Origin of the sequence: Methylobacterium sp. J-092 (assembly GCF_022829325.1) — a bacterium.
Taxonomy (GTDB): domain Bacteria; phylum Pseudomonadota; class Alphaproteobacteria; order Rhizobiales; family Beijerinckiaceae; genus Methylobacterium.
In genome coordinates, this window is sequence record NZ_JAKSXU010000132.1 from 1 (window position 1) to 54,194 (window position 54,194).

The 54,194-nt window shown below is 70.6% G+C and carries 53 protein-coding genes and 1 pseudogene (1 of these 54 running past the window's edge); 21 read left to right on the forward strand and 33 right to left on the reverse strand.

All coding sequences use genetic code 11. The features are described from left to right. Positions 1–232: pseudogene (locus tag MKK60_RS16535) on the forward strand (exodeoxyribonuclease VII large subunit); the annotation flags it as partial. A gap of 35 nt (positions 233–267) precedes the next feature. On the opposite strand, the gene MKK60_RS16540 reads toward MKK60_RS16535, so the two are convergent. Further along, on the reverse strand, positions 268–1,017 hold the full coding sequence (locus MKK60_RS16540) for a GNAT family N-acetyltransferase (protein ID WP_243987391.1): 750 nt from the start codon (positions 1,015–1,017) through the stop codon (positions 268–270). Positions 1,018–1,172: 155 nt separating this feature from the next. On the opposite strand from MKK60_RS16540, the gene MKK60_RS16545 reads away from it, so the two are divergent. The 3 genes from MKK60_RS16545 (at position 1,173) to MKK60_RS16555 (ending at position 3,266) form a co-directional block, all read left to right on the forward strand. Beyond that, entirely contained in the window at positions 1,173–1,775 is a 603-nt protein-coding gene (locus tag MKK60_RS16545; RefSeq protein ID WP_243946626.1) for a PAS domain-containing protein, read from the forward strand. Between the two features lie 147 nt (positions 1,776–1,922). Further along, positions 1,923–2,150 carry a DUF4170 domain-containing protein gene (locus MKK60_RS16550; protein ID WP_147728057.1) on the forward strand — a complete coding sequence of 76 codons (228 nt, stop codon included), beginning with the start codon at positions 1,923–1,925 and terminating at the stop codon, positions 2,148–2,150. A 171-nt stretch (positions 2,151–2,321) separates the two neighbouring features. Beyond that, positions 2,322–3,266 (forward strand): ribose-phosphate pyrophosphokinase, encoded by a 945-nt coding sequence (locus MKK60_RS16555; RefSeq protein ID WP_147728058.1) that lies wholly within the window; start codon positions 2,322–2,324, stop codon positions 3,264–3,266. A gap of 22 nt (positions 3,267–3,288) precedes the next feature. Here MKK60_RS16555 and MKK60_RS16560 read toward each other — a convergent pair whose 3' ends face one another. The 11 genes from MKK60_RS16560 to MKK60_RS16610 all read right to left on the reverse strand — a co-directional run bounded on the left by MKK60_RS16560 (position 3,289) and on the right by MKK60_RS16610 (position 14,010). Further along, positions 3,289–3,513, reverse strand: a complete 225-nt coding sequence (locus tag MKK60_RS16560; protein ID WP_243987399.1) for a hypothetical protein — start codon at positions 3,511–3,513, stop codon at positions 3,289–3,291. A 56-nt stretch (positions 3,514–3,569) separates the two neighbouring features. Beyond that, positions 3,570–4,460: a metal-dependent phosphohydrolase gene (locus MKK60_RS16565; protein WP_243987400.1), complete on the reverse strand. Its 891-nt coding sequence runs from the start codon at positions 4,458–4,460 to the stop codon at positions 3,570–3,572. Positions 4,461–4,840: 380 nt separating this feature from the next. Then, positions 4,841–6,562: an NACHT domain-containing protein gene (locus MKK60_RS16570; RefSeq protein ID WP_243987402.1), complete on the reverse strand. Its 1,722-nt coding sequence runs from the start codon at positions 6,560–6,562 to the stop codon at positions 4,841–4,843. 87 nt (positions 6,563–6,649) lie between these two features. After that, entirely contained in the window at positions 6,650–7,282 is a 633-nt protein-coding gene (locus MKK60_RS16575; RefSeq protein WP_243987411.1) for a restriction endonuclease, read from the reverse strand. A gap of 231 nt (positions 7,283–7,513) precedes the next feature. After that, positions 7,514–8,953 carry a dihydrolipoyl dehydrogenase gene (gene lpdA, locus MKK60_RS16580; protein ID WP_243987413.1) on the reverse strand — a complete coding sequence of 480 codons (1,440 nt, stop codon included), beginning with the start codon at positions 8,951–8,953 and terminating at the stop codon, positions 7,514–7,516. A 141-nt stretch (positions 8,954–9,094) separates the two neighbouring features. Beyond that, entirely contained in the window at positions 9,095–9,988 is an 894-nt protein-coding gene (locus MKK60_RS16585; protein WP_243987415.1) for a phytoene/squalene synthase family protein, read from the reverse strand. Next, positions 9,985–10,362: an Mth938-like domain-containing protein gene (locus tag MKK60_RS16590; RefSeq protein ID WP_147727774.1), complete on the reverse strand. Its 378-nt coding sequence runs from the start codon at positions 10,360–10,362 to the stop codon at positions 9,985–9,987. Before MKK60_RS16590 ends, MKK60_RS16585 begins: the two co-directional genes overlap by 4 nt. Before the next feature lie 27 nt (positions 10,363–10,389). Next, positions 10,390–11,331 carry a protein translocase subunit SecF gene (gene secF, locus MKK60_RS16595; RefSeq protein WP_147727775.1) on the reverse strand — a complete coding sequence of 314 codons (942 nt, stop codon included), beginning with the start codon at positions 11,329–11,331 and terminating at the stop codon, positions 10,390–10,392. Positions 11,332–11,380: 49 nt separating this feature from the next. Continuing rightward, positions 11,381–12,988 carry a protein translocase subunit SecD gene (gene secD, locus MKK60_RS16600; RefSeq protein ID WP_243987417.1) on the reverse strand — a complete coding sequence of 536 codons (1,608 nt, stop codon included), beginning with the start codon at positions 12,986–12,988 and terminating at the stop codon, positions 11,381–11,383. Positions 12,989–13,152: 164 nt separating this feature from the next. Next, complete coding sequence (gene yajC / locus MKK60_RS16605) at positions 13,153–13,488, reverse strand: preprotein translocase subunit YajC (protein WP_147727777.1); 336 nt, start codon at positions 13,486–13,488, stop codon at positions 13,153–13,155. 123 nt (positions 13,489–13,611) lie between these two features. Beyond that, a complete protein-coding gene (locus MKK60_RS16610; protein WP_147727778.1) occupies positions 13,612–14,010 on the reverse strand; it encodes an MAPEG family protein in 399 nt (132 codons plus the stop codon). Positions 14,011–14,152: 142 nt separating this feature from the next. On the opposite strand from MKK60_RS16610, the gene MKK60_RS16615 reads away from it, so the two are divergent. The 3 genes from MKK60_RS16615 (at position 14,153) to MKK60_RS16625 (ending at position 15,970) form a co-directional block, all read left to right on the forward strand. After that, a complete protein-coding gene (locus MKK60_RS16615; RefSeq protein WP_147727779.1) occupies positions 14,153–15,028 on the forward strand; it encodes an ATP-binding protein in 876 nt (291 codons plus the stop codon). 157 nt (positions 15,029–15,185) lie between these two features. Beyond that, positions 15,186–15,566 (forward strand): YidB family protein, encoded by a 381-nt coding sequence (locus MKK60_RS16620; RefSeq protein WP_243987419.1) that lies wholly within the window; start codon positions 15,186–15,188, stop codon positions 15,564–15,566. Between the two features lie 50 nt (positions 15,567–15,616). Next, on the forward strand, positions 15,617–15,970 hold the full coding sequence (locus MKK60_RS16625) for a YidB family protein (RefSeq protein WP_147727781.1): 354 nt from the start codon (positions 15,617–15,619) through the stop codon (positions 15,968–15,970). A 67-nt stretch (positions 15,971–16,037) separates the two neighbouring features. On the opposite strand, the gene MKK60_RS16630 is transcribed toward MKK60_RS16625, so the two are convergent. The 7 genes from MKK60_RS16630 to MKK60_RS16660 form a co-directional block, all read right to left on the reverse strand. Next, a complete protein-coding gene (locus MKK60_RS16630; RefSeq protein WP_243987420.1) occupies positions 16,038–17,462 on the reverse strand; it encodes a peptidoglycan DD-metalloendopeptidase family protein in 1,425 nt (474 codons plus the stop codon). Positions 17,463–17,653: 191 nt separating this feature from the next. Next, positions 17,654–18,334, reverse strand: a complete 681-nt coding sequence (locus tag MKK60_RS16635; RefSeq protein WP_243987422.1) for a protein-L-isoaspartate O-methyltransferase family protein — start codon at positions 18,332–18,334, stop codon at positions 17,654–17,656. Beyond that, positions 18,331–19,023: an alpha/beta fold hydrolase gene (locus MKK60_RS16640; protein WP_243987424.1), complete on the reverse strand. Its 693-nt coding sequence runs from the start codon at positions 19,021–19,023 to the stop codon at positions 18,331–18,333. The genes MKK60_RS16635 and MKK60_RS16640 overlap by 4 nt, the downstream gene beginning before the upstream one ends. 120 nt (positions 19,024–19,143) lie before the next feature. Then, positions 19,144–19,908 (reverse strand): 5'/3'-nucleotidase SurE, encoded by a 765-nt coding sequence (gene surE, locus MKK60_RS16645; protein ID WP_147728726.1) that lies wholly within the window; start codon positions 19,906–19,908, stop codon positions 19,144–19,146. Further along, a complete protein-coding gene (serS, locus tag MKK60_RS16650; RefSeq protein ID WP_243987426.1) occupies positions 19,908–21,305 on the reverse strand; it encodes a serine--tRNA ligase in 1,398 nt (465 codons plus the stop codon). The genes surE and serS overlap by 1 nt, the downstream gene beginning before the upstream one ends. 298 nt (positions 21,306–21,603) lie before the next feature. Next, positions 21,604–23,103, reverse strand: a complete 1,500-nt coding sequence (locus tag MKK60_RS16655; protein WP_243987428.1) for a DUF2336 domain-containing protein — start codon at positions 23,101–23,103, stop codon at positions 21,604–21,606. Next, positions 23,100–24,164, reverse strand: a complete 1,065-nt coding sequence (locus MKK60_RS16660) for a transglycosylase SLT domain-containing protein (protein ID WP_243946667.1) — start codon at positions 24,162–24,164, stop codon at positions 23,100–23,102. Before MKK60_RS16660 ends, MKK60_RS16655 begins: the two co-directional genes overlap by 4 nt. 105 nt (positions 24,165–24,269) lie before the next feature. On the opposite strand from MKK60_RS16660, the gene MKK60_RS16665 reads away from it, so the two are divergent. From MKK60_RS16665 to MKK60_RS16680, 4 genes are read left to right on the forward strand one after another with little or no spacing between them, the layout of a single operon-like run. Then, positions 24,270–24,977 (forward strand): aldolase/citrate lyase family protein, encoded by a 708-nt coding sequence (locus MKK60_RS16665; RefSeq protein ID WP_243987441.1) that lies wholly within the window; start codon positions 24,270–24,272, stop codon positions 24,975–24,977. 28 nt (positions 24,978–25,005) lie between these two features. Further along, positions 25,006–26,052, forward strand: coding sequence for an iron ABC transporter substrate-binding protein (locus tag MKK60_RS16670; RefSeq protein ID WP_243987443.1), 1,047 nt, complete (start codon positions 25,006–25,008; stop codon positions 26,050–26,052). Positions 26,053–26,066: 14 nt separating this feature from the next. Continuing rightward, positions 26,067–27,140 carry a FecCD family ABC transporter permease gene (locus MKK60_RS16675; protein WP_243987445.1) on the forward strand — a complete coding sequence of 358 codons (1,074 nt, stop codon included), beginning with the start codon at positions 26,067–26,069 and terminating at the stop codon, positions 27,138–27,140. Further along, on the forward strand, positions 27,140–27,910 hold the full coding sequence (locus MKK60_RS16680) for an ABC transporter ATP-binding protein (RefSeq protein ID WP_409567417.1): 771 nt from the start codon (positions 27,140–27,142) through the stop codon (positions 27,908–27,910). The genes MKK60_RS16675 and MKK60_RS16680 overlap by 1 nt, the downstream gene beginning before the upstream one ends. Positions 27,911–27,992: 82 nt before the next feature. Here MKK60_RS16680 and MKK60_RS16685 read toward each other — a convergent pair whose 3' ends face one another. Continuing rightward, entirely contained in the window at positions 27,993–28,202 is a 210-nt protein-coding gene (locus MKK60_RS16685; protein ID WP_147726238.1) for a molybdopterin-binding protein, read from the reverse strand. Positions 28,203–28,230: 28 nt separating this feature from the next. After that, positions 28,231–29,037, reverse strand: coding sequence for a molybdate ABC transporter substrate-binding protein (gene modA, locus MKK60_RS16690; protein ID WP_243987447.1), 807 nt, complete (start codon positions 29,035–29,037; stop codon positions 28,231–28,233). 150 nt (positions 29,038–29,187) lie between these two features. Here modA and MKK60_RS16695 point away from each other — a divergent pair, with 150 nt between their 5' ends. Further along, on the forward strand, positions 29,188–29,619 hold the full coding sequence (locus tag MKK60_RS16695; protein ID WP_243932173.1) for a winged helix-turn-helix domain-containing protein: 432 nt from the start codon (positions 29,188–29,190) through the stop codon (positions 29,617–29,619). On the opposite strand, the gene MKK60_RS16700 is transcribed toward MKK60_RS16695, so the two are convergent. Together MKK60_RS16700 and eno are read right to left on the reverse strand one after the other, a co-directional pair. Continuing rightward, positions 29,545–29,862: a hypothetical protein gene (locus tag MKK60_RS16700; RefSeq protein ID WP_243946673.1), complete on the reverse strand. Its 318-nt coding sequence runs from the start codon at positions 29,860–29,862 to the stop codon at positions 29,545–29,547. The two genes, MKK60_RS16695 and MKK60_RS16700, sit on opposite strands and share 75 nt — an antisense overlap. A 66-nt stretch (positions 29,863–29,928) precedes the next feature. Next, positions 29,929–31,218: a phosphopyruvate hydratase gene (gene eno / locus MKK60_RS16705; RefSeq protein WP_243938002.1), complete on the reverse strand. Its 1,290-nt coding sequence runs from the start codon at positions 31,216–31,218 to the stop codon at positions 29,929–29,931. A gap of 252 nt (positions 31,219–31,470) precedes the next feature. Here eno and queF point away from each other — a divergent pair, with 252 nt between their 5' ends. After that, positions 31,471–31,920, forward strand: a complete 450-nt coding sequence (gene queF, locus MKK60_RS16710; protein WP_147726242.1) for a preQ(1) synthase — start codon at positions 31,471–31,473, stop codon at positions 31,918–31,920. 73 nt (positions 31,921–31,993) lie between these two features. Here queF and MKK60_RS16715 read toward each other — a convergent pair whose 3' ends face one another. The 3 genes from MKK60_RS16715 to MKK60_RS16725 form a co-directional block, all read right to left on the reverse strand. Continuing rightward, the gene (locus MKK60_RS16715; RefSeq protein WP_147726243.1) at positions 31,994–32,308 is read right to left on the reverse strand and encodes a hypothetical protein; all 315 of its coding nucleotides are present in this window, start codon (positions 32,306–32,308) and stop codon (positions 31,994–31,996) included. Between the two features lie 346 nt (positions 32,309–32,654). After that, on the reverse strand, positions 32,655–33,272 hold the full coding sequence (locus MKK60_RS16720) for a flavin reductase family protein (RefSeq protein ID WP_243938004.1): 618 nt from the start codon (positions 33,270–33,272) through the stop codon (positions 32,655–32,657). 11 nt (positions 33,273–33,283) lie between these two features. Further along, a complete protein-coding gene (locus MKK60_RS16725) occupies positions 33,284–33,847 on the reverse strand; it encodes a nitroreductase (RefSeq protein WP_243987449.1) in 564 nt (187 codons plus the stop codon). Between the two features lie 201 nt (positions 33,848–34,048). Between MKK60_RS16725 and MKK60_RS16730 the strand changes: the two genes are divergently transcribed. Beyond that, the gene (locus MKK60_RS16730; RefSeq protein ID WP_243932170.1) at positions 34,049–34,966 is read left to right on the forward strand and encodes a hypothetical protein; all 918 of its coding nucleotides are present in this window, start codon (positions 34,049–34,051) and stop codon (positions 34,964–34,966) included. A 15-nt stretch (positions 34,967–34,981) separates the two neighbouring features. Here the strand turns inward: MKK60_RS16730 and thrS are convergent, their stop codons facing one another. Then, complete coding sequence (gene thrS, locus MKK60_RS16735; RefSeq protein WP_147726247.1) at positions 34,982–37,009, reverse strand: threonine--tRNA ligase; 2,028 nt, start codon at positions 37,007–37,009, stop codon at positions 34,982–34,984. A 219-nt stretch (positions 37,010–37,228) separates the two neighbouring features. Continuing rightward, positions 37,229–38,818, reverse strand: a complete 1,590-nt coding sequence (locus MKK60_RS16740; RefSeq protein ID WP_147726248.1) for a catalase — start codon at positions 38,816–38,818, stop codon at positions 37,229–37,231. Positions 38,819–38,978: 160 nt separating this feature from the next. Here MKK60_RS16740 and MKK60_RS16745 point away from each other — a divergent pair, with 160 nt between their 5' ends. The 4 genes from MKK60_RS16745 (at position 38,979) to ilvA (ending at position 43,349) form a co-directional block, all read left to right on the forward strand. Next, the gene (locus tag MKK60_RS16745; RefSeq protein ID WP_243987463.1) at positions 38,979–39,917 is read left to right on the forward strand and encodes a LysR substrate-binding domain-containing protein; all 939 of its coding nucleotides are present in this window, start codon (positions 38,979–38,981) and stop codon (positions 39,915–39,917) included. Between the two features lie 119 nt (positions 39,918–40,036). Beyond that, positions 40,037–41,095, forward strand: a complete 1,059-nt coding sequence (locus tag MKK60_RS16750) for an AbrB family transcriptional regulator (protein ID WP_243987465.1) — start codon at positions 40,037–40,039, stop codon at positions 41,093–41,095. Positions 41,096–41,113: 18 nt separating this feature from the next. Beyond that, positions 41,114–41,458: a diacylglycerol kinase gene (locus tag MKK60_RS16755; RefSeq protein WP_147727848.1), complete on the forward strand. Its 345-nt coding sequence runs from the start codon at positions 41,114–41,116 to the stop codon at positions 41,456–41,458. Between the two features lie 283 nt (positions 41,459–41,741). Next, the gene (gene ilvA / locus MKK60_RS16760; protein WP_243987467.1) at positions 41,742–43,349 is read left to right on the forward strand and encodes a threonine ammonia-lyase, biosynthetic; all 1,608 of its coding nucleotides are present in this window, start codon (positions 41,742–41,744) and stop codon (positions 43,347–43,349) included. A gap of 71 nt (positions 43,350–43,420) precedes the next feature. Here the strand turns inward: ilvA and MKK60_RS16765 are convergent, their stop codons facing one another. From MKK60_RS16765 to MKK60_RS16775, 3 genes are all read right to left on the reverse strand, one after another. After that, positions 43,421–44,080 carry an MgtC/SapB family protein gene (locus MKK60_RS16765; RefSeq protein WP_243987469.1) on the reverse strand — a complete coding sequence of 220 codons (660 nt, stop codon included), beginning with the start codon at positions 44,078–44,080 and terminating at the stop codon, positions 43,421–43,423. Positions 44,081–44,154: 74 nt separating this feature from the next. Continuing rightward, positions 44,155–45,108 (reverse strand): EcsC family protein, encoded by a 954-nt coding sequence (locus MKK60_RS16770; protein ID WP_243987471.1) that lies wholly within the window; start codon positions 45,106–45,108, stop codon positions 44,155–44,157. Between the two features lie 10 nt (positions 45,109–45,118). Next, entirely contained in the window at positions 45,119–46,552 is a 1,434-nt protein-coding gene (locus MKK60_RS16775; RefSeq protein ID WP_243987473.1) for an AmpG family muropeptide MFS transporter, read from the reverse strand. A gap of 298 nt (positions 46,553–46,850) precedes the next feature. Between MKK60_RS16775 and MKK60_RS16780 the strand changes: the two genes are divergently transcribed. Together MKK60_RS16780 and MKK60_RS16785 are read left to right on the forward strand one after the other, a co-directional pair. Further along, positions 46,851–47,939, forward strand: coding sequence for a PAS domain-containing protein (locus MKK60_RS16780; protein ID WP_147842084.1), 1,089 nt, complete (start codon positions 46,851–46,853; stop codon positions 47,937–47,939). Continuing rightward, positions 47,936–48,358 carry a response regulator gene (locus MKK60_RS16785; protein WP_243946688.1) on the forward strand — a complete coding sequence of 141 codons (423 nt, stop codon included), beginning with the start codon at positions 47,936–47,938 and terminating at the stop codon, positions 48,356–48,358. Before MKK60_RS16780 ends, MKK60_RS16785 begins: the two co-directional genes overlap by 4 nt. A gap of 7 nt (positions 48,359–48,365) precedes the next feature. On the opposite strand, the gene mutS is transcribed toward MKK60_RS16785, so the two are convergent. Both mutS and MKK60_RS16795 read right to left on the reverse strand, forming a co-directional pair. After that, complete coding sequence (gene mutS, locus MKK60_RS16790) at positions 48,366–51,017, reverse strand: DNA mismatch repair protein MutS (protein ID WP_409567418.1); 2,652 nt, start codon at positions 51,015–51,017, stop codon at positions 48,366–48,368. Between the two features lie 226 nt (positions 51,018–51,243). After that, on the reverse strand, positions 51,244–51,534 hold the full coding sequence (locus MKK60_RS16795; protein WP_147729502.1) for a hypothetical protein: 291 nt from the start codon (positions 51,532–51,534) through the stop codon (positions 51,244–51,246). 179 nt (positions 51,535–51,713) lie between these two features. Between MKK60_RS16795 and hrpB the strand changes: the two genes are divergently transcribed. Then, positions 51,714–54,194, forward strand: partial view of an ATP-dependent helicase HrpB gene (gene hrpB, locus MKK60_RS16800; protein WP_243987476.1) — the 5' portion only. 3 nt of this gene lie beyond the right edge of the window; the window shows 2,481 of its 2,484 coding nt (coding positions 1–2,481); the start codon lies at positions 51,714–51,716; its stop codon lies off the right edge, out of view.

Consider the following 54,194-nt stretch of genomic DNA (forward strand, 5'->3'; position numbering starts at 1 on the left):
GGTCCGCGACGGCGCGGGCGCGGCGCTGCGCTCCGGCCTCGGATTGCCGGCGGGCACGCCCGTGACGCTGCAGTTCGCCGACGGGCTCGTGGCGGCCAGGACCGAGGGGGAAGCGGCCGCACCCGCGCCGGAGGGCGCCCCGCCGGCGCGGAAGCGCGCCCCGCGCCGGGCCAAGGCCGCGCCGGCCGCACCCGCGCCGACCGCCGCGCAGGGCTCGCTGTTCGAGGCGTAGATCCCGACGACAAAAGACCCGGCGATCGCGCGGGCTCAGCCCGGCCGGCGGTAGTGGTAGCGCAGCAGCTCGGTGCGAAATCCGAGACCGTCGTAGAGCGCGCGGGCGGCTTCGTTCACGGCCACCACCTGGAGGCAAGCGCCGGTCGCGCCGTTGGCGCGGGCCCAGCGCATCAGGGCGCCGACGGTGCGGCGGGCGTGGCCCTGCCCGCGCAGCCGCTCCGGCGTCGCGACGGACTCGATCACCGCGAGCGATCCGCAGATCACCGCGTAGCCCATCGAGGCGGTCTCGCCAGCTCGCTCCAGGGCGGCGAAGGCGCGGGGGCCGCGGATGCGGCCGGTCATCGCGGCGTAGATCGCGGCGGCCTCCGCGCCCGCGCCGGCAAGCCGGGCGCGGAGCGCGAGCCAGCCGGCGTCGGGCGCCGCCATCAGCCGCACGCCCGGATCGAGCCCGGCCGGCACCCCGTCGAGGGCGGCGAACAGGGTGAGCGCATGGCCTTCCGCGCCGTAGCCCCGGTCCGCGAGCGGTTGGTCGAGCTCCGGCGCGAGGCTGACCACCCGCACGATCGACGGCTGGCCGAGCGCCGCGTATTCGCGCTCGCAGGCCGCGATCGCCGTGGCGGCGGGCCCGCGCGGCCCGCGGGTGGGATTGAGCGAGTTCGTCCGCCGGGTCGGCCCGCCCGAGGCGCGCAGCAGCCATCCGTCGAGGTGATCTTGACGGGTCGCGGGCCATGCGTCGCGGCAGGCCGCTTCCGCCGTCCAAGCGAGGTCGTCGTGCTGTGACATGCCTTGTCCGCGGGCTGCCGGGGGGCGGTTCCTATCACGGACGGAGGCGGACCCGACCGCCCAGACTCTTAACGTGTGGTTGTATCGACGAAGTCGAAACCGTATGTGAATTGTTGCTCGACGTTTCCGATCCTCATGACACCTTTGGCAGGCCGATGGAATTCGACGGCATCGACGAGAGAGGACATGCGGCGGAAGAGCTGCATGCCGCCCTCCAGGCGTCGGGCGTCGTCGGCACCTGGGACTGGAACCCGGTCACGCGTCGCGTGCGCTACGACCGGGGGGCCGCCGAGCTCCTGGCGGGCGACGCCGCTTTGGCCGGGCGCGAACTCGAGTTCGACGAGGCGGTCGCCGGCATCCACCCCGACGACCTGCCGTGGATGACAACCGAGGTGCAGCGCGCGATGCGCGTCGGCGGCCTCGTGCTGGCGGAGTACCGCGCCGGGATGCTCTCCGGGCAGCCGCGCTGGGTCTTGAGCCGCGGGCGGGTCTTCCACGATCCGCATGGCCGGCCCGTGCGCAGCACCGGCATCCTGATCGACATCACCGAAGGGCGGAAGGCCGAGGCTGGCTACGTGGTGGCCGCGCCGGATCCGGAGCAGGAGGCGCCGCTGCTGCGCGCCGCCGACCTCTGCATCGCGCTGCACGCCGCGGTCGCCGAGAGCGGGTCCGAGGCCCTGCGCGGCATGACCGACCGGCTGCTGTTCCAGATCGGCCGCGAGATCGCGCAGGCCGAGCGCGAGGCCTCCCGGCACTGATGGCGTCGGCCCGGCAGGTCTGCGCTTGGCGGGTCCGCGCCGGGCGGGCTTGACGGCGGCGATGGGGTTTGCGACGCGCCCGGCGATGCCGCGCCCTGCGGCACGCGTCCTGCCTGAGGGCGCGCGTGCCGCGACCAGGAGAGACCCGTGACCACGACGATCGCCAGCGACCAGCTGCTCCACCTCGTCTTCGGCGGCGAGCTCGAGGACATCGAGGGCATCCGGTTCAAGGACCTCGCCGGCCTCGACATCGTCGGCATCTTTCCCGACTACGCCTCGGCCAAGGCGGCGTGGCGCGCCAAGGCCCAGGCCACCGTCGACAGCGCGCAGACCCGGTACTTCGTCGTCCACCTCCACCGCCTGCTGGAGCCGTAGGGCGCCGGCTGTGCAGAGCGCGGGCCGGCGCGGCGCCGGCCATTGTGACGGTTCGACCGCGCTGATAAGAGCCCGATCGACGCGGATGCCGACGGGCCTGTCGATCGGCCGGTCGTTCCAGGTCTTCAGGACGTGTCTCGGCCCGAGACCCCAAATGTTGAGCCCGCAGGCATGAAGTCTTCGATCAAGATCATCGCCGGCAATGCCAGCCGGCCCTTGGCGGAGGCGATCGCCGGATACCTGGAACTGCCGCTCGCCAAGTGCATGGTCCGGCGCTTCGCCGACATGGAGATCTTCGTCGAGATCCAGGAGAACGTGCGCGGCGAGGACGTCTTCATCGTCCAGTCGACCTCCTACCCGGCCAACGACCACCTGATGGAGCTGCTGATCATGATCGACGCCGCGCGCCGGTCCTCGGCGCGGCGCATCACGGCGGTGATCCCGTATTTCGGCTACGCCCGGCAGGACCGGCGCACCTCCGGCCGCACCCCGATCTCGGCCAAGCTCGTCTGCAACCTGATCACCGAGGCCGGCGCCGACCGGGTGCTGACGCTCGACCTCCATGCCGGCCAGATCCAGGGCTTCTTCGACATCCCGACCGACAACCTGTTCGCCGCCCCGGTGATGGTGCGCGACATCAAGGAGCGGCTGACGAGCACCGACCGCATGGTGGTCTCGCCCGACGTCGGCGGCGTGGTCCGCGCCCGCGCGGTCGCCAAGCGCATCGACGCGTCGCTGGCCATCGTCGACAAGCGCCGCGAGCGCGCCGGCGAGTCCGAGGTGATGAACATCATCGGCGACGTCGAGGGCCGCTCCTGCATCCTCGTCGACGACATCGTCGATTCCGGCGGCACCCTCGTCAACGCGGCCGAAGCCCTGCTCAACGCCGGCGCCAAGGAGGTCTCGGCCTACATCACCCACGGGGTGCTCTCGGGCGGCGCGGTCTCGCGCATCGCCGCCTCCCGGATGAAAGAGCTGGTGATCACCGACTCGATCCAGCCGACGCAGGCCGTCAAGCTCGCCCGCAACATCCGCGTCGCGACGATCGCCCCGCTGCTCGGCGAAGCCATCGGCCGGACCGCGACCGAGGCCAGCGTGTCGAGCCTGTTCGACTGACACCCGCGCGTCCTCCCTCCCCCTACCCGTCCCGTCCCCGCACGAAGCCCCGCGAGATCAGCCGGCTGCGCTCGCGCGCCCGGCGGTCGGCTTCGAGCAGGTCGGAGAGCGCGTCGGCGATGACGCAGCGCAGGGCGAGGTCGGCGTCGCCCGCGCTGGTGAGGAGGTAGGCGCGGGCGATGTCCTCGACCGGGCAGCTGGCGGGCGGCAGGTCGGCCCGGCGGGCGGGAGCGGAGGCGACGGGCATGGGGTGCGACTCGTTTGAGAACATAACGAGAACACACCAGATTGGTTAAGGTTCGGTCAAGGGGTCGCGGAAGGGGTCGCAGACGGGGGCGGCTCGCCCGAGCCGGGATGCGGCCCCATCCGCCGGCGGTCGTGCTCGATCGCGAAGACGTGGGCGTAGAGGTTGGCGACCCAGCGCCGGCCTTCCACGGTAAGGTCGAGGGCGCGGATCGCGTCGCCGATCACCGGCTCGACCTTGCCCCAGAAGAAGCTCGGGTAGCGCTCGGCCAGATCCGCCGGGTCGGCGTAGCCGAGCGGCTCGCACAGGCCCGCCTCCTTCAGCTCGTGGAACAGCGCGTTGAGCTTGCGCGGGTAGAGCGGATCGCCGAGCTGGCCGATGAGGTCGGCCGCGCGCATCAGCCCGGCCTCCGTCGCGGTCTCGGCGTGGTCGCCGTCGTCGGGCACCGGGAAGCGCGTCAGCTCGATGGCGCGGGCCACCCGGCCCGCGTCGACGAACTCGTGGTCGGAAAAGCGCTCCCACACCGCGATCTTCGAGCGCTCGACGTGGTGCGCCGTGAGCCCGGCATCCGAGGCCCCGCGCGGCAGCCCGACGGTGGTGCCGGCGCGGTCGATCACGAACCGGGTGCGCGTGTCGCCGGCGCAGACGCCGCGGACGTAGCCGATGTCGTGGTAGAGCGCGGCCAGGATCGCGTGCAGCCAGTCCCGCGGCGACACCCCCTGCGCCACGAAGCGCCCGCGCAGGATGTCCTGGGCGACCAGGGTCACCAGAGTGGTGTGGTAGGCGTCGTGATACAGCGCATCGCTCTGCACGATCCGCTCAATCGTCAGCCGCGCCGACTCCTCGATCACCTCGACATAGCCCGGCTCCCGGCTGCCGAAGGTGCGCCGGTAGACCAGGGCGAGGTGCTCGCCGAGGGCGTTGGCGAGGAGCTTTGTGGCGTCGAGCATGGGAGGCTCCGCGAACCGCCGAAGGTGATCGTAGTGCCTTGAAGCCATCCGGCTACGCACTCACGTCACTTATAGCCTTAGACCAGCACATTGTGAGTGCGGTGAAAGGCGCCGCGGTGCACGGGAATCTGGCGAGGGACTATCGACAGTTCACCCACCGGTGCTGCGGACCCAGCCTAGTTGGCGTCATGTTAGGTCGAGCTCCGGTGATCTATCTCAATGGCCATCGACATTAACACAATTCCAATCGACCCATGCAGAGCAGATTAATTTAATTAGTATCTAACGGACTAGGCGGAGACTAAAGTGAATTATGCGAATCTAAGTTAGCTTTATTTCGCCAAATTCCACAGCTTTGAACTTAAATTATATCTCAGTAACTAGTTGATCCCCCCGACCCGGATGTTGGAAGGCCGCACCCTTTTCTGAAATTCTGTGTTGGTAAAATATCTGCGAACAGTAGATATGTCGCCGACAGTATATTTAATGTCCGCAAGTGATTCACAAATGTCAGAAAGCGAGCAGTAACTTATAGATCTAAAAGTTTGTACTACACCGGATAGAATTTCGTCAGGCACCTTCAGCCCGCACTGCAGTCGAGACCAGTTGATAATTTTTATTATATCGAGCTTCGCTCGTATTTCACCATCTTGCGGCGATTCAATTTTCACTACATTAAGAAAAAGCCAGAGCAATGGCTGCAGTCTATACTCTACTACGTACTGACCAGATGTGCCGGCCTGTCTACCATTGATAGCTTTGAGGCCCGCTTCGAGGGCACCAGGAGATATCATCGAAGCTAATAAAACGGCCGTGAGTTTATTAGCATTCCCAATATCGCGTCTCAGGCATCTGGCCCAATACATGATGGCCATTGATGCCTTGTTTATATCTCTTCGTGTTCCAGCGATAAACAACTCTGTTGCATTTTTTAAATCGCCATTTGGTATGCGAAACTCCGCGCGACCAACGCGGACGAAGTTTTCTATGAGGAACGACCAGGGGCTTGACCAAGGATCAAGCCCAACTCTCGCCGCACACAGAAGCTTGGTGCAGAAATCCAAAAATATTAGAGATATATCTGCATTTGGGGAGAGTTGCGTTATGCGAACGAAAAGATCGTTCATGTCTTCTTGTGAAACGTTTCTGTTTAGAAAACCGCTGACCAAAAAATCAACGATTTCCGGAGTCAATAAATTTGCAATCAAGAATATAGCATTGCGCTCATTTCCGTCGCTCCGAAAGTTAGATAAGAAAAAATTTGTAGTTATCAAATGCTCAGCTACAAGGAATTCCTGTATTGATCGATGCGAAAAATATATTGCATCTCCACCTTTGCTTACAAGGCAGCCCGCGACTAATTCACGCCGTAGAGCAATCTCATCATAATCGTGAGGAGCTTTGTCGACGGACTTCGAGCAAAGGTCGTCAGGAATATTTGCAAACGTAGTGGTTGAGGCGCCTCCATTTTCCCATAACCACCAGGCAAGTGAAGAGTTAAACACTCTTCTGTGCTCAACATCGAAGTTTTGCGATCGGCCCTTTTTCTGTACCTCTCTATTTATAAGGTGATGGATAAACTTGTCATATAGTTTGAATCGGGAAATATGGTCTAGACTGATATTTTGATCTGTTGCAATTTCACAAAGCATCTGAGCATGAACCGGCCTGTCGAGTAGTTCATCGACGCTTCCGCTTACCAACTCCTTTTTTCGGTCCGCAATCCAAGACGGATCGAATGACTTACCAGACCTATGCGATGCATTCTCTACGGCAATAGGAAAGTAATTAGAAATGTAATGATGCGCTTCCTTCAGCGTAAAGCCTTGAATAACAATGGGTCGAAATGCACGCCGTGTAAGATCATCAGCCTGAGCCCCTCCTAACGTTCTTTTTTTTCCTTCAATTATGGATCTGAATTCTACTTCTGAATGAAAGGCTGTATCTCGTCCTAGAATAATTATACGAGAGTTAGCTTTATCAAGTTTTAGAAAATCCGAGACTTGTTTTTCGAAGCCCCTCACTGTCATCCCATGCTTCATTTCATCGAAGCCATCAAATATCAGAACAAATCGCCCATACGCATTTAGCTTTTCGAACAACTTATAATGATAGTTCTGGGCTCGGTACGTACTGGCAAAAACTTTTCCGATTAAGCCCTCAATAGATTGTTCATTGTATACTTCGCCTCATGGGATTAGAATCGGAACGCGAGCCGTAACGTCAGATATGGATTTCTTGCCTAGCCTTGCAGACAGATGTTTCGCAAATGTAGTTTTACCAATTCCATAGCTTCCGGTAATTGCTAGGGGTTGGCCAACTTCTGAATGAAGCCACTTATCGACTAGTCCATCTAAATCTTCACCGTCAGAAGTTTTAGGTGGAATAAAATATGTTTCAATTCTTTCCTGATCAAACTCACCAATCAGCTCATGGGTATAATCCGTGAGATCAAAGATCCACCGTTGCATTTCATGGTACGTAAAGCATTTTAGGCCATGTCGAGCATCGATTAAGGCGCGGCCATCTGGGCTTATGTCACTCTTAGATACCAGCCAGGCGCGGCGATCTTTTTTTGATTCCAGCAAGGTCTCATATTCGATAATAAATTTCATACAATCTTCTTTGTCGAGATTTTTCTCGTAATTTTTTGCTTCAATCAGCAGCAATGTCGGACCGTCGAGGCGATCGTTCCAGATAGCTTCAATATCGACTTTCTTAAATTGCCGACGGACCTCTGAAACAGCTCTGAAACCAGCAGAATCAAGCAAGTTCGCAACGGTGTCCCTAAAGGAATCACCTTTTTCTGTGGTCGATATCATTTGAGGATCCGCCTTATGTCGGACTCATCGCAGTGCGGGGCCGCGATCGAGGGCGATTTCGAAGCGTCTCCTGATCTTCGAACGCTCACGTAGACCACACAATTTCGGTCCCCAACTTGTCATACACAGGCTCGAAAATCATGCAATGGAAAGCGTAGGGTTAATGCTCAAAGCATGTTCCCACGCTAGCTCGAAAGCCTCAAAATTGTTGTAGGGATGATGGTTTCTAGGCTAAGTATGAATCACCTTCCCATAAGCATCCAGCACGCTCTCGTGCATCATCTCGGATAGCGTCGGGTGCGGGAAGACCGTGTGCATCAGGTCTTCCTCGGTGGTCTCGAGGTTCATGGCGACGACGTAGCCCTGGATCAGCTCGGTCACCTCGGCGCCGACCATGTGGGCGCCGAGCAGCTGGCCGGTGTTGGCGTCGAACACCGTCTTGATCAGCCCGTCCGGCTCGCCGAGCGCGATCGCCTTGCCGTTGCCGGCGAAGGGGAAGCGGCCGACCTTGATCGCAAAGCCCTGCTCCTTGGCCTTCGCCTCGGTGAGGCCGACGGAGGCGATCTGCGGCTGGCAGTAGGTGCAGCCGGGGATTTTTGCCTTGTCCATCGGGTGGGTGGGCAGGCCCTTGATCGTCTCGATGCAGATCACGCCCTCGTGCTCGGCCTTGTGGGCGAGCATCGGCGGGCCGGCGACGTCGCCGATGGCGTAGAGGCCGGGCACGTTGGTGCGGCCGAGCCCGTCGGTGACGACGATGCCGCGCTCGATCTTCACCCCGAGCGCCTCGAGCCCGATCCCCTCGATGTTGCCGACGACGCCCACCGCCGAGATCAGCTTCTCCGCCGTCAGCCTCTGCACCTTGCCGTCGGCGGCCTCGATCGTCGCCGTGACCGAATTCGCGCCCTTCTCGACCTTGGTCACCTTGGCGCCGGTCAGGATCTTGATGCCCTGCTTCTCGAAGCGCTTGCGGGCGATGGCGGCGATCTCCGGGTCCTCCACCGGCAGGATCTGCGGCAGCAGCTCCACCACCGTCACCTCGGCGCCCATGGTGCGGTAGAACGAGGCGAACTCGATGCCGATCGCGCCCGAGCCCATCACCAGGAGCGACTTCGGCATCGTCTCCGGCACCATCGCCTCGTAGTAGGTCCAGATCAGCTTCTTGTCGGGCTCGATGCCGGGGATCGCGCGCGGGCGCGCGCCGGTGGCGACGATGATGTGCTTGGCCGAATACGTGCCGGCCGCGAGCGCGCCCTTCGGCGCCGGCGCGCGGGCGGTCTCCTTGACCGTCACCTGCCCCGTGCCGTTGCCCTTGGCGACGCTGTCGACCGTGGCCTCGCCCCAGATCACGTCGACCTTGTTCTTCTTCAGGAGGTGGCCGACGCCGCCGTTCAGCTTCGACGAGACGCCGCGCGAGCGCTTCACGATCGCGCCCGTGTCGAACGAGACCTCCTTGGCGGAGAGCCCGTAATCGGAGGCGTGCTGCATGTAGTGGTAGATCTCGGCCGAGCGCAGCAGCGCCTTGGTCGGGATGCAGCCCCAGTTCAGGCAGATGCCGCCGAGGTGCTCCCGGTCCACCACCGCGGTCTTGAACCCGAGCTGCGCCGCACGGATCGCGGTGACGTAGCCGCCGGGGCCGGCGCCGATGATGAGCACGTCGTAGCTGTCGGCCATGAGGGTCTGGTCTCTTCCCTGGAGCGTCTCGGAGGCGAGCGTAGACGAGGACGGCGCGGGCGCCAACGCGCGTCGCGTGCGGGCGGGTTACATCGCTCGCGCGTCCCTCCCCCGCTTAAGGGGGGAGGGAAGACCGGCCCCCTACTCCGCGCCCCGCGACCCGCGCCACAGCCGCCACAGGCGGCGCCAGCGGGCGGTCTCGATCGGAGTGTTGAGCGGGTCGTAGCCCGGGCGCTCCATCGCGGCGAGGTAGCCGTCGACCAGGGCGAGCGGCAGGAAGGCGGCGCGCGCGGCCGGCGCGATCGTGTCCTTCGCCGCGGCGTAGGCGGCCAGGTGCCGGCGGGCGTCGGCGCGCAGGTCCGCGCAGGCGCCGCGCAGGCCCGGGCCGCCGCGGCCGGTGACGATGTCCTCGCGGGTGACGCCGTGGCTGCGGAACACGTCGGCCGGCAGGTAGACCTGGCCCGCCCGCGCGTGCCATGGCATCGCCCGCAGCAGGCCGGTGATGCCGTAGGCGACGCCGGCATGACCGGCGGCGGCCGCCCCGCCCGGCTCGGTGCCGTCGCACAGGATCAGGCTCGCCAGCCGGAACAGGGCCGAGGCGGTCTCGCCGCAATAGCCTTCCAGGTCGTTCAGCCGGGGCATCGGGTCGTCGTAGAGGTCGAAGACGCGGGCGTCGATCAGATCGACGAAGGGCTGGCGCCCGAGGCGGCGCGCGACGATCACGTCGAGGAGCGCGGCGGCGACGGGATTGGCCTTCACGTCGCCGCGGGCCTCGCCCTGGAGCGCGTCGCGCCACCATTGCAGGCGGATCTCGCCGGCCATCGGGTTCGAGGCGGCCTCGCGCACCCGCGCGACCGTCAGGCTGAAGGCGTAGAGCGCGAACAGGTGCGGGCGGAAGGCCTGCGGCGCGAACAGCGTGGCGAAGTAGCGGTCGGGGTCGCCCGCGCGGACGAGGTCCTCGCAGTGGCGGAAGGCGAAGGCGAGGCCGCCTTTACCCTCTGCTTGGCTGTCCCCCTGCCCCGGCTCTGCGCTCACGCGACCGCGATCAGGGCCGCCGCCACCTTGCGGTTCTCCGCCACCAGGATGTTGTACGTGCGCGCCGCCGCGCCCGTCTGCATCACGTCGAGACCGATCCGGTTGTCCTTGAGCCATGCCCGAAGATCGGGTGGCAGCGGCACGATGTCGAGGCCCGTGCCGACGAGCAGCAGCTCGATCTCCGCCGATTCCGCCTGGACCGGGCGCAACGCGGTGCGGTCGATCGCCCTCCCCTCGGTCGTGGCCCAGGCGCGGATGCCCGACGGCAGCGCCAGGATCGAGCCGCGGTGCGACATCTCGCCGAAGCGGAAGCCGCCGTTGCCGTAGGCGTCGATCAGGTGGCGCCCGGGCAGGAAGCCGTCGAGCTCGGCCATGCGCTGTGCGTCCCCCGTCTCTCGGCCCTACTCCGCGGCCTGCGGCAGCCGCCCGCGGGCGGCCTGGGCCTTGGTGCCCGAGAGCATCAGCCCGAGATAGATCAGCGCCGGCGTCGAGACGAAGATCGCCGAGTAGGTGCAGATCACCACGCCGCAGAGCATCACCACCGCGAACCCGCGGATCGCCTCGCCGCCGAACAGCACCAGCGCCAGCAGCGACAGGAAGGCCGAGATCGAGGTCATCACGGTGCGCGACATCGTCGAGTTGATCGACAGGTTGAGCAGCTCGTCGGTGGGAATCGTCTTGTACCGGCGCATCAGCTCGCGGGTCCGGTCGAACACCACTACGGTCTCGTTCAGCGAGTAGCCGACGATGGTGAGGATCGCCGCGATCGAGGTCATGTTGAACTCGATCCGGGTGACGATGAACACGCCCATGGTCAGCACGATGTCGTGGAGCGTGCCGACGATGGCGCCGAGCGCCAGCTCGCGCTCGAAGCGGAACCACAGGTAGAGCAGCACCGCGACGACCGAGAGCACGACGCCGAGCGTGCCCGACTGCACCAGCTCGCCCGAGACGCGGGGGCCGACGGTCTCGGTGCGGCGGAACTCGTAATCCTTGTCGAAGGCGCCGTGCGCCTTGTTCATCACCGCCGTCTGGCCCTGCTCGCCGGGCTGGAGCGGCAGGCGCACCAGCACGGTGCCCTGGTTGCCGAGTTCCTGCACTTCGGGCTCGCCGAAGCCGAAGCCGGCGGCCGTGTGGCGGATTTCGCCGACGTCGGCGGTGCCCGACTTCGCCTGCAGCTCGACCAGCGTGCCGCCCTTGAAGTCGATGCCGTAGTTCAGGCCGACGGTGAGGAACAGCACCACGGTCACGACCGACAGGATCGCCGAGAGCGGGAAGCTCAGGCGGCGGAAGCGCATGAAGTCGAAGTGCGACTCGTCGGGCCAGAGGCGAAGCAGGCGCATTCTTTTGGGACCTTGCGATCGGGAAGCGGCCTCCCGAAACGGGCGACGTTCAGAACGGAAGGGCTTTGGGCCGGAAGGACTTGTACCACACGGCGATCATCATCCGCGTCAGCGTCACCGCGGTGATGACGGTGGTGAGGATGCCGAGGATGAACACGACCGCGAAACCCTTCACCGGGCCGGAGCCGAGGAAGAACAGGATCAGCGCGGCGATCGCCATGGTCGAGTTCGAGTCGATGATGGTGGCGAAGGCCCGGTCGAAGCCCGCCTGCAGCGCCGAGACCAGGGAGCGCCCGGCGCGGTGCTCCTCGCGCATGCGCTCGTAGATCAGCACGTTGGAATCCACCGCCGTGCCGATGGTGAGCACGATGCCGGCGATGCCGGGCAGCGTCATGGTGGCTTCCAGCACCGACATCAGGCCGAGGATGAGCCCGACGTGGACGATGAGGGCGATGTTCGCGATGAAGCCGAAGGTGCCGTAGGTCAGGAACATGAAGCCGACGACGAGGAGCCCGGCGACGCCGGTGGCGATCTTGCCAGCGCGGATCGAGTCGCTGCCCAGCCCCGGCCCGACGACGCGGCGCTCGACCACGGTGAACTTCGCCGGCAGCGCGCCGGCCCGCAGCAGGATCGACAGGTCGTTGGCCTGCTGCACCGAGAAGTTCCCGGTGATCTGACCGGAGCCGCCGGTGATCGCGGTGCGGATCACCGGGGCCGAGACCACCTCGTTGTCGAGCACGATCGCCATGCGGCGGCCGACGTTCTCCGAGGTTGCCTGGCCGAAGCGCTGGGCGCCCTTGAGGTTGAACTTGAAGCTCACCATCGGCTCGTGGGTCTGCTGGTCGAAGGCCGGCTGCGCGTCGGTCAGGTCGCCGCCGTCGGCCATCACCCGGCGCTCCACCGCCACCTTGGCGCCGCGCTCGTCGCGCGAGGGCAGCATGTCGACGTCGCCGGCCGGATTGTCGGAGATCATCCGGAACTCGAGCTTGGCGGTCTTGCCCAGGAGCGCCTCGAGGCGCTCCGGGTCCTGCAGGCCGGGGACCTGGATCAGGATGCGGTCGGCGCCCTGCTGCTGGATCGACGGCTCCAGCGTCCCGGTCGAGTCAAGGCGGCGGCGGATGACCTCGATACCCTGCATCACGGCGCGCCGCGTGCGCTCGTTGATGCCGGCATCGGTGAGCACGAGGCGGATCAGGCCGTCGGGCTGCTCGGTGATGTCGAGCGTCCGCCCGCCGGTCTGGCCGACGAGCGGGTTCGAGATCGGCTGCGCCAGCTCCTGCAGCTTGGGCATCACCTTGGCGCGGGCGGCCGCGTCCGCGACGCGGACCTGGACGCCGCGCTGGAGGATGCCGATGCCGCCGTCGGCCCGCACACTCTCACGCTGGAGGACGCCGCGGACCTCGTCGCGCAGGGCCTTGGCCTGGGAGGCGACGAGCTCGGTCTGGTCGACCTCCAGCAGGAGCTGCGAGCCGCCCTGCAGGTCGAGTCCGAGCACGATCGCGCGGGTCGGCACGATCCAGGCGGGGAACCAGCCCGGCAGCGCGGCCATGAAGCCCTTGCGCTGCTCGGGCGAGAAGAAGCTCGGCACCGCGAGGCTGAGGCCGATCAGGATCGCGACGAGCGTCACGACGATTTTGGTACGGGAAAAGCGCAGCATCCGCCGACTCTGTTTTCTGCAGTCCTGCCGAGGGCTTGCCCCGGCATCCTGATCCGGCGGGTCCGGAGCCGTTCCCGATCGCGTCGCGATGGGAACCGGTTCCGGGCTCTTGCCGTCCCACGCGCTCTCGGGCCGAACCGGCCCCGACTTCGGCGGAGAGCGCCCTAGGCGGCCTTGACCGGCCCACCCTTGACGCGGACCTCGGAGATCATGGTGCGCACCACCTTGACCCGGACGTTCGGCGCGATCTCCACCTCGATCTCGGTGGCGTCGTCCAGCACCTTCACCACCCGGCCGACGAGGCCGCCGTTGGTGACGATCGTGTCGTCGCGGCGGACGTTCTTGACCAGGGCCTGATGCTCCTTGACCCGCTTCTGCTGCGGCCGCAGGATCAGGAAATACATGATCACGAAGATGAGGACGAAGGGAACCACCTGCAAGGCGATCTCGGCTCCGCCGGCAGCAGTGCCGGCCCCTTGCGCGAAGGCGGGGGTGATCAAGCGCGTCTCCTCATGTGACGTCGGGCCCGTGCGCGCCTGTCGGAAGCGTCGCCGGGCCTGTCTGAAAGCGCGCGGACTATAGCCAGGGGCGTTCCGAAAGCAACGCCGGGCGGCGCGACCCCCTCACATCGCCCGGACGAGGAGCAGCACCGCCGCCACCGTCATGACGAGCAGGGTGACGAGGATGCCGCCGCCGCGGCAGGCGAACTGGCGCGGCGAGTTGACCGGCGCGAACATGCCGACCGGATGCAGCAGGCGCGCGATCAGGAGCAGCCAGAGCAGCGTCAGCACGATCCAATGCCGGGTCCCGCCCGCTTCGAGCAGGGCGATCAGGCCGAGCGTCAGCGGCACGTATTCCGAGAAGTTGCCGTGCGAGCGGATGCGACGCTGCAATCCGTCCCGGCCGCCATCCCCGACGAGGACGTTGCCGCTGACCCGGGCCCCCACCACCCAGCCGGACAGGCCGATGTAGATCAAGGCGAACAGGGCGGCGAAGAGGGCGGTGGTGGCGGGGAAGATCAAGGCGGGTCTCCGGCGTTGCGATGCGCCGACCAACGCGAGCGGGCTCCGGACGTTGCAGGCCGTGTCGCAGCTCGTGTTGCGAGTCGTGCCGAGCGCGCGTAGGCCCGTGCGGTCCTCGAAGAGCCATCCGAACCGATCCGCCATGACGCAAGCGACCACCCTCGAGACCCTGATGCCGCTGCTGGAGCGCATCGCCACGGCGCTGGAGCGGGCCGCCCCGCCCGCGCGACCGGTGACGGACATCACCTCCGCCGACGCCTTCCTGTGGGGGCCCGAGCGCCGGCTGATCCCGGTGCGCACCGTCAACCGCGTCGAGATGGGCCTGCTCACCGGCATCGACCGGGCGCGCGACACCCTGGCCGAGAATACCGAGCGCTTCGCGCGCGGGCTGCCGGCCAACAACGCGCTGCTCTGGGGGGCGCGCGGCATGGGCAAGTCGTCGCTCGTGAAGGCGGTGCATGCCGAGATCAACGCGCGCCGCGCGGCCGGCGCCCTGCCGATGAAGCTCGTGGAGATCCACCGCGAGGACATCGAGGCGCTGCCCGACCTGATGGCGACGCTCCGCTCCGACCCGCATCGCTGGGTGGTGTTCTGCGACGACCTCTCGTTCGATGGCGACGACACTTCGTACAAGTCGCTGAAGACGGCGCTCGACGGCGGCATCGAGGGACGGCCGGGTAACGTGCTGTTCTACGCCACCTCGAACCGCCGGCACCTGCTCGCCCGCGAGATGGTGGAGAACGAGCGCTCCACCGCGATCAACCCCGGCGAGGCGGTGGAGGAGAAGGTCTCGCTCTCGGACCGGTTCGGCCTGTGGCTCGGGTTCCACAAGTGCAGCCAGGACGAGTACCTGGCGATGATCCGCGCCTATGCCGAGCGCCACGCCCTCCCGGTCGAGCCCGACGCGCTCCGGGCCGAGGCGCTGGAATGGGCGACCACCCGCGGCTCGCGTTCCGGCCGCACCGCCTTCCAGTTCATCCAGGATCTGGCCGGGCGGCTCGGCCGGACCCTCGACTGATCGAAATCCCGTCGGCCGATCGGTTGCGGGCGCGTTGTCGACGCCGCAGGCGCATTTCTCGACGCCGCAGGCGCTTGCCTTGCGTCCGCTACGCCCGAGCTTGCACCTCGAGCGATCCGCCTCCCGGCGGACGAGCAGGCGGGACGGGGCTGACATCATGGGACTCTTCGACGCGATCCGATCCGCGCTCGCCCGCGCGGAAGCCCGCATCGACGCGATCGGCGGCGACGGCTTGCCGATGTCCTTCGCCAAGATCTATCCCGGCGGCCTGCCGGCCTTCCTCGATGCCCTGCGCGCGGCGGGCCACGGCTCGGACGTCGCCTCGTGGCTCGGATCCAACGCGAACGTCGCCCTCCCCGCGGGCGCCTACGCCGCCCTGCTCTCGCCCGAGGCGCTGACGCGCTTCGCCGCCGACCTCGGCATCCCGGAAGCGCGCGTGCCGACGGCGCTCGCCGAGTTCCTGCCCGGTGCGGTCGACCGCCAGAGCCGGGACGGGACGCTCGCGCCGCAGCGGCAATTCTCGACGCAGGTGGCCTGACGCCGGCCGGCGGCTAGAGTGAAGCGCGGATCACGGCGAGGAACCCAGCGATGAGCCTGTTCGATACCCTCAAGTCAGCGCTCGGCGGCAGCCTGGGCCAGGCCGCCGTCGAGGCCCTTCCCGGCATCGTCGAGCGGGTGCTGCCGGGCGGGCTTCAGGGGCTGCTGAACCAGCTCCAGAATTCGGGCTACGCCGCGCAGGTGAATTCCTGGCTCGGCCGCGGCCCGAACGCGCCGATCACCACCGAGGATCTGCGCAAGGTCCTGGACAACGAGCAGGTCCGGCAGATCGCCGACAAGCTCGGGATCCCGACCGACCAGGTCCTCGCGGTCCTGGCGAAGGTGCTGCCCGCGGCGGTCGACCAGCACAGCCCCGACGGGACGCTGCGCACGCCCGGCACCTGACGACGCGCCGAAACGCGAAAGGGCGGCCCTCGCGGACCGCCCTCGATCGTGGGTCTCGGGAAATCGCTCAGTTGCTGGCGAGCTGCGACATCGGGTCGATCGGCGCGCCGCTCTTGCGGATCTCGAAGTGCAGCTGGGGCGAGGTGACGTTGCCCGACGCGCCCGACTTGGCGATCGTCTGGCCGCGCTTTACCTTCTCGCCGGGCTTCACGTCGAGCTCGCCGTTGTGGGCGTAGGCCGACACGTACCCGTTCGAGTGCCGCACCAGCACGAGCTTGCCGTAGCCCTTCACGTCCGAGCCGGCATAGGCGACAGTGCCGTCCTCGGCGGCCTTCACCGCGGTGCCCTCGGGCACCGCGATGTTGATGCCTTCGTTGCCCGAGGAGCCGTAGCCGGAGATCACCCGGCCCTTGGCGGGCCAGCGGAAGGTCTGGTCCGGCGCGGCCGGGGCGCTGGGGGCCGCGGCGGCGACCGAGCCGGTGCTGGCGGGCTCGACCTTCGCCACGGCGGCGGTCTTGACCGGCTCCGGCTTGGCGGCGGCGACCTTCTCGGCCGCGACCTTCTCCGAGGCCGCCTTCTCCGAAGCGGCCTTGGCGGCCTTCGCCTCGGCGACCTTCTTCGCCGCGTCCTTGGCGGCGTCGGCCTTGGCGGCGTCGACCTTGGCCTGCTTGGCCTCCGCCTCAACCTTGCGCGTCGCCTCGGCCTTGGTGTCGGGCTTCGTATCGGCCTTGGCGACCTGGCCGGGGCGCACGTGATGCTTCTTGGCGTCGGCCTCCTTGGCGGCGACGTCCTTGCGGGCCTTCTCCTCGGCGCGCTTGTCGGCGAGCTTCCTGGCCTCGGCCTCCTTCTGGGCCTCCTTGGCGGCTTCCTTGGCGGCTTCCTTGGCCGCCTCCTTGCGCTTGGCCTCCGCCTTCGTGTCGTCCTGGCGCTTGGCCTCGGCGGCCTTGATCCGCTCCGAGGGGGCGGCGGGAACGGCCCGCGCCGTCATCGGGGCGGCTGCCGGGTTCATGCCCGAGGCGCTGTAGACCGGGATGATCAGCTGGCGGCCGGGCGTCACCTGGCCGGCGCTGGTCAGGCCGTTGGCCGACAGGATCGCCGAGGCCGGCACGCCGAAGCGGGTCGACATCTGGTTGAGGCTGTCGTTCGGGGCGACGGTGATGGTGGTGCCCCCTTGCGCGTTCCAGCCGGGCGTGCCGGTGGAGGCGACGCGGGTGGTCTGCGCCATCGGCTGGGTCGGCACGCGGGCCGCCACCGGGCCGGGCCGGGGCGAGATCGCCGTCGGCGCGCCGAGCGCCTCGGACTGGATCCGGCCGGTGCGGATCGGCGGCGCCGACGGCATGTCCGGCAGGCTGCCCGTCGCCGCCGGCTCGCTCGCCATGTTCGACGCGAACGGGTTGGTGAAGGGGCTGTCGAGACGCGATGCGTCCGACGAGCAGGCGGCGGCACCGCTGCCGATAACTCCGATGAGAGCGAAGCGCGACAGCGTCTTCATCCTCCGACCAGTCCCGCGAACCCGCATCGACGCACCCGTTTGCCTGACGCAACTTGATGAGCCCATGAAAGCCGGATTCAGGTTAAACAACCGTTCCCGTTCACCACGTTCACGGCCGCGCGAGCACCATTTCGCTCTCGGGATCGCTGCTTAGGAATGCTTACCGCAGGCGGAGCGGCGAGCGCGATTGGTTAAAGCGCGGCGGCTCGTCCGGGCACCAGCGGCGCGAGGCGCAGGCGCGGTCCCGGCTCGACGACGAGGCCCTGCCCGCCATGCGTGGCCGCCATCAGCCCGCCCTCCGATCCGGCGACGAGGCGGCCGCCGGGCTTCAGCGCCACGGCCCAGGATGCGGGCGGCTCCGCGACCGCGCCGTGGACCAGGATGCGGTCGTAGCCGCCCCCCGCGGTGTCGGCGAGGCCGTCGCCCTGGAGCACGCGGGCGCGCCCTGCGAGGTTCGCGCTCGCCTGCCCAGCCAGCGTCGCGTAGCGCTCCAGGCTCGTCACCGCGCCGGCGCCGAGTTGCAGCAGCAGCGCCGTGACGTAGCCGGACCCGGTGCCGATCTCGAGGATCCGCATTCCGGGCTCGACCTTCAGCAGCGTCAGCATCGTCGCCACCGTGCTCGGTGCGGTCATCGCCGCGCCGCAGGGCAGCGGCAGGGAAAGGTCGCGCCGGGCGAGGTGGCGATACGCGGCGGGGGCGAACGCGGCGCGCGGCACCTGCTCCATCGCCCGCAGCACCGCCGTGTCGCGGGTGCCGCGCCCGCGCAGGGCCAGCACGAAGGCGGCGTTCTCGATCGCCCCGCCGAGGCCGGCATGGCCGCTCAAGCTCGCGCCGGCCTGGTCGTCGATCGCGTCCTCGTCGCTTCCGGTCATGGCGGCAGGTCGCCGATCCAGGCGAGGATGAGCGCCGCCAGCGCGTCCGGCGCCTCGAGCGGCAGCATGTGGCCGGCATCCGCGACCACCGCCATCGTCGCGCCGGGGATGCCGTCGCGCAGCTCCTCCGATTCCGCGATGCTGCGCAGGCGGTCCCGGCCCGCCGCGATCACCAGCGTCGGGCAGCCGAGCGCACCGAGCCGATCCGCGTCGCCGACCCGCTCGAGCCGGGATTGGCGCAGGAAGGCCTCGCGCCCGAGGCGCTGCCCCATCGCACGGATGCGCTCGATCAGGGCCGCTTCCCCGGCCCGGTCCGGATGCACCGAGGCGGCCGCCGCCGCCCGGCTCAGGCCGCCGAAGTGGCCGGCCTCGACGCCCTCGATGGCGAGGCGCTTGGCGACCGCCTGCTTGCGCGAGTCGGATCGCGACGAGGTCGCGATCAGCACCAGCCCCCGCACCCGCTCCGGCGCGAGCCGCGCCGTCTCGCGGGCGACGTAGCCGCCCATCGAGAACCCGACGAGCACGAAGCGCGCCGGCGCCTCGGCGAGCAGCCGCTGCGCCATCGCCGGGATCGTGTCGTCGTGGGCGAGGCTCGCATGGTGGATCGGGCCTGCGGGCGCCAGCGCCTCGGCCATGTCGTCCCACAGGCTGGCATCGGCCATGTATCCGGGGATCAGGACGAGGCTCATCGGGCGAGTCTCCGGTTCGGGATGCGGTCGCCCCCGAGAGGATGTCCGCTTTCGGCCCCGTCGTTGCGGAGCGCCGCAGGCGAGCCCGGAATTCAGAACCGCCGCGGCTGCGGGATCCGCCTACTCCGCGAAGGCCTGGGCGAAGCGCGTCAGCGTCGGCTCGTCGGTGAGGTCGAGGCGCAGCGGCGTCACCGAGATGCGCTTCTCGGCGATCGCCTTCAGGTCGGAGCCGTTGCCCGGCTCGAACCGGGCCTTGGCGAAGGCGAGCCAGAAATACGGATTGCCGCGCCCGTCGGTGCGCGCGTCGATGGCGAGCAGCGCCTGGTTGCGCTGCCCCTGCGCCGCCACGGCGATGCCGGCGACCTCCTCCGGCTCGCAATCGGGGAAGTTGACGTTGATCACGATGCCCGGCTCGATCCCGGTCTCGAGGATCTTCTTCACCACGATCGGCCCGTGATGGGCAGCGCATTGCCATTTCAGGTTGCCGCGGCCGCCGATCCCGTAGGCCTGCGACATCGCGATCGAGCGCACGTTGAGGATCGTGCCCTCCATCGCGGCGGCGATGGTGCCGGAATAGGTCACGTCCTCGGCGACGTTCTGGCCGCGGTTGACGCCCGACAGCACGAGATCCGGGCCGTGGTCGGCCAGGATATGGCGCACGCCGAGGATGACGCAATCGGAGGGCGTGCCCTTTACCGCGAAGCGCTTCTCCGCGATGTGGCGCAGGCGCAGGGGGTCGTTCAGCGACAGCGAGTGCGAGACGCCGGATTGGTCGGTCTCGGGCGCCACCACCCAGACGTCGTCGGAGAGCGTCCGGGCGATGCCCTCCAGCGTCTCCAGGCCCGGCGCGTGGATGCCGTCGTCGTTGGTGACGAGAATGCGCATTACGGGCGTGGTCCTTCGATCCGGTTGAGGCCGCCCATGTAGGGCGCGAGCACGGACGGGATCGTGACGCTGCCGTCCGGGTTCTGGTAGTTCTCCATCACCGCGATCAGCGCACGGCCGACCGCGACGCCCGAGCCGTTCAGGGTATGCACGAAGGCGGGCTTGCCGTCCTTACGGTACCGGGCATTCATCCGTCGCGCCTGAAAATCGCCGCAGACCGAGCAGGACGAGATCTCGCGGAAGGTCTTCTGGCCCGGCATCCAGACCTCGATGTCGTAGGTCTTCTGGCTGGCGAAGCCCATGTCGCCGGTGCACAGGGTCATCGTGCGGAACGGCAGGTCGAGCTTCTTCAAGACCGTCTCGGCGCAGGCCAGCATGCGCTCGTGCTCGTCCGCCGACTTCTCCGGCGCGGTGATCGAGACCAGCTCGACCTTGTTGAACTGGTGCTGCCGCAGCATCCCGCGGGTGTCGCGCCCGGCCGCCCCGGCCTCCGCACGGAAGCAGGGGGTCAGGGCCGTGAAGCGGAGCGGCAACTCGTCTTCCGCTAGGATGGATTCGCGGACGAGGTTGGTGAGCGGGACTTCGGCTGTGGGGATGAGCCAGCGCGAACTCTGGTCAAGCCAATCCTGAACTCCGCCCGAAATGAAGTCGGTTGCTTCGCGTTGATGGCCCGCGACGGCAATGATCGAGCCAACGCTGCGACGAATGTCTTCAATGGTCGAACCGTCGTTAACGGCGAACTGGTCATCGCGAAACTTCGGCAGCTGCGCCGTGCCGAACATCGCCTCGTCGCGCACCAGGATCGGCGGCGCGACCTCGAGATAGCCGTGCTCCTGCGTGTGAAGATCGAGCATGAACTGCCCGAGCGCCCGCTCCAGCCGGGCGATCTGGCCCTTGAGCACGACGAAGCGGGAGCCGGAGATCTTGGTCGCGGTCTCGAAATCCATCAGGCCCAAGGCCTCGCCGAGCTCGAAATGCTGGCGGCCCTCGGTAAGCTTTTCACGCGCGGACGCGAAGCGCCGGTATTCGACGTTGCCGTGCTCGTCGGCGCCCTCGGGCACGTCGGCCCTGGGCCGGTTCGGGATCGCGGCGAGCCGGTCGTCGAGGGCCTTGGCGGCCTCGGACTGCGCCGTCTCCAGAGCAGGTGCGGCCTCCTTGAGGCCGGCGACCTCGTCCATCAGCGCGGCGGCGCGGGCTTCGTCCTTCGCCTTCTTGGCGGCGCCGATTTCCTTGGCCCGCGCGTTGCGGCGCTCCTGGTTCTCCTGCGCCGCCGACACGGCCGCCTTGCGGGCGTCGTCCAGCGCAATCAGCTCGGCCGAGAGCGGGCTGAGGCCGCGACGGGAAAGGTCGCGGTCGAAGGCTTCCGGGTTGTCCCGGATGGCGCGGATGTCGTGCATGGGCTGGCTCGGGTCGTGCGGACGGGCACGCTTTGCAGCATCGGTCCGCGCGCGACAAGGCTGCGGCGGGCGATGGCGGGCACGCGCGTCCGCCGTGGACACCGCCCGGCCCGCTTCCGGTCAGGGCATCGAGATGATGCGTCTCGTGACGCCCTCCGCCGAAATCTTTCCCGTCAGCCCGGGGCGCAGAAGGCGAGCCTCGAATCGAGAACCGCAGGTCGGAATTCGGCTTGGCACCCTCGGCGGCTCTGGATCCCGGACCCTGTCGGCGGGAGCCGGCGCTTCGCAACCCCGGCGGTCAGGCCGCCAGACGCCGGCGCTCCGGGGCGTCCTGGGCATCCGACGCGGCTTCGGTCTCCGCGGCGAGGCGCACCCGCTCCTGCTCCTCGCGAAAACTCGCCAGGATCGCTTCGGGCAGCGCGTCGAGGATGGCGCCGACCGGGTCGGTGCGCGGCTCCCGCTCGGCGACGATGTCGGCCTCGGGCGACGCCACGTCCGTGAAGCGCCGGTCGCCGATGCGGTCGCGAGGGTCGAGCGCGATGCGGTCCAAAGCCGTCGGCTCGGGAATGTCGTCGGCCGCGAGCCGGAGCGTGGCCGCCTCCTGCGCCGCGCGCCATTCCGCGGCAGCCTCGTCGGCCACGCGGCGGGCGGCCTCGCGCGCCAGGGCCTCCTCGGCGATGGCGCGGGCGACCGCGCGGGCCTCGTCGCGGGCGGCCTCGGCCTCGTAGCGCGTCAGCAGCGCCATCACCCCCTGCATCTCGGAGAACGGCATGTCCTCGCAGGCGGTGATCGCCCGCTCGATCATCCGCCGCGACAGGCCGACGCCGCGCAACGTGCTGGTGCCGTCGGCGGCCTCGCGCCAGGCCGAGAGCGCGGCCACCACTGCGGGCAGCAGCGCTTCGGCGAGGCCGGCGCGGCGATGCAGGTCGGCGATCCCGCGCGGCTCGCGCAGCAGCGTGCCGACGCGGGCGTGCTCCAGGCCGGTGAGGTCGGCGAACGCGGTCTCCGCAAAGGCCATCTGCCCCGAGAGGATCGCCCGCAGGATCAGGCCGGCATTGAGCTGGCCCGTGGTGCGCAGGTGCTTGACGATCCGCGCGGTGGCGGCGGCGCCCGCGCCGTCGCAGAGCTCGAGCACCGTGCGCTCGCCGGCCTCGCGGCTCATCCGGGCGCTGCGGTCGGGCGAGAGCCAGCCGCACGCGGTCACGAAGTCCGACAGGGTCCGGGCGAGCCGGGCGCCGACGGCGTGGCGCACCTCGATCGGCAGGTCCGCCCGCGCCAGCAGCGCCTCGCGCACGCCGGCGTCGCCGCCGTGGCGCTCGACCATGCGCAGCATGCGGCCCGTGGTGATGCGCGCCGTCGGGTTGCGGGCCAGCACCGCGAGGGTGTCGCCGCCGCCGATCTCGGCCAGGGCCCCGGCCACGGCGTGCGAGAGGTGATGGCGCGCGGCGATCGTCGCGCGGATCGTCTCGCAGCCCATCGCGGCGGCGTCCACGAGGTCGGCATCGGTCAGGACCGGCGATGCGGCGAGCACCAGGCAGGCGACCTCGGTCTGGTCGGAGGCCAGGGCCACGACGAGGGGGCGCGGCGCACGCGCCGAGGCGGCGCAGGCCTCGGCCATGGCGCGGCGCACCACCGGGGCCGGGTCGTCGAGCAGCGCCAGGATCGCGGTCTTGGCCTCCCAGGCGGCATCCGCCTCGAGGTTGCCGTACAGGTAGGCCCGCGTCAGCGCGGAGGCGGCCTCGGCCCGGCGCCCCGCCGAGGTGGACTGGGTGCAGGCGAGGAACTGGCGGATGTTCATGGGCCGCTCCGGTTCGTGAACAACGACGCGTTGGGGGCGGCGGCAAGCGACGCCGCGAACTCGGCCGGCCGGCGCGGCGGCAGCGGCGGATCGACGAGCGCGCGGCCCGCCGGAATCGCCGCGGCGATGGCGCCGGTGGTCTCGGGGTCGGCCGAGGCGACCGCCGCGACCGGCACGGTGGAATCGAGGCTCGGGTCGGAGCGCGGGAAGTAGCTCGGGGCCGGCCGGGCGGCCGCCGCCGCGCGGCCCTGGAACAGCTTGGCGACGCCCTCCGAGAGGGCGCCCTGGCGCCGGTCGGTCTGGAACAGGGTGCGCAGGTCGCCCCCGACCGCGGCGTAGGCGCTCGCCGCCGCCGGCGGGGCGACGGCGGCGCCCTGCGTCAGCAGGGTCACGTCGCTGGCGGCGGTGCGGCCGGCGCCCGCCGCGGAGAGGCTGGCATAGAGCTCGGCGGTGGTGCGCGGCCGGCCGGTGCGATCGTAGAACAGGCCGCGGTTGGCGGCGGCGGCCTCCGGCATGTCGAGGGCGGCCGCCCGGTCCGGGGTCGCCCGCGCGGCGGCGATTAGCGTCGTCGCGCCCTTCGCCCCGAGCACGTGGGCGGCGTAGAGGTCGCCCGCGGTCGGCTCGCGCCCGAGCGCCGCCGACAGCGCCTCGCCGTTCTTCTGGGTGAAGGCGCCCGCGAGCGAGGCGGCGATCTTCGGGTCGCGCCGGAGGTCGAGGATCGCCTGGCGCTGGCCGGCATCCGCGACGGTGTAGCTGCCGTCCGGCCGCGCGACGATGGCGTCGGCGTAGGCCTGGAGGCCGAGCTTCGGCCCGGCGGACTTCATCACCCCGAGCCAGGTCTGCTCGATGAACTGGAACAGGCCGGTGGCGGTCGAGGTGCCGGCCTTGGCCGAGGGATCGAGGGCGGATTCGCGCTGCGCCGTGGCGAGCAGGTAGTCGAAGCCGACGCCGCTGCTCTGGGCCCCGTCGCGAATCGCGTCGACGACCGCGCCCTGCGGACCCGCGGCCCGCGGCGGCGCCGCGGCTGGCTGGGGGTTCGAAGGCGTGGTGAACAGGAACATCGATCGCCGCTTCGAGCCGCACGCGCCGGACGGGCGTCGCGTGAGGCGCCGCACGGTGCGCCCCGGATGCGGGGACCTTTGGCCATCATGGTAAAGAAAGCCTAAATGCCCGATGACTCGGCCCTCATGCGCGTCCTGCTGATCGCCTCGCCCGCGGGCGCGCCGCCCGACCTCGCCCACGCCGATGCCCTGGTGCTGGACCATGCCCCGGCCGCCGAGCCCGCCTGGCTCCCGCCCCTGCGGCGGAGGCCCGGCGCATTGCCGCTCTACGTCCGGGTCGCACCGAGCGCGGCCGACCTCGCCGCGGCGCTGGCGCTGCGGCCCGACGGCATCGTCCTGCCGGGTGTCGCCGATGCCGGCGACGTCGCCCGGCTCGGCGTGCGCCTGTCCGTGCACGAGGCCGAGACCGGCATCCCGGACGGTGCGACGCGGATCGTCGCCGGCCTCGACGGCGCCGGCGCCCTGCTCCGCTTCGGCGGCGGCTCGGAAAGGTTCGCGCGCCTCGCCGGCCTGTTCTGCGCGTTCGACGCGCTGGCGCGCGACCTCGGGGTCTCGGCCTCGCCGCGGGCGCCGCAGCCTGCTCCGCTGGCGCAGGCGCGCGGGCTTCTGGTGCTGGCCGCCGCCGCCTTGCGCGTCCCGGCCTTCGACATGCCCGGCCCGTCGCCCGATCACGCGACGGTGGAGGCGGCCTGCCGCGACGGGTTCCGGGGGGGCTTCGCCGAGACCGCCGCGGCGGCGGCCATCCTCGCCGCGGTGTTCGGGCGGGATCCGAGCGTCGCCGGTGGCCCTCGCGGCGCGCTGCCCCTAGGGTGAGCGAACATCCTCCGATCGAAGCTGCAGCATGCCGCATCCGCGACGCCTCGCACGCACGACCCTCGGCCTCGCCCTGCTGGCGCTCTTGGCGCTCCCGGCGGGGCCGGCCCGGGCCCGCCCGTTCACCGATGCGGCCGGCCGCGTGGTCGAGGTTCCGGAGCGGGCCGCCCGGATCGTCGCCGCCGGCCCGCCCGCGTCCGTGCTGCTCTACACGCTCGCGCCCGAGCGGATGGCGGCCTGGGTCCGGTCGCCCTCCCCCGCGGAGCGGCCCTACCTCGCCCCGGCGACCTGGGGACTTCCGGCCAGCGGCCGCCTGACCGGGCGCGGCGGCACGGCCAACGTCGAGGCGGTGCTCGCCCTCAAGCCGGACCTCATCGTCGACGTCGGCTCGACGGGGCCGACCTACGCCTCGCTCGCCGACCGGGTCCAGGCCCAGACCGGCATCCCCTACATCCTGCTCGACGGCGCCTTCGCCAGGACCGCCGAGACCTACCGTCGGCTCGGCGCCGTCCTCGGACTGGATCAGGCTGCCGACGGGCTCGCGGCCTATGCCGACCGCACCGTGGCGGAGGTCGCCGCCCGCGTCGCGCAGATCCCGGAGGCGGAGCGTCCGCGCGTGTACTATGCCCGCGGCCCGCGCGGCCTGGAGACGGGTTTTTCCGGCTCGATCAACACCGAGATCCTCGAGGTGGTCGGCGCCCGGAACGTGGCCGTCGGCGGCAACGGCCTCGCCAACGTCTCGCCCGAGCAGGTCCTGGGCTGGAACCCGGACGTGATCGTCGCCCTCGATCCCGCCTTCCGGCCCGCCGACGATCCGCTCTGGCAAGGGGTGAAGGCGGTGCGCGAGGGGCACGTCTATCGGACGCCGACGCCGCCCTTCGCCTGGTTCGACGCGCCGCCGGGCGTGAACCGCCTGATCGGCGTGCGCTGGCTCGCGCACCTGCTCTACCCGGCGCAGTTCCCCGAGCCCCTGCCGGCGATCGTCGCCGACTTCTACCAGCGGTTCTACCACGTCGCCCTCGCCCCCGAGGCGGTCGACGCGCTGCTCACTGATGCGGTGCCGGCGCGCCGATGACGCGACGCCGGGCGATGACCCAGGGTACCGCGACGACCGACGCGCCCGCGGCGGCGCAGCCCGTCCACGGCGCGGGACGGCGTGCCTCGGCGGCCGTGCGAGCCTGCCTCGCGCTGTGCGGCCTCGGCGCGCTCGTCCTCGTCGCCCTCGCCGCGGGGAAATTCCCGGTGCCGGTCGCCGAGGTGTTCGCGATCCTGGCCTCCAAGCTGTTCGGGACCGCGCCGGGCGAGGCGACCGCGCAGGTGGTGGTGCTTCAGGTCCGCCTGCCGCGGGTGGCCGCCGCGCTCGTCGTCGGCGCGGCTTTGTCGTCGGCCGGCGCGACCTACCAGGGCCTGTTCCGCAATCCCCTGGTCTCGCCCGACATCCTCGGGGTCTCGGCCGGCGCCGGTCTCGGGGCGGTGCTCGGCATCACCCTCGCGCTGCCGGTCCTCGCGATCCAGGGGCTGGCCTTCGCCGGGGGCTTGGGCGCCGTGGCGATCGTCTACGCGGTCGGCGCGCTGGTCGGCCGGCACGATCCTGTGCTGACGCTGGTGCTGGCCGGCGTCGCGGTCGGCGCCGTGCTCGGCTCAGGCATCTCGCTGCTCAAGGTGCTGGCCGACCCCTACAACCAGCTGCCCGCCATCACCTACTGGCTGCTCGGCAGCCTGTCCTCCGTCACCCTCAGCGACGTCCTGGCGATCCTGCCGGCGATTGGGCTCGGGCTCCTGCCCCTCGTCCTGCTGCGCTGGCGCATGAACCTGATGAGCCTCGGCGAGGAGGAGGCGCGGGCGCTCGGCATCGAGACCCGCTGGCTGCGCCCGCTCCTCGTCGCGGCGGCGACGCTCGTCACCGCGGCGGCGGTCTCGGTGACGGGGGTGATCGGCTGGATCGGCCTGGTCGTGCCGCACGTCGCGCGCGGCCTCGTCGGCCCGGATTTCCGCCGCCTGCTGCCGGCCTCCGCGCTGCTGGGCGCCGGCTATCTCGTGGCGGTGGATCTGGCCGCCCGCACCCTGGCGCCGATCGAGGTGCCGCTCGGCATCCTCACGGCGCTCGCCGGCGCGCCGTTCTTCCTCTGGCTGCTGGCCGCGGGCAAGCGGGGCTGGTCCTGATGCTGTCCGTCGAGGCGCTGGCCTTCGGATACGGCGCGCGCGAGGTCGGCGCCGGCGTCAGCTTCTCGCTCGGGGCCGGCGAGGTGCTGTGCCTGCTCGGGCCGAACGGCGGCGGCAAGACCACCCTGTTCAAGACCCTGCTCGGCCTGCTGCCGGCCCGCGCGGGCCGCGTCCGGCTCGACGGCGAGGACCTGTCGCGCTGGTCGCGGCGCAGGATTGCGCGCGCGATCGCCTACGTGCCGCAGGCGCATGCGGCGTTCTTCCCGTTCACCGTGCGCGCGGTGGTGCTGATGGGGCGCGCGGCCCGGCTCGCGCCCTTCGCCAGCCCCGGCCGCAAGGACCGCGAGGCGGCGGACGCGGCGCTCGAGAGGCTCGGGATCGCGCATCTCGGCGAGCGCATCTACACCGAGATCAGCGGCGGCGAGCGGCAGATGGTGCTGATCGCGAGGGCGCTCGCCGGCGAGCCGCGCATCCTGGTGATGGACGAGCCGACCGCGAGCCTCGATTTCGGCAACCAGACCCGCGTGCTCGAGCAGGTCCGTCGTCTCTCGGCCACCGGCATCGCCGTGGTGCTTTCGACGCACGACCCCGGCCACGCCTTCCTCTGCGCCGACCGCGTCGCGCTGCTGCACGGCGGCCGCCTCGTCGCGCTCGGAGACCCTGAGGCGACGATCACGCCCGAGAGCCTGCGCCGCGTCTACGGGGTGGAGGTGGCTGTGGTGCCCCTGCCGGGGCACGGGCGCTCGATCTGCACGCCGATCCTGGCGTGATCCCGAGCCTCGGGGGGCATCGCCCAAGGGGTCGGTCGCCCACGAGGCCGGCGGATGCCCCCGGCCCCATGATCGCAGCCGGTCAGTCGACGGCGACCATCACGTCGGAGGCCTTGACCACGGCGTAGGCCTCGCCGCCGACCGTGAGCTTGAGGCTGTCGACCGCCTCGTTGGTGATCGCCGCGGTGACGATCTGGCCGGCGGCGATCTCGATCTTCACGTGCGCGGTGGTCGCGCCCTTCTCGACGGCGACGACCTTGCCCTTGATGACGTTGCGTGCGGAGATCTTCATCGAACAGCCTCTGTGGATGAAAGAAAAGTCACTTGGTGCCGGGCTCGGCCGGGATCTCGGTGCGCTGCCCGGCCGGGATCACGGAGAAGCCTTGGGCTTCGAAGAACCGCTTGGCCGACGCGCTCTTCAGGAAGTCGAGGAAACGGGCCGCGCCGTTGCCCTTAGCCTCGGACGTGACGGCGAACGGGTACACCACCGGCGGATGGCTGCCCGCCGGAAACACGCCGACCACCTTCACGCCCGGATCGGACTTCGCGTCGCTCTCGTAGACCACGCCGAGGGGCGCCTCGCCGCGCGAGACCAGGGCGAGCGCCGCGCGCACGTTGTCGGCCTGCGCCAGCCGCGGCTGGATCGTGACCCACAGCCCGAGCGTCTCGAAGGCCGCCTTGGCGTACTTGCCCACCGGCACCGAGCTGACCTCGCCGGTGGCGAGCCGCCCGTCCACGCCGAGCGCCTTGGCGAAGCCCTCTACGGTGAACGGGACCTCGCTCTCCTTGGCGTCCTTCGGTGCGACGACGACGAGGCGGTTTTTGAGCAGGTTCACCCGGCTCTCGGCCCGGATGAGCGTCTTCTTGTCGAGGTAGTCCATCCATTCGAGATCGGCCGAGGCGAAGAGGTCGGCCGGCGCGCCCGCCTCGATCTGGCGGGCGAGCGCCGAGGAGGCGGCGTAGCTCGCCTTGACCGCGATCCCGGTCTGCGCGGTGAAGGCCTTGCCGGCGTCGTCCAGGGCGTTCTTCAGGCTCGCGGCACCGAACACCGTGACCGTCTCGGCGGCCTGCGCGGCGGTCCCGAGCAGCAGGGCGGCGACGAGGACGGCGCGCGTGATACCGATCAAGACGACCTCCGAAACGGCCGCCTCGCAGGGGTCGAGCCGGCCGCACCGCTATATCCCAGCAAGTATAGCGATGGCCAGGGCCGATCGCGGGGTCGATGCCGCTCGCCGTGCCGTCGCCGTCCGGGTTAGAATGCCGGACGAGGGGAACCGATGGCGACGCTGAGCATCCGCATCGATCTCGGGCCGGGCAACCGGCTCGGACCCGGTAAGGTGCAACTGCTGGAGATGATCGCCGCGCACGGTTCGATCTCGGCGGCGGGCCGGGCGCTCGGCATGTCCTACCGGCGGGCCTGGATGCTGGTCGAGGCGATCAATGCCGGGTTCAGGCAGCCGGTGGTCGAGGCGCAGATCGGCGGACGGAGCGGTGGCGGGGCGCGGCTGTCCGCCTTCGGCGCGGAGGTGGTGGCGCAGTACCGCGCGGTCGAGCGCCTGGCTGCGGAGGCCGCCGCCCCGTTGCTCGTGCGCCTCGAAGGCGCGGCGGCGGATCCATCCGGCGATCGTGGAGGATCAGGCGACCGACCGGAGGGCGGCGGCGATGGCGTCCCGCTCGGCGGCGAGATCGCCGGTGGCGACGGGGCGTGAGGCGCGGGCGTACCAGTAGGCCGCGTTGGCCGGGTCGCCCTCAAGACGGTGGAGATGGGCGTGGACCCAGGCGGCATCCGCACCCGCCGCGTCCTGGACGAGCGCGTGGGCGCGGTCCCAATGCGTCGGACCCTTCGCCGCCCACCACAGGGCGGCCAGCGCCGGAGGCAGGTCGTGCGGCGGGGCGTCGGCCGCAGGTTCAGGGTCGGGCTGGGCGGTGGGCGTCGCGTCCGGCTTCGTCATCGTCGGCTCCGGCCTGCGCTGGGCTGCAGGCCGGGATGACGCGGGTGCGGGTACGGAGGTTCCGCCTCAGGCGCGCACGGATTGGCGCAGCGCGCCGCGCCCGGCGTAGCGCCCCTGCGCGCCGAGGCCCTCCTCGATCCGGATCAGCTGGTTGTACTTGGCCAGTCTGTCCGAGCGGGCGAGCGAGCCGGTCTTGATCTGCCCGCAATTGGTCGCGACCGCGAGATCGGCGATGGTCGCGTCCTCGGTCTCGCCGGAGCGGTGCGACATCACCGCGGTGTAGCCGGCTCGATGAGCCATATCGACGGCGGCCAGCGTCTCGGTAAGCGAGCCGATCTGGTTGACCTTGATCAGGATCGCGTTCGCAGAGCCCTCCGCGATGCCGCGGGCGAGGCGTTCGACGTTGGTCACGAACAGGTCGTCGCCGACGAGCTGGCAGCGGTCGCCGATGCGCTGGTTGAGCAGGCGCCAGCCCTCCCAGTCGTCCTCGGCCATGCCGTCCTCGATCGACAGGATCGGGTAGGCGTCGACGAGCTTGGCCAGGTAGTCGACTTGGCTCTCGATCGAGCGGACGGTGCCCTCGCCCTCGTAGTGGTAGGCGCCGTCCTTGAACCAGTCGGTGACCGCGCAGTCGAGCGCGAGCACCATGTCGGTGCCCGGCTTGAAGCCCGCCGCCTGGATCGACTCCATGACGAAGTCGAGGCCGGCTTCCGCCGTCGGCAGGTTCGGGGCGAAGCCGCCCTCGTCGCCGACGTTGGTGTTGTGCCCGGCCTTCTTGAGCGCGCTCTTGAGGGTGTGGAACACCTCGGCGCCCATGCGCACCGCCTCGGCGATGGAGGTGGCCCCCACCGGCATGATCATGAATTCCTGGAAGTCGATCGGGTTGTCGGCATGCGCGCCGCCGTTGATGATGTTCATCATCGGCACCGGCAGGACCCGGCCCTGGACGCCGCCGACGTAGCGGTAGAGCGGCAGGCCGGAGGCTTCCGCGGCGGCCTTGGCCACGGCGAGCGACACGCCGAGGATGGCGTTGGCGCCGAGGCGGGCCTTGTTGGGGGTGCCGTCGAGCTCGATCATCGCCTCGTCGACCGCGACCTGGTCCTCAGCGTCCATGCCGCCGATCGCGTCGAGGATCTCGGTCTGGACCGCGTGCACGGCGTTGCGCACGCCCTTGCCGGCGTAGCGGCCCTTGTCGCCGTCGCGCAGCTCCACCGCTTCATGCGCGCCGGTGGAGGCGCCCGACGGCACGGCCGCGCGGCCGAAGGAACCGTCCTCCAGCAGCACGTCGACCTCGACGGTGGGGTTGCCGCGGCTGTCCAGAATTTCGCGGGCGGCGATGTTGGTGATCGCGGTCATGAAGGCTCCTCCCCAAGGGCGCACGCGATCGGCGGCGGGCCCGGATTCGGTCTCGTCGCTGCGGCTTATCCGTCAAGGCGCGGCCTCGGGCAAGGCGGTGCGCGATCGCGCGATGCGACCGGCAAAGTGAATGCAAAAGCCGCCGCCGCCCGTTCCGGTTTCGAGCCCCAGCGGCGATGCCACGAGCGACGCGCGGCCGAACCATGCACGCGGGTCGGATGCACCGCGGCGAGGCCTGCGGTAAGGAGGGCCATGACCGATGAATCCTTGCAGCTGGGGCAGCCGACGCCCCTCCCCGCCGGCCCGCACGAGGCCCGCCTCGACCGGGTGCCGAACCCGCACCCGGATACCGACTACCTCGCCCGCTTCACCGTCCCGGAATTCACCTCGCTCTGCCCGGTGACCGGCCAGCCCGACTTCGCGATCCTGGTGATCGACTACGTCCCGGATCGCTGGCTCGTGGAGTCGAAGTCGCTCAAGCTCTACCTCGGCGCATTCCGCAACCACGGTGCGTTCCACGAGGATTGCACGGTGGGCATCGCCAAGACGCTCGTCGACCTGCTCGGGCCGCGCTACCTGCGGATCGGCGGCTTCTGGTACCCGCGCGGCGGCATCCCGATCGACGTGTTCTGGCAGACCGGTGCGCCGCCCGCCTCCGTCTGGCTGCCCGATCCCGGCGTCCCGCCCTACCGCGCCCGCTGAGGGAAGCCGTACGAACGAAAAGGGCGACCGGAATGCCCGGTCGCCCCAAATTCACGTGCTGGATGGCGAGCCCTTAGTAGGGCGAGCCGTAGTAGCCGCCGTAGGCCGGGGCGCCGTAGCCGCCGTACGCACCGTAGCCGCGGTTGTAGCCGTAGGCATCGCGTGCTGCGCCGGCGGCGATCGCACCGGCTGCGAGTCCGGCGATGCCGAGGCCGACAGCGGCGCCCGTGCCGATGCCGCGACCGCCGCGGTAGCCATAACCCCGGCCGTAGCCGCCGCCGTAACCGTGGCCGTAGCCGCCGCGGAAGCCGGGACGCGCATCGGCCGTGGTGGCGGAGAGGACACCAGCCGAGATGATCGCGGCGGTGACGAGAGCGAACTTGCGCATGATGATCCTTTCTCGATGATCCATCGAATTCACAAGCTCAACGCTGAAGCTGGGCGATCGTTCCGAAGGTTCCATGGCGAAGTGGACCCCAGGGGGAGATTCGGTGCCGGCATTCGCGCCCGGCGAAGGTTAACGAAGCGCCGGCAAGACCGGGGTTCGGGCCTGCGCTCCGCCTCAGGGCGCGTCGCCACTGCACGGGGATGCAGGGGCGCGTGCCGGCGATGAGGGTCTAAGCTTTCTTCGACCGCGCACGGGTCTTGCGCGCACGACCCTGCGCGGGCGGAGATCCGTCGAAGGGCGCCGGGCTGCAGAGCCCGAGCGCGCGCCTGTTCCGCTTCCCGTCGCGTCAGCGCGCGGTGTAGTCGCCGGCGCCCTTGGGGCGCTGCATGGCGAACTTCGCGTCCGGCCCGATCTTGAAATAGTCGAAGTAGCCGCCGCGCATGATCGGCTGCATCGCGGCCGTGTCGACGAGGCCGTCCTTCACGAAGCGGTCGTCGATGTAGATCGAGACCACCTGCCCGATCACCAGGAAGTTGGCGGCCTCGCCCCCTCCGAGCGGAACCAGCGGCACGGTCTGCAGCCACCGGCATTCGAGCGCGGCGGCGGCTTCCGCCACCCGAGGCGCGCGCACCTTGCGCGACGGGGCCGTGGTCAGCCCCGCGAAATCGAACTCGCTCTCGCCGCGCGGCAATGGGGCCGAGGAGGCGTTCATCGGCTCGCGCAGATCGTAGGTGGCGAGGTTGCAGACGAAATCGCCGCCCTCCTCCGCGAAGGTCAGCGCGTCCTTGCGGCCGGTGGAGGAGAACGCGACCATGTCGTCGCCGACCGCGTTGAAGAACGAGTACGGCGCGAGGTTGAGCTTCCCGTCGCGGCTCATGGCACTGATCCAGCCGATCGGCCGCGGCGCGACGATCGCCTTCAGCGGGTTGTGCGGCAGGGTGCGGTCGTCGGGGGCGTAATGCATGGGTGCGAGCCTTACAGGCGCGTGACGATCTCGGCGAGGTCCGGCCGCGGCCGGTCCGACGGGATCTCCTCGGGGGCACCGATATGGATGAAGCCCGCGAGCTTCTCGCGCGGGTCGAGGCCAAGGGCTTCGAGCACGCGGCGATCGTAGGCGTACCATTCGGTCAGCCAGGCGGTGGCGAAGCCCTGGGCGTTGGCCGCCACCACGAGGTTCATGCAGGCGGCGCCCGCCGACAGAACCTGCTCCCATTCCGGGATCTTCACGTGCGGCCCGGCCCGCGACACGACCGCGACGACGACCGGCGCGTGCGCGAGGCGCTTGGCCTCGAGGTCGAGCCGCGCGGCGTCGGCCTCCGGGTTGTCGGCGGCGTAGGTCTTCGCGATCACGGCCCCGATCCGCTCGCGCGCCGCGCCCGCGATCACGATGAAGCGCCACGGCGCGAGCTTGCCGTGGTCGGGCACCCGCGAGGCCAGCGTCAGGATCGTGTCGATCTGCTCCGGACTCGGTCCCGGCTCCGTCATCCGCACGGGCGGCACCGAGCGGCGGGTGCGCAGCATGTCGAGGGTGGCGTTCATCGGGGCGTCTCGGCTGGCCGGTGCGGGGCGGTCCCGCGATCGCGCCGGGATTTCGCACGGGTGGGGCCGGCTGGGAAGTCGGGCAGCTTGGCGCGGGGAGCGCGAGGACCCTCGGCGGCCTTGCGCTCGCCACGGTCCGGGATCACACGGGCGAGACGGTGACGTTCGGCCGGTTCGGCCTTTGGGGAGAAGGCTTGCGACATGCGCGGACGAAGGCTCGGGCCCGGATTGGCGCTGCTGGCTGCGGTCGCGCCGCTCGCAGCCGCGGCGCAGTCGCCGGACCCCTTCGGCAACCGCCTCGGCGGCGGCCTTCCCTCGCCCTCGATCACGACGCCGGACCTGCCCCCGAGCCAGCCCGAGGGCGAGGCGACCCTGTCGCTCTCCGCGCTGCTGTCGGGGATCGGCCAGCCGCTGCGGTCCGGCCTGGTGTGGCGGATCTACGAGGACCGCACCGACGGCGTCCGGCCCGCGATCGTCGCGCGCTCCACCGACCCGGCGCCGACGTTCAAGCTCGCGCCGGGCGCCTACGTCGCCTCCGTGACCTACGGCTTCGCCAGCGCCACCAAGAAGATCGCGATGTCCGGCCAGCCGGCGACCGACACCCTGCGGGTGGCCGCCGGCGCGCTCAAGCTGTCCGGCGCGATCGGCGACACCCGGATCGCGCCGGCGCAGCTCTCCTTCTCGGTCTTCGTGCCGATCGGCACCAACTCGGAGGGGCGGCTGGTGCGCAGCGGCGTCAAGGCCGGCGAGCTGCTGCGCCTGCCCGAGGGCACCTACCACGTGGTCTCGACCTACGGGGAATCGAACGCGATCCAGCGCGCCGACCTGAAGGTCGAGAACGGCAAGGTCACCGACGCCACCCTCAACCACCGGGCCGCCACGGTGACGCTGAAGCTCGTCACCAGCCCCGGCGCCGAGGCCTTCGCCGGCACGGCCTTCTCGGTGCTGACGCCCGGCGGCGACACCATCCGCGAGGCGATCGGCGCGTTCCCGCAGGTCACCCTGGCGGAGGGCGACTACGTGCTGATCGCCCGCCACGACGGGCAGGTCTACACCCGCGAGTTCAAGGTCGAGAGCGGGCTCGACCGCGACATCGAGGTCCTGGCCAAGGCGGGGTGAGCGGGCGCCGGCGCCTTACGGCGTCGGGCTCTCGCCATGCTGCCCGTCGAGCACCGTGCCCGTGCTCGGCACGCTCTCGGCGACGGCCTCGGCCCGGCGCAGGTCGGGCGAGGTCGCCTCGGCGACGAAGCTCGCCACCGCCTCCGCGAGCGGCAGGGTCCGGGTCTGCTGGCTGCCCAGCCGCCGGATCGAGACCGTGCGCTCCTCGGCCTCGCGCCGGCCGAGCGCCAGGATCACCGGCACCTTGGCCAGCGAGTGCTCGCGGACCTTGTAGTTGATCTTCTCGTTGCGCAGGTCCGCCTCGACCCGCAGGCCGGCCCGCGTCAGCGCCCGGACGACCTCCGCCGCATAGGCGTCGGCTTCCCCGGTGATGGTCGCGACCACCACCTGGACGGGGGCGAGCCAGAGCGGGAAGTGGCCGGCGAAGTGCTCGATCAGGATGCCGGTGAACCGCTCCATCGAGCCGCAGATCGCCCGGTGCACCATCACCGGCGGCACCTTCTGGCTCTCGGCATCGACGTAGAACGCACCGAACCGCTCCGGCAGGTTGAAGTCCACCTGCGTGGTGCCGCACTGCCAGTCGCGCCCGATCGCGTCGCGCAGCACGTACTCGAACTTCGGCCCGTAGAAGGCGCCCTCGCCCGGGTTCACCTCGGTGCGGATGCGGCCGCCCGACTGCGCCTCGATCTGCGCCAGCACGCGGGTCATCACCTCCTCGGCATGGTCCCATAGGGCGTCCGAGCCGACCCGCTTCTCGGGCCGGGTCGAGAGCTTCACCACGATCTGGTCGAAGCCGAAATCGGCGTAGGTCGAGAGGATCAGGTCGTTGATCGTGAGGCACTCGTCGGCGAGCTGGTCCTCGGTGCAGAAGATGTGCGCGTCGTCCTGCGTGAAGCCGCGCACGCGCATCAGCCCATGCATCGCGCCCGACGGCTCGTAGCGATGCACGACGCCGAATTCCGCCATGCGCAGAGGCAGGTCGCGGTAGCTCTTCAGACCGTGCTTGAAGATCTGAACGTGGCCCGGGCAGTTCATCGGCTTCAAGGCGAACCAGCGCTTGTCCTCGGCCTCGTCGCCGGCGCTTTGGGCCGCGAACATGTTCTCGCGGTACCAGCCCCAATGGCCGGAGGTCTCCCACAGGGCCTTGTCGAGGATCTGCGGCGCGTTGACCTCGGCGTAGTCGCCCTTCAGGCGGCGGCGCATGTAGGCGATCAGCTCCTGGAAGATCGTCCAGCCCTTGGCGTGCCAGAACACGACGCCCGGCCCCTCCTCCTGGAAGTGGAACAAGTCCATCTCCCGGCCGAGCCGGCGGTGGTCGCGGCGCTCGGCCTCCTCCAGGCGGTGGAGATAGGCGTCGAGCTCCTCCTTCGTGGCCCAGGCGGTGCCGTAGATGCGGGTCAGCATCGGGTTGCTCGAATCGCCCCGCCAGTAGGCGCCGGCGACCTTCATCAGCTTGAAGGCCGGCCCGACCTTGCCGGTCGAGGTCATGTGCGGGCCGCGGCACAGGTCGAACCAGTCGCCCTGGCGGTAGACCTTCAGGTCCTCGCCCGGCGGGATCGCGTCGACCAGCTCGACCTTGTAGGCCTCGCCCCGGTCGGCGAACACCTTGCGGATGTCGTCGCGCTTCCAGACCTCCTTGGTGAAGGCCGCATCGCGGGCCATGATCTCGCGCATCTTCGCCTCGATCGCCGGGAAGTCGTCCGGCGTGAACGGGGTTTCGCGCGCGAAGTCGTAGTAGAAGCCGTTCTCGATCACCGGGCCGATCGTCACCTGCGTGCCCGGCCACAGCGCCTGAACGGCCTCCGCCAGCACGTGGGCGCAGTCGTGGCGGATCAGCTCCAGCGCCCGCGGGTCGGTGCGGTCGAGGAACTCGATGCGGGCGTCGCGCTCGATCGTGTCGGACAGGTCGGCGACGACGCCGTCGAGCGCCATCGCGACGGTGCGCTTGGCCAGCGATTTCGCGATGCCTTCGACCACGCTCCGTCCGGTCACGGCCTCGTCGTAGGCGCGGGTGTTGCCGTCGGGGAATGTCAGGATGGGCATCGTCGCGGTGTCTCCGGGCTCACTCCTGCGTACGCGGCAGGTAAGCGCAAACGAGGGTCGGTCCCCGCGCGGGGCGCGGGAGCGGCCGTTTAGACCGTTTCCGGGCGGGAGGAAACGCCGCGCCGCGCGGCGGCGGGGCTGGCCGCCAAAGAAAGAACCCCGCGCGGTCCTTCGACCGCGCGGGGCTGATGTCGTCGTCCGCGCGAAGCGCGAAGCGGGCTACTCGGCGGCGATCTGGTGCGCCTGCGAGCCGTCCGTGTAGGTCTCGGGCGTCAGGCGCTTGCCCGGCGCGGCGCGCCCCGGCAGCGGCGGCAGCGCCAGCGCCTTGGCGAGGTCGATCCCGGCCCCTTCCGCGACCCGGCGGCCGTAATCGGCGTCAGCATGCGAGAAGTGCCAGACCATCCGCAGCTGGATCGCCTCGGGGCACTGCTTCATGTCGCCGACGAGGTTGGCGATCAGGTCGTCGCGCTCCCAATCCTGGAACGAGCGGTAGCGCACGCCGGCCTGGGTGTAGTCGTCCTCGGTGCGCGAGGTCTGGTAGCGGCCGAGGTTGCCCTGCACCGGCTGGTGGTAGTCCTTCGCGGGCTTCGGCGCCTCGCGCAGGCCCTCGGCCAGCGTCGAGGGCTCGTAGTTGATGTGCTTGTTCGGGCCGGTCCCGTCGACGCCGTAGGTCATCTGCCCGTCGCGCTGGTTCGAGTAGACCTTCACGCCCGGCTGCGGCGCGTTGATCGGCAGCTGCAGGTAGTTGGCGCCGACCCGGTAGCGCTGCGTGTCCGAGTAGGACAGCGTCCGGCCCTGGAGCATCTTGTCGTCCGAGAAGTCGATGCCGTCCACGAGCACGCCCGTGCCGAAGGCCGACTGCTCGACCTCGGCGAAGAAGTTGTCCGGCACGCGGTCGAGCACCATGCGGCCCACGGGCAGCAGCGGGAAGTCCTCGACCGGCCACAGCTTGGTGTCGTCGAGGGGATCGAACGACAGGTGGTCGTTCGGGCCGTCCGGCATGATCTGCACGCAGAACTCCCACTCGGGGAAGTTGCCGGCCTTGATGTTGTCGTAGAGGTCACGCGTGGCGTGGCCGACGTCCTTGCCCTGGATCTCGGCCGCCTGGGCCGAGGTCAGGTTGCGGATGCCCTGCTTGGGCTCCCAGTGGAACTTGCAGAGCACCGCCTCGCCCTGGTCGTTGACCAGCTTGTAGGTGTTGACGCCGGAGCCTTCCATCTCGCGATAGTTGGCGGGGATGCCCCACGGCGACTTCAGGTGCGTCACCATGTGGATCGCTTCGGGGTGCTGCGCCACGAAGTCGAAGAAGCGCCACGCCTCCTGGCGGTTCGTCACCGGGTCCGGCTTGAACGCGTGGATCATGTCGGGGAACTTGATCGCGTCGCGGATGAAGAAGACCTTGAGGTTGTTGCCCACCAGGTCCCAGTTGCCGTCGACGGTCTTGAACTTGACCGCGAAGCCGCGCGGGTCGCGCTCGGTCTCCGGGCTCTCCTTGGCGCCGGCCACGGTGGAGAAGCGCACGAACATCGGCGTCTTCACGCCGGTCTCGTTGAGGACGCGGGCGCGGGTGTACTTGGAAGCCGGCTCGTTGCCGATCTTGCCGTAGGCCTCGAAGTAGCCGTGGGCGCCGGCGCCGCGGGCATGCACGACCCGCTCGGGGATGCGCTCGCGGTCGAAATGCGTGATCTTCTCGATGAACTGGTAGTTCTCGAGCGTCGCGGGACCCCGCTCGCCCACCGTGCGCGTGCTCTGGTTGTCGCGGACCGGGTGGCCCTGGCGGGTCGTCAGGATCGGGCGTTGATCGCTCATGCGAAGAATCTCTCCGTGGTGGTGACGAGGCTCGAGGATCGGCGCCTGCGCCCGCGAACGAGGGGACGCCGTTTCCTGGAATCGTTCCGGGCTCTCCTTATGCGCCACTCCGAACCCATTAGCCAATGCATCGTCGCAAAGGGTATGATAGACAAAAACTATGAACCTTGCCGGCCTGTCGCTCCGCGACCTCGAATACGTGGTCGCCATCGCCGACGAGGGGCATTTCGGCCGGGCGGCCGAACGCTGCAACGTCAGCCAGCCGACGCTCAGCGTCCAGGTGCGCAAGCTCGAGGGCGCGCTCGGGCTCGTGCTGTTCGAGCGCTCCAACCGGCGCGTGCTGATGACGGCGCCGGGCCAGATCATCGTGCGCCAGGCCCGCGCGGTGCTGGCCGAGGCGCAGCGCCTGCTCGCGCTGGCCAGCGAGGGCCGCGGCGCGCCGCTCACCGGTAGGCTCGTGCTCGCGGCGATCCAGACGCTCGGGCCGTACTTCTTCCCCCTGGTGCTGCGGACGATGCGCCAGGAATTCCCGATGCTGGCGCTGGCCCTCAGCGAGGGCCGCACCGCCGACATCCTCGCCGCCCTGCGCGACGGGCGGGTCGACGCCGCCCTGGTGTCGCTGCCCCTGCCCGCCTCGGGGCTCACCGTCTCGCCGCTCTTCGTCGAGCCGTTCCGCCTCGCCTGCCCGGCCGACCATGCGCTCGCGCAGCGCGGGGCCCTGCGCGCCGCCGACATCGCCGGGCCGGACCTGCTGCTTCTCGACGAGGGCAACTGCCTGCGCGACCAGGCGATCGCCGCCTGCGGGGCGGGCAGCGCCGCCGGGCGACATGCCACCAGCCTGGAGACCCTGCGCTCGATGGTGGCGGCCGGGGCCGGCTACACCCTGCTTCCCGCCCTCGCCGTCCCGTCCGGCCCCGATCCGAGCGGGCTCACCGTGATCCGCGGCTTCGACACCGACGGGCCGGGCCGGACCATCGCGCTGGCCTGGCGGGCGAGCGACCCGCGGGCGCCGGGCCTCGCCGCGCTGGCCGCCTTCTTCCGCGCGCAGGCGCCGGCCGGCACCGCCGCCTGCCGCGAGGCGACGATCGCCGCCGGGTGACGAACAGGTCGCACAGGGCTGGGTTGTGCGCCCGTGCGCGTGACAGGCCGGGCGACAGGGTGTAGCGCGGCGCCAGGATCGCGGACCGCCATGCGATCGATCGAACCTGGCGCGTCGCCTTGCCTTTTCCCGCACGGACCATCGCCCTCTGGGCGGCGCTGATCGCCGCCTCGGGCCTGCTCGGCTTCGGCCTGAAGCTCGGGCAGTTCCCGGCCGCGTTCCTGCTCGGGCCGATGATCGCGGCGATCGTGTTCGGGGTGCGGGGGGCGCCGCTCCGGATGCCGCGGCCGGCCTTCCAGGCCTCGCAGGCGATGATCGGCTGCATGGTGGCCCACGCCATCACCGCGGAGATCACCAAGACCCTGATCGCGGACGGCCCGCTGATCCTGCTCGTGGTCGGCGTCACGGTGCTCGCCGGCGCCCTCGTCGGGCTGGTGCTCACGCGCCTGCGGGTGCTGCCCGGCACGACCGCCGCTTGGGGCTCCTCGCCGGGCGGGGCGGCGGCGATGGTGGCGATGGCCGAGGAATACGGCTCCGATCCCCGCCTCGTCGCCTTCATGCAGTACGTGCGCGTCGCCGCCGTGGTGCTCTCGGCCTCGCTGGTGGCGCGGCTGCTGACCGATTCCGTGGCGGCCGGCCCGCCGCCGGCGGTCGCCGAGGCGGCGACCGTGCTGCCGGTGCTGGTCACGCTCGCGGTCGCGGCCGCCGGCGCCGGCATCGCGCTGTGGCTCCGCCTGCCCGCCGGCGCGCTGATCGGGCCGATGCTGCTCGGCGCGGCGCTTCACGCGACCGGCGTCGCCAGCATCACCCTGCCGCTGCCGATCCTCGAGCTCGCCTACGCGACGATCGGCTGGTACGTCGGCCTGCGCTTCACCCGCGAGACCCTGCGCGCGACGCTGCACGCGCTGCCCGGCATCCTCGTCGCGACGCTCGCCGTGATCCTGCTCTGCGCCGGCTGGGCGCTCGGGCTGACGCACCTGCTCGCGATCGACTTCCTCACCGCCTTCCTCGCGACCAGCCCCGGCGGCCTCGACTCGGTGGCGATCATCGCGGTCGGCTCGAAGGTCGACGTGTCGTTCGTGCTCGCGGTGCAGACGCTCCGGCTGTTCGTGGTCCTGATCACCGGCCCGGTGCTGGCCAAGTGGATCGCCCGCGCGGTGCCGCAGGAATCGGCGTGAATGGACGAGGCGGCGTGAATGCATGCGCTCTGGCTCGCCTTCCTGAATTCCTGGCGCGGCCTCGTCCACGGCGCCCGCACCGAGCGCGCCGTGCGGCTCGAGCTGGTGCTGCTCGTCGTCGGCGTGCCGGCGGCCCTCGTGCTCGGCGCGAGCCTCTGGGTCCGCGTCGCGCTGATGGCGACGCTCCTGCTGATGCTCGCCGCGGAGTTTCTCAACACCGCGATCGAGAAGCTGTGCGATCACCTCCATCCCGGCCGCCACCCGCGGATCGGCACGGTGAAGGACCTCGCCTCGGCCGGGACGTTCTCGGCGCAGGCGATCGCCGCCCTGGTCTGGGTCGCTGCGCTGATCGACCGGCTCTGACGCCGCGGCGTTCGCGCCATCGTCGCTCCGGAGCCGGGACCGTGCGGACTTCCGAGCGGGCCTTCACCGTGACGCCGTCGCTCGGACGCTCGCGGAACGCCGGTGCCGGCGTCCCGATCGTCACGACGCCCTTCGCGCTCCGACGTCCCGCCCGGGCGGCGGTGCGGACCATCGTCCCTGCCGCACGTCCGGCGGTCTCCGGCATCCGGGGCCGGGCAGGCATGCGGGGCCGAACGGGGGCGCGCGCTCGCATCTTGCGCGGCAAGCGGCTATTGCCGGCCGCATGTCCGACACCGTGAAACCCGCAAGTCCTCCGGCCGAACCGGCACCCGACTACATCCGCAAGATCCTCACCGCGCGGGTCTACGACGTGGCGATCGAGAGCCCGCTCGATCCGATGCCGCGCCTGACCGTCCGGCTCGGGCGGCCGGTGCTTCTGAAGCGCGAGGACCTGCAGCCGGTCTTCTCGTTCAAGCTGCGCGGCGCCTACAACAAGATGTCGGGGCTCTCGCCCGAGCAGCTCGCCCGCGGCGTGATCTGCGCCTCGGCCGGCAACCACGCGCAGGGCGTGGCCTTGGCGGCCGCGCGCCTGCAGGTGCGGGCGGTCATCGTGATGCCGCGCACGACGCCCGCGATCAAGGTCGACGCCTGTCGCGCCCGAGGCGCCGAGGTGATCCTGCACGGCGACGCCTTCGACGAGGCGCTGAGCGAGGCGCGGCGCCTGGAGGCCGAGCAGGACCTCACCTTCCTCCACCCCTTCGACGATCCCGACGTGATCGCCGGCCAGGGCACGATCGGCATGGAGATCCTGCAGCAGCATACCGGCCCGATCGAGGCGATCTTCGTGCCCGTCGGCGGCGGCGGGCTCGCGGCGGGAATCGCGACCTACGTCAAGTACCTGCGGCCGGAGACCAAGGTGATCGGCGTGGAGCCGGACGACGCCGCCTGCATGGCCGAGGCCCTGAAGGCCGGCGAGCTCGTGCTGCTGCCGAGCGTCGGGCTGTTCGCCGACGGCGTCGCCGTCCGCCAGGCCGGGGCCGAGACGTTCCGGCTGTGCCGCCAGCACCTCAACGAGGTCATCACCGTCGACACCGATGCGATGTGCGCGGCGGTGAAGGACATCTTCGACGACACCCGCGCGGTGTCCGAGCCGTCCGGCGCGCTCGCGCTCGCCGGCGCCAAGCTCTACGCCGAGCGCGAGGGCGGCGCCGGCACGCTCGTCGCGATCTCCTCCGGGGCGAACCTCAACTTCGACCGCCTGCGCCACATCGCCGAGCGGGCCGAGCTCGGCGAGGAGCGGGAGGTCCTGCTCGGCGTCACCATCCCGGAGAAGCCCGGCGCCTACCGGGCCTTCATAAGGGCCCTGGGACCGCGCGCGATCACCGAGTTCAACTACCGCTACGCGCCGGGCGCGCAAGCCAGGATCTTCGTCGGCATCAACCTGCCCGGCGGCCGGCCCGAGAAGCGCGACCTCGTCGCGGGCCTCGTCGCCGGGGGCTACGACGTCCACGACATGAGCGACAACGAGATGGCCAAGGTCCATGTCCGCTACATGGTCGGCGGCCGCGTCTCGGGCCTGGCGCACGAGCGGCTCTACCGCTTCCAGTTCCCGGAGCGGCCGGGCGCGCTGCTGAAGTTCCTCGACGCGCTCGGCGAGGACTTCAACATCACCCTGTTCCACTACCGCAACCACGGTGCCGATTACGGCCGGGTGCTCGCCGGCATCGCCGTGCCCCCCGACGCCAAAGGCCGTTTCGACCGGGCTGTCGAAGCTCTCGGCTTCCCGTGCTTCGACGAGACCGAGAACCCGGCCTACCGGATGTTCCTGGACGGCGAGCCTGCGGCGGCCAAGACCGGCATCGCCGGCTGGTTCGGGCTCAGGAAGGCCTGAGCGACCTCGGGTCCGGCGCGCCCCGAGCATTTTCGAGCGAGGTGGCTCCCGGCTCGCGTGAAGAGGGTGCTCTAGCGCTGCGCCGTCTCGACGCTGACGACGTCGGGGTTCGCCCGCAGGGTCTCGGCGATCGCCTCGACGCTGGTCGCCGACAGGCGCACGAACGCGACCTCGATCTCGTCGAGGGCGGGGTCCTCGGCGGTGCGCGCCAGGAACTGGCGCACCCGCGAGGCCCGTTCGCCGGTCGCCGCGTGCAGGGTGTCGATCGACAGCGTCCCGCGCTTGGCGATCAGGCGGAGGGTCCGCGTCTGCATCCGGTCGCGCCAGCGCTCCTCCAGCGGCTTCACGCCCGCGAGGATCGCGACAACGAAGGTCGTGGTCGCCACCGCCGGGACGTAGAGCCCGCCGCCGATGGCGAGCCCGATCGCCGCCACCGCCCACAGGCTCGCGGCGGTGGTCAGCCCCTTCACGACCTCGCCGCGCAGCAGGATCGTGCCCGCGCCGAGGAAGCCGATCCCGGAGACCACCTGCGCCGCGACGCGCGACGGGTCGAGGACGACGTTCCGGGCGCCCAGCGCGTCGGCGAAGCCGTAGATCGAGACCAGCATGATCAGGCACGAGCCGACGCAGACCAGCATGTGCGTGCGCAGGCCGGCCGCCCAGAGCAGGCGCTCGCGCTCGAGCCCGATCACGCTGCCGAGCAGGGCCGCCAGCGCGAGCCGGCCGATCATCTCTCCGTTGCCGAGCAGGGCCGGTCTCCGTTCTGTCCCGCGATCCTCTGGGGACGATAGGCCGGTTCAGCCCGTCATGCGACGCCGAGCGCGGCCTTCTCCACCTCGTAGGCCGCACGCACGGTCGCCTGCCCGTAGGTGCGCTCCAGGCGCCGGACGGTGAAGTGGGCGCGGGCCATCGACTGGAAGTGGCTCATGAAGGCGGTGTTGACCGCCGCGCCGCCGAACGCGCCCAGCACCGGCACCGCCTGCGCGGCGACCTTCTGCGAGACCACGATGCCGAAGCGCGCCGCGATCTGCGCGGTGAAGCGGATCAGCGCCGGCGCCGACTGGTCGAGCAGCGTCTTGCTCCCGACGTAGCGGGCGGCCTCCGCCATCGTCTTGGCGAGGGCTGCGCGCACCGCGAAGTAGCCGCTCTCGGTCAGGCCGGTGCCCTCGGCCGCGCCCGCCGCATCGCCCTTTCCGCCCAGCGCGAAGACCTGGACGCAGGCGAGCGCACCCTCCGGGTCGTCGAGGTCCTCGCCCTCCTCCCGCGCGATCTCGGCGATCGAGCGCAGCATCAGGGTGGTCGAGACCGGCAGCTCGACGGCCAGCGTCGCGAGGCCGAAGGCGCCTCCGAACGCCCCCGACAGCGCGGCCATGGCCTTGTGGTTGAAGGTGCTCGATCCGGTCAGGCTGCCGAGCAGCGCGCCGAGGCGTCCCTCCGGCTTGACGGCGACGCTCTCGATCTCGTTGCCGGCGGCCGGCGCGACCGCGACCTTCGGCAGGGTCTTGAGCGCAACGCGCAGCGCCCCGCGCATCGCCGCCTCGGTCGAGCGCCCGACGACCTCGGTTACCGGGGCCGGCAGGGACCGGCCGATCATGTCGAGGGGAGCGCCGGCGGCGGCCGAGAGCCGGGCGGCGAGGCCCGGCTGCTCCAGGGCGCGGACGGACCGGCGCAATGCCGCGAGGTCCGCCTCGCTCAAGGGACGCTCGATGGACTCGGTGGCGGCCGGAAGGACCTCACCGGTCAGCGCGATATCGCTCATGCATTCCTCCTCAAGCCTGGGTTCTCAGGGGCACGCCCGGCGAACCGGTAGGAAGCGGGACGGGCGCGGGAGGGTTCCCGTGCCCGCCCGCGGCGGCCATCCCCGCGTCGCCCGAGGCCGGCACGGGCCTGCGGCTCGGCGTTCTGCCGACGGCGAGGCAGAGCAGCACCACCGGGATGCCGACCGCCGAGGTCAGGACGAAGAAGGTCGGGTAGCCGAAGGCGGCGACGATGTAGCCGGCGGTGCCCGCGACGAGCTTGCCCGGCAGCGCGTAGAGCGAGGAGAACAGGGCGTACTGCGTCGCCGCGTAGCCGGGTGTGGTCAGGCTCGACATGTAGGCGATCAGCGCGATGCCGGCGAAGGAGCCGCAGAAGTTCTCGATCGAGATCGCCACCGTCAGCCGCCAGACCTCCGGCCCGCCGGTCGACAGCCAGGCGAAGGAGAGGTGCGAGGCGGCGGCGAGGAAGGCGCCGGCCAGCAGCGTCGGGAACATCCCGAATCGCGCCATCGCCCAGCCGCCCGCGAACCCGCCCGCGATGCCGACCCAGATGCCGTAGAGCTTGGTGACGGTGGCGATCTCCTTCAGGTCGAAGCCCAGCGTCCGGTACAGCGGGCTCGCCATCACGCCGGAGACGAAATCCGGCATGCGGTAGAGCGCCACCAGCACCAGCACGCCCGACAGGGCTGGCCCCATCCGGCCGTGCAGCTCGACCAGGGGCTCCAGCACGGCCTGGCGGATCGACAACAGCCGCGTCCCGGCCGCCTTCGGCGTCTGCGCGGCTGCGGCCGCCGGCTCGGGGCGCCGGGTGTCGAAGGCAGGCGCGAGCAGGGTCGCGATCAGGCCGACGAGCATCAGGGCCGCCATCGTCAGGTAGGCGAAGGTCCAGCCCTTGTCGGAGGCGATGAACAGCGCGCCGGCGCCCGCCGTGATCAGGCCGAGGCGGTAGCCGAGGTTCGAGGTCGCCGCGAGGATGCCCTGGAAGTCGGTGCCGGCGGCGTCGATGCGCCAGCCGTCGACGACCACGTCCTGGGTCGCGGCGCAGAAGGCGACGAGGAAGGCGCCGAGGCCGAGCAGCGCGAGGCTCGTCTGCGGATCGGCGAAGGCCATCAGCACCAGGCAGAGCGCCACCGCGACCTGCGTCGTCACCATCCAGGCGCGGCGGCGCCCAAGACGAGCGCTCAGCACCGGAACGTCGATCCGGTCGATCATCGGCGCCCACAGGAACTTCAGCGAGTACGGCAGCGCCACGTAGCTGAACAGGCCGATCGCCTTGACGTTGATGTCCGAGAAGGCGAGCCGCAGGGTGAACGTCCCGAGCACCAGGAGCAGCGGCAGCCCCGAGGAGAAGCCGAGCGCCAGCATCAGGACGATGCGCCGATCCTCAACGAGGTCGCGGGCCCGCAGCCGTCGTGCGGGCTTGTCGGGTGCGGTGTCCTTGGCCATGCGGTGGAACTCCTTGACGCCCTTCCGCCTTGATCCGTGAGAATCGTGGCAGCCTTGCGCCGCCCCGCGCGTCGGGGGCGATCCGTGCGGGGTGCGGCGGCCGGATCATGGTCGATGTCTGCTTAACGCGACATCGCACATTTGCCTGGGTACAAGCGGGACGGGTCGGGAACCTTGCCCCTGCGTACCTGTTCGGATGATGCGAGCGTAGCCGTTCCGCTCGCAACGGTCTGCCGCGCTGGCCCGGCGCGGGGGCCATCCCTGCCTCGAGGCTCCTCGCGTACCGATCGGTTACAGGATGATGGAGACCAGCGATCAGGCGGATTATCCGCTCGCTCCGGCGACATTCGCGCGGGCGTTCGATTCGAGCCCGACGCCGATGCTGCTCACGGGGGCGACGCACGACAACAACCCGATCGTCTGGGTGAACGAGGCCTTCCTGAAGCTGACCGGCTATGACCGCGACGAGCTTCTCGGGCGCAATTGCCGGATGCTGCAGGGCGCCGGCACGGACGCGTCGGAGGTCGCGCGCCTGCGCGCCGCGCTCGAGGCGGCCGAGCCGATCGAGTGCGAGCTCCTGAACTACCGCAAGGACGGCACCGCCTTCTGGAACAGCATGACCGTCAACCCGGTGCGAAACGCCGACGGACGGGTGACGTTCTTCTTCGCCGCGCAGGCCGACATGACCGACAAGCGCACCGTCGAGCAGGCGATGCGCGGCACCAACGACGAGCTGGAGCGCCAGGTCGGGCAGCGCACCGCCGACCTGCAGGCGGCCCTCGAGCAGAAGACCGCCCTGCTCCACGAGGTCGATCACCGGGTCAAGAACAACCTCCAGGTGATCTCGTCGCTGATGCTGCTGAAGGCCCGGCGCACGCCCGAGGGCGAGGCGCGCGATGCGCTCTCGAGCATGGCCGAGCGCATCGGCGCGCTCTCGACCGCCCACCGCATGCTCTACTCGGCCGGCGACGTCACCAAGTTCAACCTGTCGGACTTCACCGACGACTTCCTGTCCGATCTCAACGCCGGGCTCGATGCGGAGCGGACCCGGGTCGAGGCGCGGATCGACTCGATCGCCGTCTCCGCCGCGATGGCCGCGCCGCTCGCCCTTATGATCCACGAGCTGGCGACCAACGCCGTCCGCCACGCCTTTCCCGAGAACCGGAGCGGTCGCATCGGCATCACCGCGCAGCGCACCGATGCCGGCATGCACCTCACGATCGAGGACGACGGCGTCGGCCTCGATGCGGGGCCGGTGAACCCGGCGGGCTTCGGCCGGAACCTCGTCGAGATGGTGGTGCGGCAGCTGCGCGGCACGATCACGTGGCGCGATCGGGCGCCGGGCACCGTCGTCGAGATCGACATTCCCCTGGCGGAGGACGCGTGAGCGCCCCGGCCCTGCGCATCCTCGTGGTCGAGGACGAGGCGCTGATCGCCCTCGAGCTCGAGTTCCTGCTCGACGACCTCGGCTACGTCACGGTCGGCATCGCCGCCAGCTCGACCGAGGCGATCGCGCTCGGGCAGTCCACCGCACCCGACATCGCGCTCGTCGACATCCACCTCGTCGACGGGCCGACCGGCGTCGACGTCGCCCGCGCGCTCAGCGCCGACCCGCGCACGACGGTGGTGTTCATGACCGCCAACGCCAAGCGCATCCCCGACGACTTCGCGGGCGCCTTCGGCGTGATCTCCAAGCCCTATTCCGAGCGGGTCGTGGCGAGCACCCTCGACTACGTGGCCGGCTGCCGCGCCGGGCGCGTCCCGGCCCCGCCCTGCCCGGACGGGTTCTTCCGCGCGCCCGGTTGAGCCGGGCTCAGCCGGCGGCCGCCTCGCGCTCGCGCTTGAGCCGGTAGAGCGCCTCCATCGCCTCGCGCGGCGTCAGCGCGTCCGGGTCGATCGCGTCCAGCAGCAGGCCGAGCGCGTCGTCCGCCTCGACCGCCGGTTCCGGCAGAGGGGGCGGCGCGAGGCTCGCGAACAACGGCAGGTCGTCGATGCGCGGACGGCTGGGGCGCTCGCGCTCGGCCTTCTCCAGCCCCTTCAGGATCGCGCCGGCCCGCGCGACGACGCTGCCCGGAAGGCCCGCGATCCGCGCCACCTGGAGCCCGTAGCTGCGCTCCGCCACCCCCGGCACCACCTCGTGCAGGAAGACCACGCCGTCCCGGTGCTCGGCGACCTTCAGGGTGGCGTTGTCGAGCCGCGCCAGCCGCTGGCCCAGGGCGGTCAGCTCGTGGAAATGGGTGGCGAACAGCGCGCGGCAGGCGTTCGTCTCGTGCAGGTGCTCGAGGCAGGCCCAGGCGATCGAGAGCCCGTCATAGGTCGCGGTTCCGCGCCCGATCTCGTCCAGGATCACCAGCGAGTGCCGGGTCGCCTGGTTCAGGATCGCGGCCGTCTCGACCATCTCGACCATGAAGGTCGATTGCCCGCGCGCGAGGTCGTCGGCGGCGCCGACCCGGGAGAACAGGCGGTCGACGCGGCCGATCCGGGCCTGGAGCGCCGGCACGAAGGCGCCGATCTGCGCGAGCACGGCGATCAGGGCGTTCTGGCGCAGGTAGGTCGACTTGCCGCCCATGTTCGGGCCGGTGATCAGCCGGATGCGGCCGCGCCCCTCGCCCGAGAGGTCGCAATCGTTGGCGATGAAGGCCGCGCCGGATTTGCGCAGGGCCGCTTCGACCACCGGATGGCGGCCGCCCGCGATGACGAAGCTCAGCGACGCGTCGACCTGCGGCCGGCGCCAGTCGAGCTCCACCGCAAGCTCGGCGTGGCTCGCGGCCACGTCGAGGGCGGCCAGGGCCTCGGCTATGCCGCCGATCGCCTCGGCCTGCGCGACGATGCGGGCGGCGAGGTCGTCGAAGACGGCACCTTCCAGGGCGAGCGCCCGCTCGGCGGCCCCGGAGATCTTCTGCTCCAGCGCGCCGAGCTCGACGCTGGTGAAGCGCATGGCGTCGACCATGGTCTGGCGATGCACGAAGTCGCGCATCAGGCCCTTCAGGCAGGCTTCGCCGACCGATTGCGGCACCTCGATGAAGTAGCCGAGCAGGCCGTTGTGCTTGATCCGCAGCGTGCGGCACCCGGTCTCCTCGGCGTAGCGCGCCTGCAGGGCCGCCACGACCTTGCGCGAGTCGCTCCCGAGCAGGCGGGCCTCGTCGATGTCGGGATGGTAGCCGGCGCGGACGTATCCGCCGTCGCGGCGGTTCAGCGGCAGCTCGTCGGCGAGGCTCGCGCGCAGCATGTCGAGCAGATCGCGATCGGCGCGGGCGAGGATGCCGGAGAGCCGCGCCAGATCCTCCGGCAGGTCGCGTCCGTCCGACAGGCGCGCGCCGAGCGCCAGCGCCACGTCGAGCCCGTCGCGGATCGCGGCGAGGTCGCGCGGGCCGGCTCGGCCGAGGCCGGTGCGGGCCAGCGCGCGGGCGAGGTCGGGCGCGCGGGCGAGCGCGTCGCGCAGCGTCGCGCGCAGGGCGCGATCCTCCACCAGCCGCGCCACCGCCTCGTGTCGCCGCGCGATGGCGGCGAGGTCGGTGAGCGGCCCGGCCAGATGCTCGGCCAGGAGCCGCGCGCCGTTGGCCGAGACGGTCCGGTCGATCGCGTCGAGGAGGCTGCCCGCCCGCTCGCCCGAGAGCGTGCGCGTGAGCTCGAGGTTCGCGCGCGTCGCCGCGTCGATCGCCAGCGTCGTCCCGGCCTCCTCGCGGGTCGGCACGCTCAGGGGCGCGCGGGCGGCGAGCTGGGTGCGCGCGACGTAGAGCAGCGCCGCTCCGGCGGCGGCGATCTCGGCGCGGGTGAAGGCGCCGAAGCCGTCGAGCGTCGCGACGCCGTACTGCTCGCGGATGCGGCGCTCGGCCGAGGCCGGCTCGAGCTCCGCCTGGGCCAGGGGCACCACCGCCGCCCGCGTCTCGGCCCAGAGCCGGGCGAGCGCCGGATCGGTGTGGATGGCCTCCGACAGGACGATCTCGCGCGGATCGTGGCGGGCGATCGCGCCGGCGAGGTCGGCGCCCGCAACCTCGCTCAGGGCGAAGCGCCCGGTGGAGATGTCGATCGCCGCGAGCCCGTAGGCGAAGGCCGTGTCCGAGACCTTGCGACGGCCGACCGCCAGAAGCAGGTTGGCGCTGCCCGGATCGAGCAGGCGGTCCTCGGTGATGGTGCCGGGGGTGACGAGGCGCACGACCTCGCGGCGGACCACCGATTTCGGGCCCCGGCGCTTGGCCTCGGCCGGATCCTCGGTCTGCTCGCAGACCGCGACCCGGTGCCCGAGCCCGATCAGCCGGCTCAGATAGTCGTCGGCGCGCTCCACCGGCACGCCGCACATCGGGATGTCGGCGCCGCCGTGCTTGCCGCGCTTGGTCAGGACGATGCCGAGCGCCCGCGAGGCCGTCTCGGCATCGGAGAAGAACAGCTCGTAGAAGTCGCCCATCCGGTAGAACAGCAGGCAGTCCGGGTTGGCGGCCTTGATCTCGATGTACTGCGCCATCATCGGCGTCGGGCCGGCGACCTCCGCGGTGCCTGATCCGGCGACGTCGGCGAGGTTTCGGGCTGAGCTGCGGGCCATGAGACGGCTCTTAGCAGACGCGTCCGGGTTTGATCAGCGGCTGCCCGCCGGATCGCTGGGGAGAAGGCCGGACGCTGCCGGCGACGCAACGAACGAAGGAAGCCGGCGCCATGGGGCGCCGGCTTCCTCGCATCGCTCCGAGGCGGATCGATCAGTAGCGCGGGCCGCCGACCGTGTTGCCGAGGTTCTGCTGGTAGCCGCGCATCGCCGGGTTGCGCGCATTCGGGTTCCCGTGGCGCATGGTATTGCGGCGGCGCATCATGCGCTCGGCCTTGGTGGAGTGGTGATGACGGTAGTGGCGGCGATAGGCGACCGCGTCTGTCGTGCTGCCGGCGACGATGCCGGCCTGCGGCATCGCGGGCGCGGCGGAGACGGAGATCGACCCCAGGCCGAGGCCGCCGAGAAGCAGTCCGGTCGCAAGGGTCAAGGAAAGACGTGTCATCAAGAATTCTCCAGTCCGCGCTCATGCGCTGCCGGGCTATAAGTTCAAGCGCCTCAAGTCGTTCCAGGCATCGGCCGTGGAATCGTGCCGTCGAAGGGGGATTAATTTCTTGGGTAAATCGGGATTGTTCGCGGGCTTGAATCGTAACGCCGCCCGATCGTCACGGTAGGACGATCGCGATGCCATCCGCCCCGACGTCTGCTCTGTCCCCGCTCAGCCCCCTGCCGATCGATGCGGCGCTTCCCGCCCTGCGCGCGGCGCTGGCATCCTCGAACGCCGCCGTGCTGGTCGCTCCGCCGGGTGCCGGCAAGACGACGCGGGTGCCGCTCGACCTCCTCGACGCGCCCTGGCTCGGCTCCGGCAAGATCATCGTGCTGGAACCGCGCCGTCTCGCTGCGCGTGCCGCGGCCGATCGCATGGCCGGCACCCTGGGCGAGCGCGTCGGCGACACCGTCGGCCTGCGCGTCCGGCTCGGCTCGAAGATCTCGGGCCGCACCCGGATCGAGGTCGTGACCGAGGGGGTCTTCGGCCGCATGATCCTCGACGACCCGGAACTGTCCGGCATCGGCGCGGTGCTGTTCGACGAATTCCACGAGCGCTCGCTCGATGCCGATTTCGGCCTCGCCCTCGCCCTCGACGCGCAGGCCGGCTTGCGCGACGACCTGCGCATCCTGGTCATGTCGGCGACGCTCGACGGCGCCCGCGTCGCGCGCCTGCTCGGCGACGCGCCGGTCGTGGCGTCCGAGGGACGCGCCTTTCCGGTGGAGACCCGCTACGCCGACTGCGATCCGAACCGCCGGATCGAGGACGCGATGACGGACGCGATTCTGCGTGCGCTGCGGGCCGATCCGGGTTCGGTCCTGGCCTTCTTGCCGGGCCAGGGCGAGATCCGCCGCGTCGCCGCGGCGCTGGAAGGCCGCGTCGGGCCCGAGGTCGCGGTCGCGCCGCTCTACGGCGCGCTGATGCCGGCCGAGCAGGACCGGGCGGTGTCGCCGGCCGCACCCGGCGCACGCAAGGTGGTGCTGGCCACCAGCATCGCCGAGACCTCGCTGACGATCGAGGGCGTGCGCATCGTGGTCGATTCCGGCCTCGCGCGGGTGCCGGTCTACGAACCCGGGCTCGGGCTGACCCGGCTGGTGACCGCGCGCGCCTCCCGCGCCTCGGTCGACCAGCGCCGCGGCCGCGCGGGCCGGACCGAGCCCGGCGTGTGCTGGCGGCTCTGGGCCGAGGCCGGAACCAGCGCGCTCGAGCCGTTCACCCGCCCCGAGATCGTCTCGGCGGACCTGGCCGGCCTCGTGCTCGATTGCGCCGAGTGGGGCGTGACCGATCCCGGCACCCTCGCCTTCCTCGACCCGCCGCCGGCGCCCGCCCTGAAAGAGGCGCGCGCGATGCTGCGCGACCTCGATGCGATCGACGCGGACGGGCGCCTCACCGAGACCGGGCGGCGCCTGCGCGCCCTCCCCCTGCCGCCGCGGCTCGCCTGCATGGTGGTCGCCGCCGCCGGCCTCGGCGCAGCGGCGGCCGCCGCCGACCTGGCCGCCGTACTGGTCGAGCGCGGCCTCGGCGGCGACGCGGTCGACCTCGCCGACCGGGTCGAGCGCTTCCGTCGCGACCGCGGGCAGCGCGCGGCCGACATGCGCCGGATGGCACAGGGCTGGGCACGGTCGGCCGCCGCATCCGGCGATCGCGGGGCTCCCGAGCCGAACGCCGGATCGTTGCTGGCGCTGGCCTATCCCGACCGGGTCGCGAAGGCGCGCGGGCGCGAGGGCGAGTTCGTGATGGCCAACGGCCGGGCCGGGCGCCTCGACCCCGCCTCCCCGCTCGCCCGCGAGCCGTTCCTCGTCGTCGCCGACATCGTCGGCGCCGCCGGCAACGCCCGCATCCTCGCCGCCGCCGCGATAGACCTCGACGCAATCGAGGCCGGCTTCGCCGACCGGATCGAGGGCGTCACGCAGGTGACCTTCGACGCCGCGGCACGGGCGCTGCGGGCCCGCAGCCTGCGCCGTCTCGGCGCCGTCACGCTCGGCGAGCGCACGCGCCCGGTTCCGCCGGATCTCGACTCGGCCAAGGTCCTCGCCCGCGGCATCGCCGGGCTCGGCCTCGAGCGCCTGCCCTGGACCCCGGCGCTAACGCAGTGGCGCGCCCGCATCGCGTTCCTGCGCGCGGCGGAAGGCGGCGACTGGCCCGATCTGGCGGACGGCGCCCTCGCCGGGACGGTCGAGGACTGGCTCGCGCCCGCCCTCCTCGGCCGCCTCGGCCTCGACGCCGTCACCGCCAGCGACCTCGGCGAGGCGCTGCAGGGGTTGCTGCCCTGGCCCCTCCGGGCTCGCCTCGACGCCGAGGCGCCGACCCATGTCGAGGTGCCGACCGGCTCGCGGATCCCGATCGACTACGAGGCCGAGGGCGGCCCCGTCCTGGCCGTGCGGGTGCAGGAGCTGTTCGGGCTGGCGACGCATCCGACCATCGGCCGGGCGCCGCTCGTGCTCCACCTGCTCTCGCCCGGCCACCGTCCGGTGCAGATCACCCGCGACCTCCCGGGCTTCTGGCGCGGCTCCTGGAGCGCCGTGCGCACCGAGATGCGCGGCCGCTATCCGCGCCACCCCTGGCCGGAGAACCCGCTGGAAGCGCCGCCGACCCGCCGCGCCAAGCCGCGCGGCACA

Excerpts from the sequence above, each read along its gene's own strand:
- secD (WP_243987417.1), bottom strand. The coding sequence starts at position 12,988 with ATGCTGCGCTTTTCCCGTACCAAAATCGTCGTGACGCTCGTCGCGATC.
- MKK60_RS16715 (WP_147726243.1), bottom strand. The coding sequence starts at position 32,308 with ATGCGCAAGTTCGCTCTCGTCACCGCCGCGATCATCTCGGCTGGTGTC.
- thrS (WP_147726247.1), bottom strand. The coding sequence starts at position 37,009 with ATGCCCATCCTGACATTCCCCGACGGCAACACCCGCGCCTACGACGAG.
- serS (WP_243987426.1), bottom strand. The coding sequence starts at position 21,305 with ATGCACGACATCCGCGCCATCCGGGACAACCCGGAAGCCTTCGACCGC.
- MKK60_RS16635 (WP_243987422.1), bottom strand. The coding sequence starts at position 18,334 with ATGACCGGAAGCGACGAGGACGCGATCGACGACCAGGCCGGCGCGAGC.
- MKK60_RS16625 (WP_147727781.1), top strand. The coding sequence starts at position 15,617 with ATGAGCCTGTTCGATACCCTCAAGTCAGCGCTCGGCGGCAGCCTGGGC.
- MKK60_RS16725 (WP_243987449.1), bottom strand. The coding sequence starts at position 33,847 with ATGAACGCCACCCTCGACATGCTGCGCACCCGCCGCTCGGTGCCGCCC.
- MKK60_RS16560 (WP_243987399.1), bottom strand. The coding sequence starts at position 3,513 with ATGCCCGTCGCCTCCGCTCCCGCCCGCCGGGCCGACCTGCCGCCCGCC.
- MKK60_RS16745 (WP_243987463.1), top strand. The coding sequence starts at position 38,979 with ATGAACCTTGCCGGCCTGTCGCTCCGCGACCTCGAATACGTGGTCGCC.
- surE (WP_147728726.1), bottom strand. The coding sequence starts at position 19,908 with ATGCGCATTCTCGTCACCAACGACGACGGCATCCACGCGCCGGGCCTG.
- MKK60_RS16620 (WP_243987419.1), top strand. The coding sequence starts at position 15,186 with ATGGGACTCTTCGACGCGATCCGATCCGCGCTCGCCCGCGCGGAAGCC.
- MKK60_RS16660 (WP_243946667.1), bottom strand. The coding sequence starts at position 24,164 with ATGTTCCTGTTCACCACGCCTTCGAACCCCCAGCCAGCCGCGGCGCCG.
- MKK60_RS16720 (WP_243938004.1), bottom strand. The coding sequence starts at position 33,272 with ATGCATTACGCCCCCGACGACCGCACCCTGCCGCACAACCCGCTGAAG.
- MKK60_RS16630 (WP_243987420.1), bottom strand. The coding sequence starts at position 17,462 with ATGAAGACGCTGTCGCGCTTCGCTCTCATCGGAGTTATCGGCAGCGGT.
- MKK60_RS16700 (WP_243946673.1), bottom strand. The coding sequence starts at position 29,862 with ATGACGAAGCCGGACGCGACGCCCACCGCCCAGCCCGACCCTGAACCT.
- MKK60_RS16795 (WP_147729502.1), bottom strand. The coding sequence starts at position 51,534 with ATGACACGTCTTTCCTTGACCCTTGCGACCGGACTGCTTCTCGGCGGC.
- MKK60_RS16770 (WP_243987471.1), bottom strand. The coding sequence starts at position 45,108 with ATGAGCGATATCGCGCTGACCGGTGAGGTCCTTCCGGCCGCCACCGAG.
- MKK60_RS16555 (WP_147728058.1), top strand. The coding sequence starts at position 2,322 with ATGAAGTCTTCGATCAAGATCATCGCCGGCAATGCCAGCCGGCCCTTG.
- MKK60_RS16755 (WP_147727848.1), top strand. The coding sequence starts at position 41,114 with ATGCATGCGCTCTGGCTCGCCTTCCTGAATTCCTGGCGCGGCCTCGTC.
- MKK60_RS16540 (WP_243987391.1), bottom strand. The coding sequence starts at position 1,017 with ATGTCACAGCACGACGACCTCGCTTGGACGGCGGAAGCGGCCTGCCGC.
- MKK60_RS16780 (WP_147842084.1), top strand. The coding sequence starts at position 46,851 with ATGATGGAGACCAGCGATCAGGCGGATTATCCGCTCGCTCCGGCGACA.
- secF (WP_147727775.1), bottom strand. The coding sequence starts at position 11,331 with ATGCGCCTGCTTCGCCTCTGGCCCGACGAGTCGCACTTCGACTTCATG.
- MKK60_RS16665 (WP_243987441.1), top strand. The coding sequence starts at position 24,270 with ATGCCCGATGACTCGGCCCTCATGCGCGTCCTGCTGATCGCCTCGCCC.
- MKK60_RS16545 (WP_243946626.1), top strand. The coding sequence starts at position 1,173 with ATGGAATTCGACGGCATCGACGAGAGAGGACATGCGGCGGAAGAGCTG.
- MKK60_RS16765 (WP_243987469.1), bottom strand. The coding sequence starts at position 44,080 with ATGATCGGCCGGCTCGCGCTGGCGGCCCTGCTCGGCAGCGTGATCGGG.
- MKK60_RS16675 (WP_243987445.1), top strand. The coding sequence starts at position 26,067 with ATGACCCAGGGTACCGCGACGACCGACGCGCCCGCGGCGGCGCAGCCC.
- MKK60_RS16640 (WP_243987424.1), bottom strand. The coding sequence starts at position 19,023 with ATGAGCCTCGTCCTGATCCCCGGATACATGGCCGATGCCAGCCTGTGG.
- mutS (WP_409567418.1), bottom strand. The coding sequence starts at position 51,017 with ATGATGGCGCAGTACATCGAGATCAAGGCCGCCAACCCGGACTGCCTG.
- MKK60_RS16590 (WP_147727774.1), bottom strand. The coding sequence starts at position 10,362 with ATGGCCGAGCTCGACGGCTTCCTGCCCGGGCGCCACCTGATCGACGCC.
- lpdA (WP_243987413.1), bottom strand. The coding sequence starts at position 8,953 with ATGGCCGACAGCTACGACGTGCTCATCATCGGCGCCGGCCCCGGCGGC.
- MKK60_RS16730 (WP_243932170.1), top strand. The coding sequence starts at position 34,049 with ATGCGCGGACGAAGGCTCGGGCCCGGATTGGCGCTGCTGGCTGCGGTC.
- MKK60_RS16740 (WP_147726248.1), bottom strand. The coding sequence starts at position 38,818 with ATGAGCGATCAACGCCCGATCCTGACGACCCGCCAGGGCCACCCGGTC.
- ilvA (WP_243987467.1), top strand. The coding sequence starts at position 41,742 with ATGTCCGACACCGTGAAACCCGCAAGTCCTCCGGCCGAACCGGCACCC.
- MKK60_RS16670 (WP_243987443.1), top strand. The coding sequence starts at position 25,006 with ATGCCGCATCCGCGACGCCTCGCACGCACGACCCTCGGCCTCGCCCTG.
- queF (WP_147726242.1), top strand. The coding sequence starts at position 31,471 with ATGACCGATGAATCCTTGCAGCTGGGGCAGCCGACGCCCCTCCCCGCC.
- MKK60_RS16680 (WP_409567417.1), top strand. The coding sequence starts at position 27,140 with ATGCTGTCCGTCGAGGCGCTGGCCTTCGGATACGGCGCGCGCGAGGTC.
- MKK60_RS16565 (WP_243987400.1), bottom strand. The coding sequence starts at position 4,460 with ATGCTCGACGCCACAAAGCTCCTCGCCAACGCCCTCGGCGAGCACCTC.
- eno (WP_243938002.1), bottom strand. The coding sequence starts at position 31,218 with ATGACCGCGATCACCAACATCGCCGCCCGCGAAATTCTGGACAGCCGC.
- MKK60_RS16695 (WP_243932173.1), top strand. The coding sequence starts at position 29,188 with ATGGCGACGCTGAGCATCCGCATCGATCTCGGGCCGGGCAACCGGCTC.
- MKK60_RS16775 (WP_243987473.1), bottom strand. The coding sequence starts at position 46,552 with ATGGCCAAGGACACCGCACCCGACAAGCCCGCACGACGGCTGCGGGCC.
- MKK60_RS16575 (WP_243987411.1), bottom strand. The coding sequence starts at position 7,282 with ATGATATCGACCACAGAAAAAGGTGATTCCTTTAGGGACACCGTTGCG.
- MKK60_RS16655 (WP_243987428.1), bottom strand. The coding sequence starts at position 23,103 with ATGAACATCCGCCAGTTCCTCGCCTGCACCCAGTCCACCTCGGCGGGG.
- MKK60_RS16685 (WP_147726238.1), bottom strand. The coding sequence starts at position 28,202 with ATGAAGATCTCCGCACGCAACGTCATCAAGGGCAAGGTCGTCGCCGTC.
- MKK60_RS16615 (WP_147727779.1), top strand. The coding sequence starts at position 14,153 with ATGACGCAAGCGACCACCCTCGAGACCCTGATGCCGCTGCTGGAGCGC.